At 63.1% G+C, this 55,228-nt stretch carries 60 protein-coding genes (1 of these 60 running past the window's edge); 35 read left to right on the plus strand and 25 right to left on the minus strand.

Going from position 1 to position 55,228, the window contains the following annotated elements:
- The 6 genes from CQ12_RS27945 to CQ12_RS27970 form a co-directional block, all read right to left on the minus strand.
- Positions 1-1,034: CpaE/TadZ family protein (locus CQ12_RS27945; RefSeq protein WP_057838512.1), on the minus strand; the 1,034-nt coding region annotated here is incomplete at its 3' end.
- Entirely contained in the window at positions 1,031-1,786 is a 756-nt protein-coding gene (locus tag CQ12_RS27950) for a CpaD family pilus assembly protein (protein WP_057838513.1), read from the minus strand. The genes CQ12_RS27945 and CQ12_RS27950, both read right to left, overlap by 4 nt.
- Before the next feature lie 9 nt (positions 1,787-1,795).
- Positions 1,796-3,271, minus strand: a complete 1,476-nt coding sequence (locus CQ12_RS27955; protein ID WP_057838566.1) for a type II and III secretion system protein family protein — start codon at positions 3,269-3,271, stop codon at positions 1,796-1,798.
- Positions 3,272-3,288: 17 nt separating this feature from the next.
- Complete coding sequence (gene cpaB, locus CQ12_RS27960; protein WP_057838567.1) at positions 3,289-4,080, minus strand: Flp pilus assembly protein CpaB; 792 nt, start codon at positions 4,078-4,080, stop codon at positions 3,289-3,291.
- Between the two features lie 126 nt (positions 4,081-4,206).
- The gene (locus tag CQ12_RS27965; RefSeq protein WP_057838514.1) at positions 4,207-4,731 is read right to left on the minus strand and encodes an A24 family peptidase; all 525 of its coding nucleotides are present in this window, start codon (positions 4,729-4,731) and stop codon (positions 4,207-4,209) included.
- A gap of 163 nt (positions 4,732-4,894) precedes the next feature.
- Positions 4,895-5,059 carry a Flp family type IVb pilin gene (locus CQ12_RS27970; RefSeq protein ID WP_057838515.1) on the minus strand — a complete coding sequence of 55 codons (165 nt, stop codon included), beginning with the start codon at positions 5,057-5,059 and terminating at the stop codon, positions 4,895-4,897.
- Between the two features lie 302 nt (positions 5,060-5,361).
- Between CQ12_RS27970 and CQ12_RS27975 the strand changes: the two genes are divergently transcribed.
- From CQ12_RS27975 to CQ12_RS28005, 7 genes are all read left to right on the plus strand, one after another.
- Positions 5,362-6,192, plus strand: coding sequence for a sterol desaturase family protein (locus CQ12_RS27975; protein WP_057838516.1), 831 nt, complete (start codon positions 5,362-5,364; stop codon positions 6,190-6,192).
- A 112-nt stretch (positions 6,193-6,304) separates the two neighbouring features.
- Positions 6,305-7,750 carry a hypothetical protein gene (locus CQ12_RS27980; protein WP_057838517.1) on the plus strand — a complete coding sequence of 482 codons (1,446 nt, stop codon included), beginning with the start codon at positions 6,305-6,307 and terminating at the stop codon, positions 7,748-7,750.
- 12 nt (positions 7,751-7,762) lie between these two features.
- Positions 7,763-9,214: a hypothetical protein gene (locus CQ12_RS27985; protein ID WP_347337450.1), complete on the plus strand. Its 1,452-nt coding sequence runs from the start codon at positions 7,763-7,765 to the stop codon at positions 9,212-9,214.
- A 104-nt stretch (positions 9,215-9,318) separates the two neighbouring features.
- The gene (locus CQ12_RS27990) at positions 9,319-10,146 is read left to right on the plus strand and encodes a sterol desaturase family protein (RefSeq protein WP_057838519.1); all 828 of its coding nucleotides are present in this window, start codon (positions 9,319-9,321) and stop codon (positions 10,144-10,146) included.
- Positions 10,147-10,362: 216 nt separating this feature from the next.
- The gene (locus tag CQ12_RS27995) at positions 10,363-10,863 is read left to right on the plus strand and encodes a pilus assembly protein N-terminal domain-containing protein (protein WP_057838520.1); all 501 of its coding nucleotides are present in this window, start codon (positions 10,363-10,365) and stop codon (positions 10,861-10,863) included.
- A gap of 163 nt (positions 10,864-11,026) precedes the next feature.
- A complete protein-coding gene (locus CQ12_RS28000; protein ID WP_057838521.1) occupies positions 11,027-11,560 on the plus strand; it encodes a TadE/TadG family type IV pilus assembly protein in 534 nt (177 codons plus the stop codon).
- A 20-nt stretch (positions 11,561-11,580) separates the two neighbouring features.
- A complete protein-coding gene (locus CQ12_RS28005) occupies positions 11,581-12,153 on the plus strand; it encodes a TadE/TadG family type IV pilus assembly protein (protein ID WP_157088543.1) in 573 nt (190 codons plus the stop codon).
- Positions 12,154-12,281: 128 nt separating this feature from the next.
- Here CQ12_RS28005 and CQ12_RS28010 read toward each other — a convergent pair whose 3' ends face one another.
- The 3 genes from CQ12_RS28010 to CQ12_RS28020 form a co-directional block, all read right to left on the minus strand.
- The gene (locus CQ12_RS28010; protein ID WP_002714433.1) at positions 12,282-12,494 is read right to left on the minus strand and encodes a cold-shock protein; all 213 of its coding nucleotides are present in this window, start codon (positions 12,492-12,494) and stop codon (positions 12,282-12,284) included.
- 272 nt (positions 12,495-12,766) lie between these two features.
- A complete protein-coding gene (infA, locus tag CQ12_RS28015; RefSeq protein WP_057838523.1) occupies positions 12,767-13,054 on the minus strand; it encodes a translation initiation factor IF-1 in 288 nt (95 codons plus the stop codon).
- Positions 13,055-13,077: 23 nt separating this feature from the next.
- Positions 13,078-14,532: a DEAD/DEAH box helicase gene (locus tag CQ12_RS28020; RefSeq protein WP_057838524.1), complete on the minus strand. Its 1,455-nt coding sequence runs from the start codon at positions 14,530-14,532 to the stop codon at positions 13,078-13,080.
- Positions 14,533-15,073: 541 nt separating this feature from the next.
- Between CQ12_RS28020 and urtA the strand changes: the two genes are divergently transcribed.
- The 15 genes from urtA (at position 15,074) to CQ12_RS28095 (ending at position 29,042) form a co-directional block, all read left to right on the plus strand.
- Complete coding sequence (gene urtA, locus CQ12_RS28025; protein ID WP_057838525.1) at positions 15,074-16,390, plus strand: urea ABC transporter substrate-binding protein; 1,317 nt, start codon at positions 15,074-15,076, stop codon at positions 16,388-16,390.
- Between the two features lie 213 nt (positions 16,391-16,603).
- Positions 16,604-18,181: an urea ABC transporter permease subunit UrtB gene (gene urtB / locus CQ12_RS28030; protein WP_245310204.1), complete on the plus strand. Its 1,578-nt coding sequence runs from the start codon at positions 16,604-16,606 to the stop codon at positions 18,179-18,181.
- Positions 18,178-19,344, plus strand: coding sequence for an urea ABC transporter permease subunit UrtC (gene urtC / locus CQ12_RS28035; RefSeq protein ID WP_057838527.1), 1,167 nt, complete (start codon positions 18,178-18,180; stop codon positions 19,342-19,344). The genes urtB and urtC overlap by 4 nt, the downstream gene beginning before the upstream one ends.
- A 4-nt stretch (positions 19,345-19,348) precedes the next feature.
- Complete coding sequence (urtD, locus tag CQ12_RS28040) at positions 19,349-20,110, plus strand: urea ABC transporter ATP-binding protein UrtD (protein WP_057838528.1); 762 nt, start codon at positions 19,349-19,351, stop codon at positions 20,108-20,110.
- A gap of 3 nt (positions 20,111-20,113) precedes the next feature.
- Entirely contained in the window at positions 20,114-20,809 is a 696-nt protein-coding gene (gene urtE / locus CQ12_RS28045; protein WP_057838529.1) for an urea ABC transporter ATP-binding subunit UrtE, read from the plus strand.
- 43 nt (positions 20,810-20,852) lie between these two features.
- Positions 20,853-21,689 carry an urease accessory protein UreD gene (locus CQ12_RS28050; protein ID WP_057838530.1) on the plus strand — a complete coding sequence of 279 codons (837 nt, stop codon included), beginning with the start codon at positions 20,853-20,855 and terminating at the stop codon, positions 21,687-21,689.
- A gap of 61 nt (positions 21,690-21,750) precedes the next feature.
- On the plus strand, positions 21,751-22,053 hold the full coding sequence (locus CQ12_RS28055) for an urease subunit gamma (protein WP_057838531.1): 303 nt from the start codon (positions 21,751-21,753) through the stop codon (positions 22,051-22,053).
- Between the two features lie 113 nt (positions 22,054-22,166).
- Positions 22,167-22,472 carry an urease subunit beta gene (locus CQ12_RS28060; protein WP_057838532.1) on the plus strand — a complete coding sequence of 102 codons (306 nt, stop codon included), beginning with the start codon at positions 22,167-22,169 and terminating at the stop codon, positions 22,470-22,472.
- Positions 22,469-24,184: an urease subunit alpha gene (ureC, locus tag CQ12_RS28065; RefSeq protein WP_057838533.1), complete on the plus strand. Its 1,716-nt coding sequence runs from the start codon at positions 22,469-22,471 to the stop codon at positions 24,182-24,184. The genes CQ12_RS28060 and ureC overlap by 4 nt, the downstream gene beginning before the upstream one ends.
- Positions 24,185-24,231: 47 nt before the next feature.
- The gene (locus CQ12_RS28070) at positions 24,232-24,531 is read left to right on the plus strand and encodes a putative quinol monooxygenase (RefSeq protein ID WP_057838534.1); all 300 of its coding nucleotides are present in this window, start codon (positions 24,232-24,234) and stop codon (positions 24,529-24,531) included.
- 25 nt (positions 24,532-24,556) lie between these two features.
- On the plus strand, positions 24,557-24,856 hold the full coding sequence (locus tag CQ12_RS28075; RefSeq protein ID WP_057838535.1) for a putative quinol monooxygenase: 300 nt from the start codon (positions 24,557-24,559) through the stop codon (positions 24,854-24,856).
- 67 nt (positions 24,857-24,923) lie between these two features.
- Complete coding sequence (locus tag CQ12_RS42815) at positions 24,924-25,520, plus strand: urease accessory protein UreE (RefSeq protein WP_083519509.1); 597 nt, start codon at positions 24,924-24,926, stop codon at positions 25,518-25,520.
- Positions 25,501-26,238: an urease accessory protein UreF gene (locus CQ12_RS28085; protein WP_057838537.1), complete on the plus strand. Its 738-nt coding sequence runs from the start codon at positions 25,501-25,503 to the stop codon at positions 26,236-26,238. The genes CQ12_RS42815 and CQ12_RS28085 overlap by 20 nt, the downstream gene beginning before the upstream one ends.
- A 153-nt stretch (positions 26,239-26,391) precedes the next feature.
- Positions 26,392-27,027, plus strand: coding sequence for an urease accessory protein UreG (gene ureG / locus CQ12_RS28090; RefSeq protein WP_057838538.1), 636 nt, complete (start codon positions 26,392-26,394; stop codon positions 27,025-27,027).
- Between the two features lie 365 nt (positions 27,028-27,392).
- Positions 27,393-29,042 (plus strand): CHASE domain-containing protein, encoded by a 1,650-nt coding sequence (locus CQ12_RS28095; protein ID WP_057838539.1) that lies wholly within the window; start codon positions 27,393-27,395, stop codon positions 29,040-29,042.
- Between the two features lie 346 nt (positions 29,043-29,388).
- Here the strand turns inward: CQ12_RS28095 and CQ12_RS28100 are convergent, their stop codons facing one another.
- Together CQ12_RS28100 and CQ12_RS28105 are read right to left on the minus strand one after the other, a co-directional pair.
- Positions 29,389-29,937: a sigma-70 family RNA polymerase sigma factor gene (locus CQ12_RS28100; protein WP_057838540.1), complete on the minus strand. Its 549-nt coding sequence runs from the start codon at positions 29,935-29,937 to the stop codon at positions 29,389-29,391.
- Positions 29,937-30,134, minus strand: a complete 198-nt coding sequence (locus CQ12_RS28105; RefSeq protein ID WP_057838541.1) for a NepR family anti-sigma factor — start codon at positions 30,132-30,134, stop codon at positions 29,937-29,939. Before CQ12_RS28105 ends, CQ12_RS28100 begins: the two co-directional genes overlap by 1 nt.
- A 298-nt stretch (positions 30,135-30,432) precedes the next feature.
- Between CQ12_RS28105 and CQ12_RS28110 the strand changes: the two genes are divergently transcribed.
- From CQ12_RS28110 to CQ12_RS28135, 6 genes are all read left to right on the plus strand, one after another.
- Positions 30,433-31,239 carry a response regulator gene (locus CQ12_RS28110; protein WP_057838542.1) on the plus strand — a complete coding sequence of 269 codons (807 nt, stop codon included), beginning with the start codon at positions 30,433-30,435 and terminating at the stop codon, positions 31,237-31,239.
- A gap of 153 nt (positions 31,240-31,392) precedes the next feature.
- Complete coding sequence (locus tag CQ12_RS28115) at positions 31,393-32,391, plus strand: DUF808 domain-containing protein (RefSeq protein WP_057838543.1); 999 nt, start codon at positions 31,393-31,395, stop codon at positions 32,389-32,391.
- A gap of 292 nt (positions 32,392-32,683) precedes the next feature.
- Positions 32,684-33,292, plus strand: coding sequence for a LabA-like NYN domain-containing protein (locus tag CQ12_RS28120; RefSeq protein ID WP_057838544.1), 609 nt, complete (start codon positions 32,684-32,686; stop codon positions 33,290-33,292).
- A gap of 275 nt (positions 33,293-33,567) precedes the next feature.
- Positions 33,568-34,449, plus strand: coding sequence for a DMT family transporter (locus CQ12_RS28125; RefSeq protein ID WP_057838568.1), 882 nt, complete (start codon positions 33,568-33,570; stop codon positions 34,447-34,449).
- A 145-nt stretch (positions 34,450-34,594) separates the two neighbouring features.
- Complete coding sequence (locus CQ12_RS28130) at positions 34,595-35,155, plus strand: group I truncated hemoglobin (RefSeq protein WP_057838545.1); 561 nt, start codon at positions 34,595-34,597, stop codon at positions 35,153-35,155.
- Between the two features lie 81 nt (positions 35,156-35,236).
- A complete protein-coding gene (locus CQ12_RS28135) occupies positions 35,237-36,577 on the plus strand; it encodes an MFS transporter (RefSeq protein ID WP_083519510.1) in 1,341 nt (446 codons plus the stop codon).
- Between the two features lie 17 nt (positions 36,578-36,594).
- Here CQ12_RS28135 and CQ12_RS28140 read toward each other — a convergent pair whose 3' ends face one another.
- Positions 36,595-37,509, minus strand: a complete 915-nt coding sequence (locus CQ12_RS28140; RefSeq protein WP_057838547.1) for an aminotransferase class IV — start codon at positions 37,507-37,509, stop codon at positions 36,595-36,597.
- A gap of 106 nt (positions 37,510-37,615) precedes the next feature.
- On the minus strand, positions 37,616-38,773 hold the full coding sequence (locus CQ12_RS28145) for a sensor histidine kinase (RefSeq protein WP_063799830.1): 1,158 nt from the start codon (positions 38,771-38,773) through the stop codon (positions 37,616-37,618).
- 364 nt (positions 38,774-39,137) lie between these two features.
- Here CQ12_RS28145 and CQ12_RS28150 point away from each other — a divergent pair, with 364 nt between their 5' ends.
- Positions 39,138-39,518, plus strand: coding sequence for a hypothetical protein (locus CQ12_RS28150; protein WP_057838548.1), 381 nt, complete (start codon positions 39,138-39,140; stop codon positions 39,516-39,518).
- A 50-nt stretch (positions 39,519-39,568) separates the two neighbouring features.
- Here the strand turns inward: CQ12_RS28150 and CQ12_RS28155 are convergent, their stop codons facing one another.
- The 6 genes from CQ12_RS28155 to CQ12_RS28175 all read right to left on the minus strand — a co-directional run bounded on the left by CQ12_RS28155 (position 39,569) and on the right by CQ12_RS28175 (position 43,891).
- On the minus strand, positions 39,569-40,420 hold the full coding sequence (locus CQ12_RS28155) for a carbohydrate ABC transporter permease (protein WP_057838549.1): 852 nt from the start codon (positions 40,418-40,420) through the stop codon (positions 39,569-39,571).
- Positions 40,417-41,289 (minus strand): carbohydrate ABC transporter permease, encoded by an 873-nt coding sequence (locus tag CQ12_RS28160; protein WP_057838550.1) that lies wholly within the window; start codon positions 41,287-41,289, stop codon positions 40,417-40,419. Before CQ12_RS28160 ends, CQ12_RS28155 begins: the two co-directional genes overlap by 4 nt.
- A gap of 188 nt (positions 41,290-41,477) precedes the next feature.
- Complete coding sequence (locus CQ12_RS28165) at positions 41,478-42,857, minus strand: ABC transporter substrate-binding protein (RefSeq protein ID WP_057838551.1); 1,380 nt, start codon at positions 42,855-42,857, stop codon at positions 41,478-41,480.
- A 285-nt stretch (positions 42,858-43,142) separates the two neighbouring features.
- Positions 43,143-43,358 (minus strand): hypothetical protein, encoded by a 216-nt coding sequence (locus CQ12_RS44285; RefSeq protein ID WP_198164275.1) that lies wholly within the window; start codon positions 43,356-43,358, stop codon positions 43,143-43,145.
- A gap of 113 nt (positions 43,359-43,471) precedes the next feature.
- Positions 43,472-43,633, minus strand: coding sequence for a DUF2934 domain-containing protein (locus tag CQ12_RS42820; RefSeq protein ID WP_083519511.1), 162 nt, complete (start codon positions 43,631-43,633; stop codon positions 43,472-43,474).
- Positions 43,634-43,711: 78 nt separating this feature from the next.
- The gene (locus tag CQ12_RS28175; RefSeq protein ID WP_245310202.1) at positions 43,712-43,891 is read right to left on the minus strand and encodes a DUF3072 domain-containing protein; all 180 of its coding nucleotides are present in this window, start codon (positions 43,889-43,891) and stop codon (positions 43,712-43,714) included.
- A 146-nt stretch (positions 43,892-44,037) separates the two neighbouring features.
- Between CQ12_RS28175 and CQ12_RS28180 the strand changes: the two genes are divergently transcribed.
- Together CQ12_RS28180 and CQ12_RS44290 are read left to right on the plus strand one after the other, a co-directional pair.
- Positions 44,038-44,268, plus strand: coding sequence for a hypothetical protein (locus CQ12_RS28180; protein WP_157088544.1), 231 nt, complete (start codon positions 44,038-44,040; stop codon positions 44,266-44,268).
- Entirely contained in the window at positions 44,258-44,470 is a 213-nt protein-coding gene (locus CQ12_RS44290; protein ID WP_157088545.1) for a hypothetical protein, read from the plus strand. Before CQ12_RS28180 ends, CQ12_RS44290 begins: the two co-directional genes overlap by 11 nt.
- A 231-nt stretch (positions 44,471-44,701) precedes the next feature.
- Here the strand turns inward: CQ12_RS44290 and CQ12_RS28190 are convergent, their stop codons facing one another.
- On the minus strand, positions 44,702-46,624 hold the full coding sequence (locus tag CQ12_RS28190) for an AsmA family protein (protein ID WP_057838556.1): 1,923 nt from the start codon (positions 46,622-46,624) through the stop codon (positions 44,702-44,704).
- Between the two features lie 278 nt (positions 46,625-46,902).
- Here CQ12_RS28190 and CQ12_RS28195 point away from each other — a divergent pair, with 278 nt between their 5' ends.
- The 3 genes from CQ12_RS28195 (at position 46,903) to CQ12_RS28205 (ending at position 48,994) form a co-directional block, all read left to right on the plus strand.
- Complete coding sequence (locus CQ12_RS28195) at positions 46,903-47,610, plus strand: CoA transferase subunit A (protein WP_057838557.1); 708 nt, start codon at positions 46,903-46,905, stop codon at positions 47,608-47,610.
- Positions 47,611-47,679: 69 nt separating this feature from the next.
- Positions 47,680-48,330, plus strand: coding sequence for a 3-oxoacid CoA-transferase subunit B (locus CQ12_RS28200; protein ID WP_057838558.1), 651 nt, complete (start codon positions 47,680-47,682; stop codon positions 48,328-48,330).
- A 4-nt stretch (positions 48,331-48,334) separates the two neighbouring features.
- A complete protein-coding gene (locus tag CQ12_RS28205; RefSeq protein WP_057838559.1) occupies positions 48,335-48,994 on the plus strand; it encodes a GNAT family N-acetyltransferase in 660 nt (219 codons plus the stop codon).
- A gap of 95 nt (positions 48,995-49,089) precedes the next feature.
- On the opposite strand, the gene CQ12_RS28210 is transcribed toward CQ12_RS28205, so the two are convergent.
- Positions 49,090-50,736 (minus strand): ABC transporter permease, encoded by a 1,647-nt coding sequence (locus CQ12_RS28210; protein WP_057838560.1) that lies wholly within the window; start codon positions 50,734-50,736, stop codon positions 49,090-49,092.
- A gap of 103 nt (positions 50,737-50,839) precedes the next feature.
- Positions 50,840-51,865: a Fe(3+) ABC transporter substrate-binding protein gene (locus CQ12_RS28215; RefSeq protein ID WP_057838561.1), complete on the minus strand. Its 1,026-nt coding sequence runs from the start codon at positions 51,863-51,865 to the stop codon at positions 50,840-50,842.
- A 259-nt stretch (positions 51,866-52,124) separates the two neighbouring features.
- Here CQ12_RS28215 and CQ12_RS28220 point away from each other — a divergent pair, with 259 nt between their 5' ends.
- Positions 52,125-52,610: a Crp/Fnr family transcriptional regulator gene (locus CQ12_RS28220; RefSeq protein WP_057838562.1), complete on the plus strand. Its 486-nt coding sequence runs from the start codon at positions 52,125-52,127 to the stop codon at positions 52,608-52,610.
- Here CQ12_RS28220 and CQ12_RS28225 read toward each other — a convergent pair.
- The 3 genes from CQ12_RS28225 to CQ12_RS28235 form a co-directional block, all read right to left on the minus strand.
- Positions 52,549-53,376: a metallophosphoesterase family protein gene (locus CQ12_RS28225; protein ID WP_057838570.1), complete on the minus strand. Its 828-nt coding sequence runs from the start codon at positions 53,374-53,376 to the stop codon at positions 52,549-52,551. The two genes, CQ12_RS28220 and CQ12_RS28225, sit on opposite strands and share 62 nt — an antisense overlap.
- An 88-nt stretch (positions 53,377-53,464) precedes the next feature.
- Complete coding sequence (locus CQ12_RS28230) at positions 53,465-54,964, minus strand: tripartite tricarboxylate transporter permease (RefSeq protein WP_057838563.1); 1,500 nt, start codon at positions 54,962-54,964, stop codon at positions 53,465-53,467.
- Positions 54,964-55,228 carry the 3' portion of a tripartite tricarboxylate transporter TctB family protein gene (locus tag CQ12_RS28235; protein WP_057838564.1) on the minus strand. 236 nt of this gene lie beyond the right edge of the window, so only the last 265 of its 501 coding nucleotides appear in the window; its start codon lies beyond the right edge, outside the window; the stop codon is at positions 54,964-54,966. Before CQ12_RS28235 ends, CQ12_RS28230 begins: the two co-directional genes overlap by 1 nt.

Genomic DNA, 55,228 nt, shown 5'->3' on the forward strand with positions numbered 1-55,228 from the left:
ATCTCCGGTCGTTTCGGGATGCCGACCTGGTTGAGGCAATAGAGCGGCGCGCGGTCGTTCGGCCGTGATGCCTTCAGGAGGTCGAAGATGTTCTTGGTGTTGCGCAGATTGGCGAGATCGGGCGCCGCGACGATCAGGATGTCGTCGGCCGCGATCAAGGCGCGCTTGGTCCATCCCGACCATTGATGGGGAACGTCGAGCACGATGCAGGGCATCGTGGTGCGAAGCGTGTCGAAGATCGAATCGAATGCTTCGGCCCCGAAATCGTAGACACGGTCGAGCGTCGCCGGCGCCGCCAGCAGGCTCAGATGATCGGTGCATTTCGACAGCAGGCGGTCGAGGAACGCGGTATCGATCCGGTCGGGCGAGAACACCGCATCCGCGATGCCCTGCGGCGGATCCTGATTGTAGTCGAGCCCGGCGGTGCCGAAGGCAAGGTCGAGATCGGCGACCACCGAATCCAGCGCCAGATCGCGCGCAATCGCCCAGGCGACGTTGTGGGCGACGGTCGATGCGCCGACGCCGCCCTTGGCGCCGACGATGGCAATGATGCGGCCGACGGCCTTGGCTTCCGGCGACGAGAACAGGTTGCAGACCGAGCGCACGACGTCGATGGCGTTGACCGGGGCGATGACGTAGTCACTGACGCCACGGCGCACCAGTTCGCGATAGAGCATGACGTCGTTGATGCGCCCGATCACGATCACGCGGGTTCCGGCGTCGCAAACGGAGGCGAGCTGGTCGAGGCCGGCGAGAATGTCGTTGCGGCCTTCGGTCTCCAGGATGATGACGTTCGGGGTCGGGGCCGAGCGGTAGGCCTCGACGGCGGCGGCCATGCCGCCCATCTGGATCTTGAGATGGGCCTTGCCGAGACGGCGGTCTTCCCCCGCCGACTGCACCGCGGCCGCGGTTTCCACCGTCTCGCAGAAGGCCTGCACCGACACCCGCGGCGCCGGCGCGATGTGATCCTCGGTCGACGGCGCCGTGATTTCCGGCTCTTGCTGTTCTGAATTCTGGCGCGAGTAAGTGATCATTTGCCGGTATCGCTGAGTTTGGCCTTGTCGGCCTCGGGATAGGTCGTCGTGGTCGTCATGCCCTTGCGATATTTGTCGAAGGCGATGGCACGGCGCGGCGTAAAGGCTGGCGTTTCGGGACGCGGCTGCGCGAGGTCGGCCGGGTTGTCGACCATTGCCGCAAGATTGCGCTGATTGGCGCAGCCGAAATTGTAGTAGGACCTGTTGTCGTAGTAGCCCTTGTTGTTGATCGACGGGCCGAGATCCTCCGGCCACAGCCCGCATGGGCCGGCCACCGCCGAAATCTTTGGATAGTTGAGGCGGATCGCAGCCATATGCCTGGGATCTTCGGGACGATACTGGCGGACATTGACCGCGCGCGGCGGCACGCCGGCGGCGGAGAAGGTCGCCTGGATCTCCCGCAATGAATCCTCGGCCGCTCGCGCGTTCGGCGTATTGACGGGAATGTCGACGCTGATCACACCTGTGCCTTCGCGAAGCCAGGTCTGCGCCAGGTACATGACGTCGGCACGCTGGGAGGCGGAAAGGCCGCCGCGTCCGCGACCGACGAAAACGACGATCGAGCGGTCGGCTTCCTGGACCGCGATCGGGTGGCGCAGGCGGTAATCCTCGGGAACGCCGGCCGTCGTCGCGGGATCAACGACGGCATGCTTGCAGGCGCCGAGCGCCACGGAAAGCCCGATCAGCGCTGCCGTCAGGCGGAGTGCGCGCTTGCGATCGGCGGGTCTTGGGAATGTGCTCTGTGGTGTCATCGTCCCGCCTCAGTCCGTAATAAAGCCGTAGGTGCCGCGATAATTCCGTGCCTTTTCGACGCGGCCCGGAACGCCGTAGATGCGATTGATGCTGCCGAGCAGGTCGGTCTGCGGGTCCGACGCGGAGGCAAAGCCATCGTCGGGGCGCGACAGATCCTTCTGCGCCACCGCGCGCACCACGTAGGGCGTGACCAGAACCATCAGTTCGGTCTGGTTGTTGACGTAGTCGCGGCTGCGGAACAGCGAACCGAGAATCGGCAGTTGCGCCAGGCCGGGCAGGCCGTTGATGGCCTGCTTGGTCTGCTCCGCGATCAAGCCTGCCATGGCCATCGCGCCGCCGGAGGGAATCTCTAGGGTGGTTTCCGCGCGGCGGGTCTTGATCGAGGGAATGGTCAGCGAGTTCGTCGAGTTGTTGTTGAGCGCCTGCGTCAGTGTGATCGAGTTGTCGTTCGACAGTTCCGACACTTCGGTCATGACGCGAAGGCTGATCCGCCCTTCAGTCATCACCACCGGTGTGAAGTTGAGCGAGATGCCGAACTTCTTGAATGAAATCTGGGTCGTACAGACGCGCGTGATGGGATCGCAGGCATAGCCTGCGGGAACGGGAAACTCGCCGCCCGCAACGAAGGTCGCGGATTCACCCGAGATCGCGGTCAGGTTAGGCTCGGCCAGCGTGCGCACGACGCCGGCGCTTTCCATTGCGCGCAGCGTAGCCGTCACTGACGAAGTGCCTCCGAACGTTCCCTGTGCCGCGTTGCCCGGGACCAGCGACCGGCCGAGGGCGGTGAACGGATTGGCATTGGTGAAATTCACGACCGAGGTGCCGTAGTTGAAGCTGGCCGTGAGATCGATGCCCAACTGCTTGATGATGTTGCGGGAGACTTCGGCGACCGTCACCTTCAGCATCACCTGGTCGCGGCCGCGGACCGCGATCGAATTGACGACCTTCTCGGTGCCGCCGACGAGGCGGGCCGCAATGTCGGCGGCCTGTTGCGCTTCGATCGGGCTTGCGGCGCTTCCGGTCAGCACGACGCCGTCGCCGACGCCTTCGATCAGGATGTCCGAATTCGGCAGCGACTGCTTCAGCGCGGCGCGCACGCCGTTGAGGTCGCGCTTGACCGCAATGTCATAGGCTGCGATCTGCGCGCCGGCGGAATCGAAGAAAACGATGTTGGTCTGGCCGACCGCAGCGCCGATGATATAGGCGCGCTGGGTCGTCCGCACGACTGCGTTGGCGATCTTGGGATCGGCGACCAGCACGTCCTTGATCTCGCGCGGCAGGTCGACCACCATCGATTTGCCGATGCCGAGCGAAACGAAACGCGCGTTCATCTGGCCGTCGGCGGCGGCCGGAGCCATGGCGCGATAGTCGCTCGCCACCACCGGCGTCAGCGCGGGATTGAGCGTGAGAGCAGCCACGGCCGAAAACGACAGGGCGCGGACGATGAACGTTCGCATCATCGGCTGAATTTCCCTGCACTTCATATCGTGCGTCCTTTCGGTCACTTCTGCATCATCTGCTGGCTGGCGACGCCATAACGAATGACGTTGAAATTCTCGCCGCGCCTGTTGCGTTGTTGTTCGTCCAGATCATCGACCGCGTTGACGTCGGCGATGCTGCGCAGTGCCAGCGTCAGCGTGCCGCTCTGCCGCGACCGCGCCATCATCTCGGCCTGCTCGGGCTTCAGTTCGAGGGTGACGGTCTTGCCGACCAGCGAGTTGGCGCCTTCCTTTTCCTTCGGCGCCTGGTCGATCGCGAGAACGCGAACATTGGAGAGGATGATTTCCGAATTGGAGACGTCCGGACCTCTGCCGTTGGCACTCCTCTCGCGCTTGGTGAGAAGCACGTCGACCCGGTCGTTCGGCAGGATGAAGCCGCCGGCGCCGGTTTCCGGGGAAATTTCGGTGGAGATGGCCCGGTATCCGGCGGGCAGGATCGCCGCCATGAAGCCGGAGCCGTCGGCTTTCACCAGCTTCTGCTCGCGAATCGGCTCGCCCGCGATGAACGGGGAGCGCGCGATCGAGCCGGTGATTTCGGTGATGGCGTCGGCCTTGCTGGCCTTGCTGATGAAGTTGCTGTTGGCGGTCGCGGCCGGCCACATCTGCCATTGCAGATCGTCCGGCTTGACCGACTGGCCGAGGCCGATATCCGCTTTCGCGACGAGAATTTCGACGGTCTGCATCTCCGCGACCGGCGCCGGCGCCGGCTTGTCGCCGGACCCGCTGGCGAGATAAGCGGCAATGCCGCCGGCGACGATCGCGATGGCCAGAACCACAATGCGTGGCTTATTCATACGCTTCACTTTCCACATTACGCTGCGACGCTTCCGCCGCGGTGATGGGAGTTGACCAGCTATTCGTCAAAGCATGGTTAATGAGGCGTGTGTAAATTGCCTTAACGGAAAGTTAGCGACGCCGGGTCAGCGCATGGCGAGGTGAGTGAGGCCGACCGCCTTGATCCATTCGGTCTCCGGATAGACGATCAGGGCGCCGAGCGCGAGGGCGATGCCGTAGGGGATTCCGCTCTGCTTGTCGTGCAGCCGGTTCAGCCAGGACTGTCCCGCGAGGAAGGAGGGCAGCGGCCACTGCCGGAACTGAATCAGCAGAATCGTCAGCGCGCCGCCGAGCAGGGAGACGTAGAGCAGATAGTTGAGGAGATGGTCGAAGCCGAACCACAGCGCCACGCTGGCCGCGACCTTGGCGTCGCCGCCGCCGACCCATCCCATCGCGAAGCAGCCAAAGGCAACCACCAGAACGGCGGCGCCGGCGCCGAAATGCAGAAGGATATCGTGCAGGCTCATGCCGCCGAGTACCGCAAGTACGACGAAGCCGGCGATCAGTGCCAGCGACACCCGGTTCGAAATCGTCATCGTGAACAGGTCGCTCGCGGCTGCGAACGCCATCAGGGCCGGAAACAGCAGAAGGCGGGCGGTATCGAGGATCATGAAATCACGCTTGCTGCGGTTTGAGTGGAATGGCTGCGGTCGAGCCTAATCACCAGAAATGAACAATCGGGAAACATCGGAAATCGTAGATCGTGCAGCACCTTGCGAAAACAACAAAGGCCCCGGCGCGCCGGGGCCTTTGAAGCTGACTCGCAGCTGTCGCTTACTTCAGCGAGCTGGAGATCGTGTTGAAGTTGCTCGACAGCTTGGTGCCGAGGCCGTTGACGGCAGTGATGATCGCGATCGCGATGCCGGCGGCAATCAGACCGTACTCGATGGCGGTGGCGCCGGATTCATCCTTCACGAAACGCGAAACGAGATTCTTCATGGTAACTCCTGTGTACACGTAGCTGGTCGAACTTAAGTTTGGTCTCGCCGGCGTTCTCAGCACCGTGACCATGCCGTCACCCTAGGGTGCGACAATTTCGGCGCAGTTAATTCGACCGTGTAAAAATGCTTGGAACTTGCTCTTGTTGAGCACAGTAAACATCGCATTAAGGCGTTCGATAAAATGCAAACGCGACGTCGAAGCACGTTCGTCGCAGTCGCGCTGTGTCGTCGAATGCCTTGATTCACGGCTCCTTAAGCGCGAGCGGATACCCCTTTGCAGATCTGATGGAGCGGGGCGTTATGTCGAGTTTGCCAATGGAAGTCATCGAGGTGGTGGGCCAGACGATGGCGAAGGTCGTTCCGGTCACGATCGCGCTCGCCGTCGTATTCACGGTGCTCTCGCATTTCTGGGCCTGCAATCCGGGCAAGCCCTGGTGGCGCAAGCGCGAGCTCATCACCGACATCTGCTACTGGTTCTTCGTGCCGGTCTTTGCACGCATCTTCCGCATCGGCCTGCTGGTGATCGGCGCTTCAGTCGTCTTCAACATTCATGAGGTCGACGAACTGATCGCATTCTACGACAACGGCCACGGACCGCTGGCGCAACTGCCGCTCTGGGTGCAGGCGATACTATTCCTCGTCGCATCCGACTTCATGCTGTACTGGCTGCACCGCATGTTTCACGGCGGCGGCTTCTGGAAGTACCACGCCATCCATCATTCCTCGGAAGATCTCGAGTGGATCTCGGCGGCGCGGTTTCATCCCGTCAATCTGTTCATCGGAACGATCCTGGTCGACGTCATCCTGCTGATGGCCGGTATTTCGCCCAACATCATGCTGTGGGTCGGGCCGTTCACGACCTTCCATTCCGCCTTCGTCCACGCCAACCTGAACTGGACGTTGGGGCCGTTCAAATATGTGCTGGCCACGCCGGTCTTCCACCGCTGGCATCACACCTCGCTGGAAGAGGGCGGCAATACCAATTTTGCAGGCACCTTTCCGCTCTGGGACATTCTGTTCGGAACGTTCCGCATGCCGGAGAACCGGCTGCCTGAAGCTTACGGCGTGGACGAGGATCAGGGGGTCCCCACCGAGATCGGCGGGCAATTGGCCTATCCGTTCCGTCACTAGCGCGTAATCCGGCAAGCGCCCGCCGGAAACGTGACCAGGAAACGCATATCAACAGGAAACGGGAGCCTGCTCTGGGCCGATCGCACGCCAGGGCGCCGGACTGGAATGTGTCATGAGCATTGACGCTGCAACGATTGATCAGGCGAAAGCCTCCAGCTTTGGCCGGATCCCGGTCTGGTCGTGGCTTGGCGCCGGCGTGTACGTGCTCTTTCTGATCAATGGCAGCGGGCTACTGAACGATTCCGACACCTACTGGCAAATTGCCGTGGGTCAATGGATTCTCGATCACGGGGCTCTGCCGCGGGTCGACGTCTATTCCTTCAGCAAACCTGGCGAACCCTGGATTTCATCATCCTGGTTTGCGCAAATCCTCTATGCCGCGAGCTACAATCTGGCCGGCTGGACCGGGCCCGTCGTGGTCGCGGCGGGCTCGATCGCTGCGACCTTCGCGCTGCTCGCGCATATTCTGGAGCGCCGCATTCCCGCAACCTATGCGGCCCTGGTCGCGCTGGCGGCGATGGTGCTGTCGGCGCCGCATTTTCTGGCGCGTCCGCACGTGCTGGCGATGCCGGTCATGGTCGCCTGGGCGTATGGCTTGATGACGGCGAGCGAGCGGGGGCAGGCGCCGTCATTCTGGTTGCTGCCGCTAATTGCGCTTTGGGCCAACCTGCATGGCGGCTTCGTGTTCGGCCTGGTGCTGGCTGGCGCATTCGCGATCGACGCGATGTGGAACGCCGCGCCGTCGCAGCGGAAGCCGCTGGCGCTGCGCTGGGTTGCATTCGGGCTCGCAGCATTGGCGGCCTGCTGCGTCACGCCTTACGGCTGGGAATCGATCCTCGCTTCACGCAAGATTCTCGATCTTGGCGAACTCCTGCGCCTCATCAGCGAATGGGCGCCGGCAGATTTCAGCAAGCTCAGTGCATTCGAACTGACGATCCTCGCTTTGATCGCGGGAACACTTTATCGCGGCGTCAAGCTGTCGCCGCCGCGGATCGCGCTGGTGCTCGGCCTGCTCCATATGGCGCTCTCGCATGGCAGGAATCTGGAGATATTTGCGCTGCTGCTGCCGATCGTCGTGCTGACGCCGGTGTCGCAGCAGCTCGCTCTGCGGTCGACCTGGTCGGGCAGGACGACGTTTGTTCCGGCCGTGGTGCTGGCCGTCGCGTTCGGCATCTCGACCTGGGCTATCGCGGCGCATCAGACGTATTCGCCGCCGAAAAGCGATTCACCGGCGGCCGCCGTCGAAGCCATCAAGGCGCACAATCTCCGGCGGGTTCTCAACGATCGTGCACTCGGCGGCTATCTGATCTGGCGGCAGATACCCGTATTCATCGACGGGCGGGCCGAGTTGTACGGCGAAAAGTTCACCATGGCCTATTACAATGCGCTGGAGCTCAAGGACGTCAGCCAGTTTCTCGATCTGCTCGGGGATCACGACATCGATGCCTTGCTGCTGCGGCCTGGCGCGCCTGCGGCGACGCTGCTCGATCATGTCGGCATCTGGCGGCGGGTTTACGCTGACGATGTGGTCGTCCTCTACGCGCGCGGCGGCGGTTGATCGATGAGCGCAATGAGTACTGCAGCGGCGTCCAACGAGAGATCCTCCATCCTCGGCCAGGTGCCTGCATGGCTCTGGGTCGGGATCGCCGCCTATGCCCTGCTGTTGAGCAACGGCGGCATACTCCTGAACGATTCCGATACCTACTGGCAGATCGCGGTGGGGCAGTGGATCCTGGATCACAATGCCTTGCCGCGCGTCGACATCTATTCCTTTACCAGGCCAGGAGAGTCCTGGACGTCGTCGTCCTGGCTGGCGCAGGTGCTGTATGCGGTAAGCTACAATCTGGCGGGCTGGACCGGGCCGGTGGTTCTCGCCGCGAGTTCAATCGCCGCAACCTTCGCGTTGTTCACCCATATTCTCGGCCGCCGCATCCCCGCCGGCTATGCGGTTGCGGTCGCAGTCGCGGCGCTGGTGCTCTCGATGGGGCATTTTCTGGCGCGCCCGCACGTGCTGGTGCTGCCGATCATGCTGGCCTGGGCGCACGGGTTGATGTCGGCGAGCGAGCGGGGAGAGGCGCCGTCGCCATGGCTTTTGCCGTTGATTGCATTGTGGGCGAACCTGCACGGCGGTTTCGTGTTCGGCCTCGTGCTGGTCGGCGGGTTTGCGCTCGATGCGCTGTGGAATGCGGAGCGCACCCGGCGAAAGTCGGTGACGCTGCGCTGGGCGGCGTTCGGCGTCGGCGCGCTGGTGGCCTGCTGCGCCACGCCTTACGGCTGGGGATCGATCCTCGCCGCCCGCAAGATCCTCGATCTCGGGCAACTCCTGCATCTGATCTATGAATGGATGCCGGCGGACTTCAGCAAGTTCGGTGCGTTCGAGATGGCGATCCTCCTGCTGATCGCCGGCGCGCTCTACGGCGGCGTCAAGCTCACGCCGCCGCGGATCGCGCTGGTGCTGGGCCTGCTGCATATGGCCCTGGCGCATGTCAGAAACGTCGAGATTTTCGCGCTGCTGCTGCCGATCGTGGTGCTTGCACCGGTAGCCTCGCAGTTCACGCTGCGGCCGGCCTGGTCCGCCCGCACCGGCGCCCCGGTGTCCGTGATGGCCGCGGCAATCGCCTTGCTGGGCGGCTGGACCTGGCTGCTCGCTGCCAACACCACCTTCGTACCGCCCGAAAACCATTCGCCGGCGGCGGCTGTCGATGCGCTGAAGACGTATAATCCCAAGCGGGTCCTCAACGATCTCCCGTTTGGCGGCTATCTGATCTGGCGGCAGATGCCGGTATTCATCGACGGCCGCGCCGAGCTCTACGGCGAAGCCTTCGAAATGGCCTACTACCGCGCGATGCAGCTCAAGGACGTGAACGAGCTTCTGGATATCCTCAAGACCTGGCAGATCGATGCCGTGCTGCTGACGCCTTTCACACCGGCGGCCAGCCTGCTTGATCACACCGGCGGCTGGCGGCGCGTCTATGCCGATCGCAACGCCGTATTGCACGTCCGTACCGCCGGCACGCCATGACACAGCGCAACCGTCGCCGGATCCTTTGCGTGGCGTGGTTGGCCTGAAGCCTTGACGCAGGTGCAAACTGGCGGCGCGGCGGGGATTCTGCTACGCCGGTCGAAATGAACCTGCCGACCGAAATCATCGAGATGTTCGGCCAGACCTTGGCCAAGGTGGTGCCCGTCACGATCGCGCTGGCGCTGCTGTTCTCGCTGCTTTCGCATTTCTGGGCCTGCAATCCCGGCAAGCCATGGTGGCGCAAGCGCGAACTCGTCACCGACGTCTGCTACTGGTTCCTGGTGCCGCTGTTCGCGCGCGTATTCCGCATCGGGCTGCTGGTGCTCGGCGCCGCGCTGCTGTTTGGAATTCGCGATGCCGACGAACTGATCGCCTTCTACGACAACGGCCACGGCCCGCTATCGACGCTGCCCTTGTGGCTGCAGGCGGTCCTGTTCCTGGTCGCAGCCGATTTCATGATGTACTGGCTGCACCGGATGTTTCATGGCGGCGGGTTCTGGAGATACCATGCCATCCATCATTCCTCGGAGGACGTGGACTGGATCTCGGCGGCGCGCTTTCACCCCGCCAACCTGCTGCTCGGGACCATCGGGGTCGACGTCGCGCTGCTGCTGGCCGGCATTTCGCCGGGCGTGATGCTCTGGCTCGGGCCGTTCAACATCTTCCATTCGGCCTTCGTCCACGCCAATCTCAACTGGACGCTCGGGCCGTTCAAATATGTCGTGGCGACCCCGGTGTTTCACCGCTGGCACCACACCGCCCGCGAAGAGGGCGGCGACACCAATTTCGCAGGCACCTTTCCGCTCTGGGACCTCCTGTTCGGGACTTTCCGGATGCCGAAGGACAGCCTGCCGGAGCATTATGGCGTTGACGACCAGCCCTCGTTTCCCCGCGAGATCCTCGGGCAGCTGGCCTATCCATTTCGCAAGTAGAGCATGACCCGGACCCGCGGGGCCGCGTTAGCGCAAAGTGGATACCGGTTTTCCGAAAAGGTCATGCTCAAATCAAAAGGGTAAATGGCGGATTTCTTGCCGCCGGGCGGGGCCTATTTGCCCTTTGTTCATGAATTGTCGTCAGATTCACCTTGTCGGGCGCCGGTTCCGCTGTGTATCCGCCATTGCCGGCCAGTTGATGCCCCGGGGTAGAGTATGTCGTTCAAGTTTCCGCGTATTCGCGCACGCGCGCGTTTTGGATTGCGTTCCCTCGTTGCAGGAATCCTGCTGTGGCCGGCCGTCTGTCTGGCCGCGCCCGATCCCGACAGCATAGCCGTCTATGTCGATCAGGCGAAGCTCGTGAAGCTTCCTGCCAAGGTCTCCACCATCGTGGTTGGAAACCCGCTGATTGCCGACGTGACGCTGCAGAGCGGCGGTATCGTCGTGGTTACCGGCAAGGGCTACGGCGCAACCAACTTCATCGCCATGGACCGCAACGGCGAGGTGCTGGTGGACCGCCAGATTCAGGTCGAAGGTCCGCCCGATCAACTCGTTACCGTGTATCGCGGCGTCGAGCGGGAATCCTATAGCTGCATGCCGATCTGCCAGCGCCGCGTCACCCTCGGCGACGGTGACATGTATTTCAGGACCGCAATCGGTCAGGCCGGTTCGCTCTCCGGGCAGGCCGCGGGAGCCGCGGCGGGCGGCATCAGGTGAGTCTGTTGCGATAAGAACCCGCCGGCAATCTCCGGCGGGCTCGCGGCACGGTTAAGAGATGATTGACGGAACGGGTCGCTCTGGCTGGATCGGCCGAAACAATTCAACAATCAGTTTCGGGTAGGTTTTCGCGGCAATCCCCTCGCGTTCTGAGGTCTAGTCGATGCCGCCTTCCACGCCTCCCAAGACAAACATCCTGCGCCGGTTTCGTCGCAATCGAAGGGGCACGGCCGCCGTCGAGTTCGCGCTGGTCGCGCCGATATTCTTCGGCGTCCTGTTCGCGATCATCGAACTGGCGCTGGTGTTCTTTGCCAGCCAGATTCTCGAGACGGTGACGCAGGACACGTCGCGTCTGATCATGACGGGCCAGGCGCAGAACTCCTCCTTCACCCAGGCGCAATTCAAGAACGCCGTTTGTGCCAAGCTCACCGTCATGTTCGATTGTGTCAACGGCATCTCGATCGACGTGCAGAGCTACACCGCGTTTTCCAGCGTCAACGTTGCCGACCCGATCGTTTCGGGAAATTTCGTTCCTCCGAACAATTATACGCCGGGCGGACCCGGCGACATCGTCGTCGTCCGGCTGTTCTACAAATGGCCGCTGTTCGTCACCGGCCTCGGCTTCAACGTCGCAAATATCAGCGGCAATAAGCGGCTGTTGACTGCGACCGCCGCGTTCCAGAACGAACCTTACTAGGGCCAAGGACAATGAATCCGATGAGCACAATCTGGCTTCGCATGCGCCGCCGCGCAGGTGAGTTGCGGGGCAACAACAGCGGTGTGGCGGCCGTCGAATTCGCCATGATCATTCCGCTGATGGCGATGCTGCTCGTGGGAACCAACGAGTTCTCGGCCGGCGTCGCCGTCGACCGCAAGGTGACGATCATGGCGCGTACGCTGTCGGACCTGACGTCGCAGAACGAGAAGGTCACCGATTCGCAGTTGACCAACTTCTTCAACGCCAGCAAGGCGATCATGACGCCCTATGCGTCGGCGCCGGTGGAGGGAACGATCTCCGAACTCTGGATCAATCCGACCACGCTGAAGGCGCGGGTGCAGTGGAGCAAAGGTGCCAACGCACACTCCGCGGGCGACATCATCGAGATTCCGGAGGCGCTCAAGATCGCCGGCACCTACCTGATCTACAGCGAGGTGAAATACAAGTACGTCCCCAGCGTCGCCTGGTTTCTCAATAAGGCGAACGGCATCACGCTGAGCGATGTCACCTTCACCCGTCCGCGTCAGTCGCTTTGCGTGATGTACAACACGACGGTCTGCAGCCAGACGTGAGACGGTCGCGCCTGACGCGAATGAGGGCACAAGAAAAAGGCCGCGCCATGGGCGCGGCCTTTTGATTTATTCGGCTGAATTGTTCAGCGGCGGTCTTCGGGACGCTGTCGCATGCGCCCGAAAATCGCTTATCCGGCGGCGCGCAGATTGTCGGCCGAAGATTTGCCAGAGCGGCGATCTGCCACGATTTCGTAGGAGATCTTCTGGCCTTCACGCAACGTTCCGAGGCCGGCACGCTCGACAGCGCTGATGTGCACGAACACGTCATTGCCGCCGTCATCCGGCTGGATGAAGCCATAGCCCTTGGTTGCGTTAAACCACTTCACGGTTCCCATGCTCACTGGGGTAGTCCCTTCTCAGATATACAAGTCGTAGCCCACCCTTCGATGGGCTGGTGAGATCGAATTTTTGGAAGGGTCGTCAGCGTCTAAACCGGCTGTACCGGTGGATAGCTAATGTCGTCCGGCCGAAAATCGATGCTTAATATTATTCGATTGCATCAGTCAAAACAATCCTGACGTGCACGATTTTTTGATTCGGCCGGCCAGCCGGCCGCGTTCGCGCACGATAAGGAGCGTATCGGGCGCGTTTTTGCGGGACGTTAAGGGTTCGTTTACCGGCGACGGAACTGTCCGCCGCGCGGTGGCGCACCGCGTGGGGCGCCGGGATTGCTGGGACGCTCGTCCTTGTGACGGAAGATCAGGCGTCCTTTCTCCAGGTCATAGGGTGACATTTCGATCGTGACCCGATCGCCTGCGAGCGTCTTGATCCGGTTCTTCTTCATCTTGCCCGCGGTATAGGCAACAATCTCGTGTCCGGCATCGAGCTGCACGCGATAGCGCGCGTCGGGGAGGATTTCGGTCACCAGTCCTTCGAACTGGATCAGCTCTTCTTTAGCCATGGTGGTCTCCAGGTCGATCGAGGCTAGCGCTGCGGTCGGTGGCTACGGTTCGGTTGATTATTCGGACGGCTCTCGCGATGCAAGAAGGCGACGCCTTGAATGCCTTCGCTGTGGCCGGCTTGGCTCTTGCTGCCCTGCTGCGGCTGACGCGGCGACTCATGCCGGTTCGGCTGCGGCGCGGCATTATTACCACCACCGCGGCGTCGTCGGCGAGGGCCTTTTGACGGCTGCTGCTCATTGGAACGGCCGGCATGGGCGCGCGGCGCGGACCGCCCGTTCCGGTGCTGGGCGGAGTGATGCGCGGCTGCCGGCGCGGCGTCGCGGCTCCCCGGCGTGCGGCGGTCTTCCCGGGGCAGCGCAATACGGATCAGCCGCTCGATGTCGCGCAGATAGCCCATCTCCTCGGCGCCCGCGATCAGCGAGATCGCGACGCCTTCCCTGCCGGCGCGGGCGGTGCGGCCGATGCGGTGGACATAGGTTTCGGGCACATTGGGCAGGTCGAAATTCACCACATGGCTGATGCCGTCGACGTCGATGCCGCGGGCGGCGATGTCGGTGGCGACCAAGGTACGGATCTCGCCGGAGCGGAACGCGGCAAGTACGCGTTCCCGGTGGTTCTGCGACTTGTTGCCGTGAATGGCGTTGGCCTCGATGCCAGCCTTGGCCAGCACCTTCACCACCTTGTCGGCGCCGTGCTTGGTGCGGGTAAACACAAGCGCGCGGTCGACCGGCTCCTGCTTTAGAAGCTGCGCCAGCACCGCCGGTTTGGCGGCGAAATCGACCTGGATGATGCGCTGGGCGATCCGGTCGGCCGTCGAGGCCACTGGGGTCACCGCCACCCGCGCCGGGTCGCGCAGCATGGATTCGGCGAGTTCCGCGATATCCTTCGGCATGGTGGCCGAGAAGAACAGCGTCTGCCGCTTGATCGGCAGCTTGGCGACGACTTTGCGGATGTCGTTGATGAAGCCCATGTCGAGCATGCGGTCGGCTTCGTCGAGCACCAGGAACTCGACCTGGTTCAGCTTCAGCCCGTTGCTTTGGACGAGGTCGAGCAGGCGGCCGGGGGTGGCCACCATCACTTCCACGCCCTGCATGACCGAGCGGACCTGCCGGCCCATCGGCACGCCGCCGATCGCCAGTGCCGAGGTCAGGCGGATGTGGCGGCCATAGGCATTGAAGCTGTCGAGGATCTGCCCTGAGAGCTCGCGGGTGGGAGACAGCACCAGCACGCGGCAGCTCTTCGGCTGCGGCCGGACGCGGTTCTCAAGGATCCGGTGCAGGATCGGCAGTGCGAAGGCCGCGGTCTTGCCGGTCCCGGTCTGGGCGATGCCGACGACGTCGCGGCCGGTCATTGCGATGGGGATGGTCTGGGCCTGGATGGGCGTGGGCGTGTGGTAATTTTCTTCCTTGAGCGCACGCGAGATGGGATCGGCGAGGCCGAAATCCTGAAAGGAGGTCAAAAGGGTGGTTCTTTCCATAAAAAGCGCAGGCGCCCGGCGGTTTCAGCCAGGGAGCGCGCGAGTGTGTCCAGAGACACCCGCGTGTCTGGGGCGTCGGTTTTGCTAGCTGAAGGGGGCAAGCCAGAAACCGCAAAACGGGATCAGAACACGCGGCTCGCAGGGACCTGATGATTCTCTAGGTCACGGGGATCATATGGAGCAGTCGCACGGCGCTTTCAAGGTGAATTCCGCGTGTGCCGCTGGGCGCAGTTAAGGAAACCGATCGGCCCGGCCGTGCTGCCGCGCGTCAGGTCCAAACGATCAAAAAGCGTGCAAGAAATTTAGCCAAATTGCGGGCTTTGCACAAAAAATAGATAGTTTGCCGCCAAAGCATACATTTTCGAAGCTCAGGAAATAGGCATGTCTGGCGGGATCGGTTTTCGCGCGACCGGAATTTTCAAGCGATTAGAGTAGCTTATGTCCCCATAAAGCCGTGGCATGGTTCTTGCGATTCCCTTGACGCAGGCGGCCGTGGGGCCGTTCGCAGCGTTTAACGCCTGCGTCAGGGAGATGACAGTTCATGCTTACAAAATTGACTCACGATATAGCGACGCTGAGCCGCCGCCGCTGGCTGGCGGCCACCGCCGGCCTGGTTCTGGGTCTGGCGGCGTTCTCGAACGCCAAGGCGCAGGAGACCATCAAGGTCGGCGTCCTGCACTCACTCTCCGGCACCATGGCCATCAGCGAAACCACGCTGAAGGACACCATCCTCTTCCTGATCGACGAGCAGAACAAGAAGGGCGGCGTGATGGGCAAGAAGCTCGAAGCCGTCGTCGTCGACCCCGCGTCGAACTGGCCGCTGTTTGCCGAAAAGGCCCGCGAGCTGATCACCAAGGACAAGGTTTCGGTCGTGTTCGGCTGCTGGACCTCGGTGTCCCGCAAGTCCGTGCTCCCGGTATTCAAGGAGCTGAACTCGATCCTGTTCTACCCCGTGCAGTACGAGGGTGAAGAGTCCGAGCGCAACGTGTTCTACACCGGCGCCGCCCCGAACCAGCAGGCGATCCCCGCGGTCGACTACCTGATGAAGGACGAGAAGGTGAAGCGCTGGGTGCTGGCCGGCACCGACTACGTCTATCCGCGCACCACCAACAAGATCCTCGAAGCCTACTTGAAGTCGAAGGGCGTCAAGCAGGAAGACATCATGATCAACTACACGCCGTTCGGTCACTCCGACTGGCAGACGATCGTGGCCGACATCAAGAAGTTCGGCTCGGCCGGCAAGAAGACCGCCGTGGTCTCAACCATCAACGGCGACGCCAACGTTCCCTTCTACAAGGAGCTCGGCAACCAGGGCATCAAGGCGACCGACATTCCGGTTGTCGCGTTCTCGGTCGGTGAAGAAGAACTCGCCGGCATCGACACCAAACCGCTGCTCGGCCATCTCGCCGCCTGGAACTACTTCCAGTCGATCAAGTCTCCGGAGAACGAGAAGTTCATCAAGGCGTGGCAGGCCTACACCAAGAATCCGAAGCGCGTGACCAACGATCCGATGGAAGCGCACGTCATCGGTTTCGACATGTGGGTCAAGGCGGTCGAGAAGGTGAAGTCGACCGATCCGGACAAGGTGATCGACGCTCTTCCGGGCATCGAAGCCAAGAACCTGACCGGCGGCACCTCCAAGATGCTTCCGAACCATCACATCACCAAACCGGTGTTCATTGGCGAAATCAAAGCCAATGGCCAGTTCGACGTGGTGTGGAAGACCCCGGGCCTTGTCGCTGGCGACGCCTGGTCGAAGGAGCTCGACGGCTCCAAGGACCTGATCGGCGACTGGGTCGGCAAGAAGTGCGGCAACTACAACACCAAGACCAACAAGTGCGGCGGTCAGGGCTCCTGATCCCGATCTGGTCCGACAGGATCATCCCGATCTGATCCGAAGGATCGTGATCCTCCTGACGTAAAAAAGCCTTTTAAAAACTTCCAAGAGAACTTCCAAGAGAACTTGAACTACAAGCAAGAACGGAGAAGGCGGCGATGCCGCCGCCTTCTCCCCACACTCCTGCCGGGGCGTATTGTGTCTGCCAATTTCCTTGACCGTTTTCGCGCGGTTCTGCTCGCCATCCTGTTCGCTGCTTGCTTCGCCGTGCCGGCGCTCGCCGGTCCGTTCGAGGATGCGGTCGCCAAATTCGCCAATGACGATTTTTCCGACACCGACGAGGCGATCGGCGCCGTCGCGACCTCGGGCAATCCGCTCGCCTTTCCCATTATCAGCGCGCTGCAGGACGGCCGTCTGTCGGCCGATCCCGACACCAAGAAGGTTTTCGTCACCGGCGCCGACGGCAAGATCATCGACGCCGCTACCGGCGCGGCCGTCGACAAGCTGCCCGACAATGCCGCCGCCGTCCGTCTCAACAACCGCCTGCGTCGCGCCGTGGAGGCTGCGCTCGGCGGCCTGACGCTGTTGTCGCCCGACCCCGCCAAGCGCATCGCCGCCGCGCAGTCGGTCTTCAAGAGCCACGACGAGAACGCGTTGCCCGTCATCGACGGCGCGCTGGCGAAGGAGACCAACAAGGCCGTCAAGGCTGCCTTCACCGAGGCCCGCGCTGCGATCCTGCTCTACAAATCCGATGCCACCGAGCTCGAAAAGCTCGAAGCCGTTGCCGTCATCAAGGCGCGCGGGGATCAGGAAGCGATGGCGCTGCTGACCGGTCTCGGCAGCGATCTGCCGCCCAATGTCGCGCGCGCTGTCACCACCGCGATCGCCTCGATCCAGAGCAATCTGCAGATGTGGTCGATGGTGCAGAACGCCTGGTATGGCCTGTCGCTCGGCTCGGTGCTGCTGCTCGCCGCGATCGGGCTCGCCATCACCTTCGGCGTCATGGGCGTCATCAACATGGCCCATGGTGAAATGGTGATGATCGGCGCCTACACCACTTTCGTGGTGCAGGAGGTCATCCGCACCCGCTATCCCGGCCTGTTCGATTACTCGCTCCTGATTGCGGTGCCGCTGGCGTTCCTCGTTGCGGGTGCGATCGGCGTCTTGATCGAGCGCGGCATCATCCGCTTCCTCTATGGACGCCCGCTGGAAACGCTGCTCGCGACCTGGGGCCTCTCGCTGGTGCTGCAGCAGGCCGTGCGCACCATGTTCGGCCCTACCAACCGCGAGGTCGGCAATCCCTCCTGGATGAGCGGCGCGTTCGAGCTTGGGCAGATCACCATCACCTATAACCGGCTCTGGATCCTCTGCTTCACGCTGGCGGTGTTCGTCATCCTGCTGGCGATGCTGCGCTACACGGCGCTCGGGCTCGAGATGCGCGCGGTCACTCAAAATCGTCGCATGGCGGCCTCGATGGGCATCGCCACCTCGCGCGTCGATGCGCTGACCTTCGGCCTCGGCTCGGGCATTGCCGGCATCGCCGGCGTCGCGCTCTCGCAGATCGACAACGTCAGCCCCAACCTCGGCCAGAGCTACATCATCGACAGCTTCATGGTCGTGGTGTTCGGTGGCGTCGGCAATCTCTGGGGCACGCTGGTCGGCGCCTTCACGCTCGGCATCGCCAACAAGTTCCTGGAGCCGGTGGCCGGCGCCGTGCTCGGCAAGATCGCCATTCTGGTGCTGATCATCCTGTTCATCCAGAAACGGCCGCGCGGCCTGTTCGCGCTCAAGGGCCGGGCGGTGGAAGCATGACGCCGCATGTCCTGACGCGCTCGCTGGATCGCAGCGCCACCATTTTCCTCGTCGTCGTTGCGGCGCTCGGCGTGCTGATCCCGCTGTCCAACCTGCTGATGCCGGCGGGCTCGGCGCTGCAGGTGCCGACCTATCTGGTCGCACTGTTCGGCAAATACGCCTGCTACGCCATTCTCGCGCTCTCGATCGACCTGATCTGGGGCTATTGCGGCATTCTCTCGCTCGGTCACGGCGCCTTCTTCGCGCTCGGCGGTTACGCGATGGGCATGTATTTGATGCGCCAGATCGGCAGCCGCGGCGTCTACGGCAACCCGATCCTTCCCGATTTCATGGTGTTCCTGAACTATCCAAGCCTGCCATGGTACTGGTACGGCTTCGACATGTTCTGGTTCGCGGCGGTGATGGTTCTTGTTGTGCCCGGCCTGCTGGCGTTCTGCTTCGGCTGGCTGGCGTTTCGCTCGCGCGTCACCGGCGTCTATCTCTCGATCATCACGCAGGCGATGACATATGCTTTGCTGCTGGCGTTCTTCCGCAACGATTTCGGCTTTGGCGGCAACAACGGCCTGACCGACTTCAAGGACATCCTCGGCTTCAACGTGCAGGCCGACGGCACCCGCGCGGCGTTGTTCGCATTGAGCTGCCTCGCGCTGATCCTCACTTTCCTGATCTGCCGCGCAGTGGTGACCTCGAAACTCGGCAAGGTGCTGATCGCGATCCGCGACGCTGAATCGCGCACGCGCTTCCTCGGCTATCGCGTCGAGTCCTACAAGCTGTTCGTGTTCACGCTGTCGGCGTGCATGGCCGGCGTCGCCGGCGCGCTCTACGTGCCGCAGGTCGGCATCATCAATCCGAGCGAATTCGCGCCGGGCAATTCGATCGAGGCGGTGATCTGGGTTGCCGTCGGCGGCCGCGGCACGCTGGTGGGCGCGGCGCTCGGCGCCGTTGTCGTCAACTACGCCAAAACCTTCTTCACCTCGGGCCCGCTGGCGCCGTACTGGCTGTTCATGCTGGGCGCGCTGTTCATCCTGGTAACGCTGCTGCTGCCGAAAGGCATCGTCGGCACCTTCAACGCCTGGCGGGAGTCCCGCAAGGCGACGGAAGCGGCCAATGCCGAAAGTGCCGCGCTAGAAGACGGCGTCGGCGAACCGAAGCCTGCGGAGTAAGCGCATGAGTGTCATGGAGGGACGGACCACTTCGGCGCTGCTCTATCTCGACGGCGTACACGTCTCGTTCGACGGCTTTCACGCCATCAACAATCTGTCGCTGACGCTGGAGCCCGGCGAGATGCGCGCCATTATCGGCCCCAACGGCGCCGGCAAGACCACGATGATGGACATCATCACCGGCAAGACCAAGCCGGACGAAGGTACGGTGCTGTTCGACGGCATGACCGACCTGACGCGGCTGGATGAAACCCGCATCGCCGAGCTCGGCATCGGCCGCAAATTCCAGAAGCCGACGGTGTTCGAGAGCCAGACCATCGAGGACAACCTGCTGCTGGCGCTCAATGTCGACCACAGCGTCAAGGGCACGCTGTTCTGGCGCGGCAGCAAGACCGAGGCCGAACGGATTGACCGCGTGCTGGAAACCATCCGCCTGACCAATGCCCGCAATCGCCTGGCAGGAAGCCTGTCGCACGGCCAGAAGCAGTGGCTGGAGATCGGCATGCTGCTGGCGCAGGATCCGAAACTGCTGCTGGTCGACGAACCCGTCGCCGGCATGACCGATGTCGAAACCCATCAGACCGCGGAGCTGTTGAAGGAAATCAACAAGGAGAAGACGGTCATGGTGGTCGAGCACGACATGACCTTCGTCCGCGAACTCGGCGTCAAGGTCACGTGCCTGCATGAAGGCACGGTGCTGGCCGAGGGGACCATCGATCAGGTCTCGTCGAACGAGCGGGTGATCGAAGTGTATTTGGGGCGCTGATCCATGCTGAAGGTCGACAACATCAACCTTTATTACGGCGCGGCTCAGGCCCTGCGCGGCGTCTCGCTGTCCGCCGAGCCGGGCAAGGTGACCTGCGTGCTCGGCCGCAACGGCGTCGGCAAGACCTCGCTGCTGCGCGCCCTCGTCGGGCAGTATCCGATCGCGGGCGGGTGGATCACGCTCGATGGCAACGACATCACGGGCCTCAAACCTTACGAGCGCGCACGGCGCGGCATCGGTTTCGTGCCGCAGGGCCGCGAGATCTTTCCGCTGCTGACGGTGGAGGAAAATCTCAAGACCGGCTTCGGCCCGCTCAAGCGCGACGACCGCCATATCCCCGACGACGTGTTCTCGCTGTTTCCGGTGCTGAACACCATGCTGGGTCGCCGCGGCGGCGACCTTTCCGGCGGCCAACAGCAGCAGCTCGCGATCGGCCGCGCGCTGGTGATGCGGCCAAAGCTGCTGCTGCTCGACGAGCCGACCGAAGGCATCCAGCCCTCGATCATCAAGGACATCGGCCGCGCCATCTCTTACTTGCGCAGCCTCGGCAACATCGCGATCGTGCTGGTCGAACAATATCTCGACTTTGCCTGCGAGCTCGGCGACAATTTTGCTGTCATGGACCGCGGCGCGGTGAAATTTGCCTGCGACCGCGCCAACCTCGATCCTGCCGAGATCAGCCGCCAGATGGCGCTCTAACCTCGTGCATCGGGGGGCGTCGTAACGTCGTTTTGGGGGACGGATGCAGGCCGAAATCGCACGCGGGACTTCAGCTACCTTCGCGGCCAACCGGGCACAGGGTGCGGTTCGGTTCGGCGTGCATCTTGACGGCGGTGTCACGCGCCGCGGCGACCTGCATGAGTCCGGCTCGCTGCGCGTGCGTTTTCCTTCCCCTGAAGCGGAAGGCCTGTCGGGCGTCTTCGTCAACACCGCCGGCGGCATTGCGGGCGGCGACCGTTTCGATATCGACATCAGGGCGGGCGAGGGGGCGCGACTGATACTGACGACGGCAGCGGCCGAAAAGGTCTATCGCGCGCCCGGTCCTGCCGCAGAGCTCACCATCGCCCTGAAGGCGGAGGCCGGCGCGCACCTTTCCTGGCTGCCGCAAGAGACCATCCTGTTCGACCGCGCGCGGATCATCAGGCGGATCGATATCGATCTGGCGGAGAGTGCCTCGCTTCTGCTCTGCGAAATCGTGGTGTTCGGCCGCGCGGCGATGGGCGAAACGATGCAGCATGGCGAATTCATCGACCGCTGGCGGCTGCACCGCGGCGGTCGGCTCGTGTTTGCGGAGACCGTTCGGCTCGATGGTGACATCGGTGCGAAACTGGCGCGACCGGCCGTTGCGAAAGGCGGCGTCGCCATCGGCACGGCGCTGATCGTGCCGGGCGACGAGGCGCTGGTGGAGCGCATTCGCGAAGTGTCGGACGCGTTCGGCGGTGAGGTCGGCATCTCCTCGTGGAATGGATTTGCAATGGTGCGCTTCTGTGCCCAAGATGCGGCCCGGCTGCGCGCCGACATGATGACGGTGCTCGGCCGCGCCAGCGGCACAGCGCTACCAAGGCTTTGGCTAAATTAGAGGCTTTGGCTGAACTAAAGGCTGTGGCTCAACTAGATCTATCAATTACCAGAGTGCTCGCATGAACCTGTCTCCCCGCGAAAAGGACAAGCTCTTGATCTCGATGGCCGCCATGGTAGCGCGCCGCAGGCTCGAGCGCGGCGTCAAGCTCAACCATCCCGAGGCGGTCGCCATCATCTCCGACTTCATCGTCGAGGGCGCCCGTGACGGCCGCACCGTCGCCGAACTGATGCAGGCGGGCGCGCAGGTCATCACCCGCGCCCAGTGCATGGACGGCATTCCGGAGATGATCCACGACATCCAGGTCGAGGCGACATTTCCCGACGGCACCAAGCTTGTCACTGTGCATGAGCCGATCCGATAGTCATCGTCATTCCGGGGCGGGCCGCAAAGCGGCCGAATCCGGAACCAGAGGTTGTATTTGCGAGATTCCGGGTTCGATGCTGCGCATCGCCCCGGAATGACGGAGGAGGAAAGATGATCCCCGGCGAACTCTTCATCAAGGACGGCGAGATCGAGCTCAACGCTGGCCGCAAGACGGTAACGCTCACGGTCGCCAACACCGGCGACCGCCCGATTCAGGTCGGCTCGCACTACCATTTCTTCGAAACCAACCCCGCGCTGAAGTTCGACCGCAAGAAGGCTCGCGGCATGCGGCTCGATATCGCCGCCGGCACCGCGGTCCGCTTCGAGCCCGGCCAGAACCGCGACGTGCAACTCGTCGCGCTCGCTGGCAAGAAGACAATTTACGGCTTCCGCGGTGACGTGCAGGGGAAATTATGAGCGTCAAAATCAAACGTTCCGTCTATGCCGACATGTTCGGGCCGACCACCGGCGACAAGGTGCGGCTGGCCGACACCGATCTCATCATCGAGGTGGAAAAGGATTTCACCACCTATGGCGAGGAGGTGAAGTTCGGCGGTGGCAAGGTGATCCGTGACGGCATGGGGCAATCGCAGGTCACCAACAAGCAGGGCGCGGCGGATACCGTCATCACCAATGCGCTGATCGTCGATCACTGGGGCATCGTCAAGGCCGACGTCGCGATCAAGGAAGGCATGATCAGTGCCATCGGCAAGGCCGGCAATCCCGATATCCAGCCCAATGTGACCATCGTGATCGGCCCGGGCACCGACGTGATCGCGGGGGAGGGCAAAATCCTCACCGCCGGCGGGTTCGACAGCCACATCCATTTCATCTGCCCGCAGCAGATCGAGCACGCGCTGATGTCCGGCGTCACCTCGATGCTGGGCGGCGGCACCGGTCCCTCGCACGGCACGTTCGCCACCACCTGCACGCCCGGCCCCTGGCACATGGGGCGCATGATCCAGTCGTTCGACGCCTTCCCGGTCAATCTCGGCATCTCGGGCAAGGGCAATGCTGCGCGCCCCGCAGCGCTGGTCGAGATGATCAAGGGCGGTGCCTGTGCACTGAAGCTGCACGAGGACTGGGGCACCACGCCGGCCGCGATCGATAATTGTCTCGCGGTGGCTGACGACTACGACGTCCAGGTGATGCTGCATTCGGACACGCTGAACGAATCCGGTTTCGTCGAGGACACGGTGAAGGCCTTCAAGGGCCGCACCATCCATGCCTTCCACACCGAAGGCGCCGGCGGCGGCCACGCGCCAGATATCATCAAGATCGCCGGGTTGAAGAACGTGTTGCCGTCCTCGACCAATCCGACGCGGCCGTTCACCCGCAACACCATCGACGAGCATCTGGACATGCTGATGGTGTGCCACCACCTCGATCCCTCGATCGCCGAAGATCTCGCTTTCGCCGAAAGCCGCATTCGCAAGGAGACCATTGCGGCAGAAGACATTCTGCACGATCTCGGCGCGCTCTCGATGATGTCGTCGGACTCGCAGGCGATGGGTCGGTTGGGGGAGGTCATCATCCGCACCTGGCAGACCGCGGACAAGATGAAGAAACAGCGCGGCGCGCTGCCCGAGGACAAGGGCAACGATAACGACAATTTCCGCGTCAAGCGCTACATCTCGAAATACACCATCAATCCGTCAATCGCCCATGGCGTATCGAAACTGATCGGCTCGGTGGAGAAGGGCAAGCTTGCCGATCTCGTGCTGTGGTCGCCGGCCTTCTTCGGCGTCAAGCCGGATTGCATCATCAAGGGCGGCTCGATCGTGGCCGCTCCGATGGGCGATCCCAATGCCTCCATACCAACGCCGCAGCCGGTGCATTACCAGCCGATGTTCGCCGCCTACGGCAAGTCGCTGACGGCGTCCTCCGTGGTGTTCACCTCGAAAGCCGCCATCACCGGCGGGCTGGCGCGGAAACTCGGCATCAGCAAAACACTCTATCCGGTCAAAAACACCCGCGGCGGCATCTCCAAGAAGAGCATGATCCATAACAGCGCCACGCCGAAGATCGAGGTCGATGCCGAGACCTATGAGGTGCGCGCAGACGGCGAGCTTCTGACATGCGCGCCGGCGGAGGTCCTGCCGCTGGCACAGCGCTATTTCATGTTCTAAGGTCGGCCCGGGCGATCAAAGCCAGAACAAAAGTCCGGGAGGATCTAGTGATCTACGTCGTTGCCACGCTGACCGTGAAACCCGAAACGCGCGCTGAATTCATTGCGGCCGCCACCGCCTGCATCAAGGAAACCCGCAAAGAGCCCGGCAATATTGCCTATGACCTGCATGAGAGCGTCACCGATCCCGCCAAGATGGTATTTGTCGAGCAGTGGGAGAACATGGAGGCGCTGGGACCGCATCGGACGGCAGAGCACGTCAAGACGTTCGGCCGCGTCGCGGTCAAATGCATGAGCGCGCCGCCGAAGATCGAGTATATCACGCCCGAAAAAGTCGAAACCCGCTAACAAGAAAAGCAACGGGAGAGAATTCATGATCTATGTCATCGCCACCACGCCGATGAAGCCGGAAAACAAGGACGATTTCATCAAGGGGCACAAGACCTGCATCGCCAAAACGCTGAAGGAGAAGGGCTGCATGTCCTATGAAGGCCATGTCAGCGTGAACAATCCAAATCTGTATGTGGTGGTGGAGCGCTGGGAGACCCGCGACGATCTCAATGCGCATGGCCGCGCGCCCCACATGAAGGTGTGGCGGGAGTATTCCTCGCATATGAAGACGGCGCCGACGGTGATCGAGATCATCAGCGACGGTAAAGTGGAGAAGTTTTAGCAAAGCGTTTTCAAGCGAAGCGGGAACCGGTTCGCATGAAGAAAACGCGTCAAATAAAAAGGCTCTTATGATCCGCGCGACCAAAGTCCTGGGCCAGCATCGCTGGACGCAATCCGCCGCCGATACCGTCGTGCTCGATTTCGACGACCGGCACCGGCGGCGGATGGCGATGACGGGGACGCGCGGGTTCGAATTCCTGCTCGACCTGGAGAACGCGGTCGCGTTGCGCGGCGGCGATGCGCTGGTGCTGGAGGACGGCAGGCTGATCGAGGTGGTGGCGGCTGCCGAACCCCTGATCGAGATCCGCGGCGCCGATCCCCTGCATCTGGTCCGCATCGCCTGGCATCTCGGCAACCGCCATCTGCCGACGCAGATCATGCCGAAGGGCCTGCGAATCCGCAGGGATCACGTCATCGAGGCCATGGTGAAGGGGCTCGGCGCGCGCATCATCGAGATCGAGGCGCCGTTCGATCCCGAGGGCGGGGCCTATGCGCAAGCGGCCCATGACCATGCCGCGCATGATCACGGCCATCACCATCATGCTCACGGTCATCATCACCACGGTGATCACCACCACCATGATGATCACGACCATCATCACGACGAACATTGCGACCACGATCACCACCATCACGATCACTCCCATGCTCATGACCACAAATGAGCCCGCGCCCGCCGACGCAACCGGCGGGATGACGGCGGAGGAATCGGCGGCGCTGTACCGGCTGATGACGTGGCTGTCGCCGTCGTTTCCGGTCGGTGCATTCTCCTATTCCAGCGGCATCGAATGGGCGGTGGAGGCGGGCGACATCACCGACGCGGCATCGCTGCGCAACTGGCTGGCGGCGATGCTGGCTGAGGGGTCCGGTTTCTGCGACGCCGTGTTCCTCGCGCAGGCTCATCGTGCGGCGGCCGTACGGGATGACGAGAAACTGCGGGGGATTACCGAACTGGCAGCGGCCTTCGTGCCGTCGCGGGAACGCCAGCTCGAAACCACGACGCAGGGCCGCGCCTTCATCGATATCGCCCGGTCCGCCTGGGCCTGCGACGGCCTTGACGTGATGGTCGTAGCTTGTGGTGGCCCGATCGTCTATCCCGTTGCGGTCGGCCTCGTCGGCGCCGCCCATGCCGTTCCGCTTCCGCCTGCGATGCACGCGTTCCTGCACGCGCTGGTGTCTAACTGGATTTCCGCTGGTGCGCGGCTCGTGCCGCTCGGGCAAACCGACAGCCAGCGCATTCTCGCAAGCCTCGAAGCCGATGTTGCCGTCACCGCGAACCGCGCGCTTGCCGCCTCGCTGGATGATCTCGGCAGCGCCACCTTCCGCGCCGATCTCGCCAGCCTTCGCCACGAGACGCAGTATACGAGGCTGTTCAGGTCATGAGCTTCTTGCCGTCGTCCCCGCGAACGCGGGGACCCATAACCACAAATATTCGTGGCTATGCCGGGCTGGAGCTCCAGCGCGTCGCAACAATTGAATTCGGTGGTTATGGGTCCCTGCTTTCGCAGGGACGACAACGCGGAAAGAGCACTCGACATGTCTAATCCTCACGGCCCGCTCCGGATCGGCGTCGGCGGCCCCGTCGGCTCCGGCAAGACCGCGCTGATGGACCTGCTCTGCAAGTCGATGCGCGAGCGCTACGACATCGCCGCGATCACCAACGACATCTACACCAAATGGGATGCGGAGTTTCTGGTGCGCTCGGGCTCGCTGACGCCGGACCGCATCGCCGGCGTCGAGACCGGCGGCTGTCCGCACACCGCGATCCGCGAGGACGCCTCGATGAATCTGGCGGCCGTCGCCGACATGCGCGCGAAATTCCCCGATCTCGATCTGGTGCTGATCGAATCCGGCGGCGACAATCTCGCCGCGACGTTTTCGCCCGAACTCGCCGATCTCACGATCTACGTGATCGACGTCGCCGCCGGTGACAAGATTCCCTCCAAGGGCGGTCCCGGCATCACCCGCTCGGATCTTTTGGTGATCAACAAGATCGACCTCGCGCCCCATGTCGGTGCATCGCTCGAGAAGATGGATACCGATGCGAAGAGGATGCGCGGCGAGCGGCCGTTCGTGATGACCAACCTGAAGAAGAGTGAGGGGCTCGATCGCATCATCGGCTTCATCGAGGCCAAGGGCGGCCTGCGCCCGGCAGCGAAGAAGGCCAAATAGCCCCGGAGAAAAGCAGGCCAGCCGGCCAGGCTCGGAGAGCAAGCGGCCGGACAAGCGGTCAGGCCTGCGGCCGGGTGAGCCGCGCGTTAATCTTAATATGCCGTCCGTCGCCATAACCCGCGGATTTGTCCGTCCGCGGCGGAACCAAATCGACGCTGTCAGCTTATCAAGCTCTGGCCCCGCCAAATCAGCGTTAACGGCGGCCGTGTTGTTGCCCGCTGCCAACCTCTCAGTTGCGTGCTGATGATCGCTCCGTCATATTCGCCGCGGTTGGCTTGCGCGCTATTGCCAATGTGTTTCTGCCCCGGCAGACCCAAAAATGCTTTCAATACGTCGTCGCCAACACGTCATTCCTGAGTAAGCGAGTGGTTCGGCTGGGCTTCATTATCGGCTTTATCGCGCTGATCGGAGTTCTGCTCTCCGGTCTCGCGGCCTATCGCGTCCACGATCAGGAACTGGCGCTCGATGGGATCGCGCTCGCCCGCGCCATCGACGTGCACGCCAGCCTGGTGCAGGACCGCCTGACCGAACGCGAGCTACTCGCACGCGTTGCATCGGGGCTATTCCGCGCACCATCGGTAGTGAAGGCCAATATGCTGCAGCCGCTGCGCTCGGCGATCTATGCCTTCAAGACCGATTTCGTGGTCGCGTCCTGGATCGCGCGGCTCAAGCCGGGCGATCTGCCCGTGGCGCAGGCGGAGCTGAAGAGCGCCGGCTTCACCAGTCCGACGATCCGGGACTTCGACGACAAGCCGCTGGACATCAAGACGATCAACAAGCCGATTGACGTGCTGATGGACGTCGAGCCTCGCAACTCGGATACGTTGGGCGCTCCGGGCCGGGCCTACGATCGGCATTCGGTGATCGGGCCGATGCTGGTGCAGGCGGCGGCGGCCGGAAAGCCGCTGGCGTCGGACCCGATCCCGCTGTTGCGCCAGAACGGGCCGATCGGCATCGTGCTGGCGTCCGCGATCGTGCCGGAAGGCAGCACCGAGCCGGCAGGCTTCGTCACCTTTTCGTATGAGTTGGCGCCCTTGATGCTGACCAACGACGACCGCTCGCTGTTTGCGGTGGTGCTGAAGGACCCCGATGACGTCAGCGACGAATATGTCGCCAACGAGCAGGGCGTCGTCACCTTGCGGCCGTTGAAGCAGGGCGACCCGTTGCCGTCGGTGGTACGCACGGTGACGTTCGGCGGCCGCGACTGGTCACTCGGCTATTATGCCAAGAACAACGCCGCGCAGCGCGCGCAGCAGACGGCGATGATCGTGGCGGCGATCGGCCTGGCGCTCACCGGTATCGTCTGCGGCCTGTTCGGCTATGTCGCCTACAACAACCTGCGGCTCAGCCGCGAGATCCAGGTCCGGATCGGTTTCGAGCGGCGATTGACCGCCGTCATCGACGAACTCAATCACCGGGTCAAGAACATCCTTGCCGTGATCCAGTCGATCGTGACGCGCACGCTGCGCCACGGCTCCGACATGGACGTGTCGCGCGAACTGTTGATCGGCCGCATCCACGCGATGTCGAACGTGGTGACGCTGCTCAGTGAAAGCCAGTGGCAGGGCGTCAAGCTCAGGGGCCTGTTCGAATCGCGCGCGATTCCGCATGCCGACCGCATCGTGGTCAACGGCCCGGATATTTCGGTGAGCGCGCGCGCCGCGCAATCGCTGTCGCTGTTGTTCTTCGAGCTGGCCTCGCATTCCGACGAGGGCCTGTCGCTGGTCGGCAAGCATCCGCACATCGTCGCCAACTGGGAAGTCACCGGCGAGGAGCCGGACGAGATCTTCCATTTCCGCTGGGAGGAGTTCAACACCAGCTCGGCGACGCGGCGGGAGGACAGTGATTTCGGCCTGATCCTGCTCGATCGCGTCGCGCCGGAAGCAATGGGTGGCACCGCGAAGCGCTACTTCACCGATGTCAGCTACGTCTACGAACTCACTGCGCCGATGGTCACCGTCGTCGACATGACCGAGCGCGACCGCACCGGCGAGATTTCCGCGCCGCTGCGTTGATGGGATCGTGACAGTGGACAAAGGCGCATTGGCGCCATGTCCACCCTACGGCTTCGGAACCTCCTGCGTGCCCCATGCATTTAATCCTCATCATAAGGGAGGAGTTCATGGGACGTTATCTGTTGCTGTGGCTGCTCGGCGTGCCAATTCCGATTCTGGTCCTGATCTACGCCTTCGGCGGTCTGAATTGATCGAGGGCAGCCTGTAGCCCAATGGAGCGAAGCGCAATCCGGAGTCGGCGGCGCGACAAGTGTGTTCTGGGTTGCGCTGCGCTTCACCCGGCTACAACTCAAACAAAAAGGCGGCCCATCGGGGCCGCCTTTTCCATGTCATTTCGATAGCGTCATCATCCGCCATTGCCGCCGATCACGGCGCGCACGGTCTCGTCAGGCCCGAAATCCTCGGCGCCCTCGACATAGAGCAGGGCCGAGAGTTTCGAGCGTGCGCGGTTGACGCGGCTCTTGATGGTGCCGACCGCGCAGCCGCAGATGGCGGCGGCATCCTCATAGGAGAAGCCGGAGGCGCCGACCAGAATCAGCGCTTCGCGCTGGTCCTGCGGCAGCTTGTCGAGCGCAGTGCGAAACTCCTCGAACTCCAGATGCGCGCCTTGCGACGGCTGGGTCTTCAGGGTTTTCGCATAATTGCCCTCGGCGTCCTCCACCTCGCGCCGCCGCTTCCGGTAGTCGGAGCGAAACAGGTTGCGCAGGATGGTGAACAGCCAAGCCGGCAGGTTCGAGCCGGGCTGGAACGAGTCGATGTTGGCAATGGCACGCAGCAACGTTTCCTGAACCAGGTCGTCCGCACGATCGCCATTACCGGAGAGCGAGATCGCGAACGCGCGCAGGCTGGGTACCGACGCCAAAATGTCGTCGCGAAGAGAGTCGGTGAGAGGCATTAGTCCCTCCCGTCATTTTTTGCTGTTTCGTCGATTTGGGCCGCCGCCGCCTCCGGCCCATCGAGTTTTCGGATCAGCTCCGCAAAGCGGTCCGGCACGCCTTGTCGGACCACGTCATCGTACATGGCGCGGAGCTGGTGGCCGATCCTGGATTGAATCTCGGCGTTAAGCCCGCCCTGCTTCTTTACTTCCTTCATGGTGTGATCCACGCTTCCCCGAGAGTTAATTCTCTGTGTTTTCAAGAGGTTACCTCGAAATTGGGCCTAGGCGCCGCGTTATTGGTCACAGGCTAATGCGAATATCCCCGGATGGTTCCGAATTCCTGGAACTTTTTCTGGAACTTTTTTGTCCTTCGCGAGTAGTCGGGGGGACAGGGGAACCTGGGTCCCCCCGCCGAAGCTCAATTGACGCCCGCCGCGGCGCCTTGGTTACATCCGCCCGGTTGAGACCCTAAGTACGGCCAAGGTTACGGCCCAAGATAAGGATGGAATGGGGATGTCCCGATCACAGCTCGTTGCTGAACATCTGCCGCTGTTGCGGCGCTATGCCCGTGCGCTGACCGGAAATCAGGCCTCGGGCGATGCCTATGTGGCCGCCATGCTGGAGGCCCTGCTGCAGGATGGCTCCCTGCTGGACGAACGGCACGGCCCGCGCGCCGGGCTGTTCAAACTGTTCACCCAGATCTGGAATTCGGTCTCGCTGAACGACAATCCAGACGTCGCGACGCTGGCACTGCCGCCGGAGCGCAGGCTGTCGAACATCACGCCGCTGCCGCGGCAGGCCTTCCTGCTGCTGTCGCTCGAAGGCTTCTCCGAGGAGGAGGTGGCGTTCATCCTCAATACCGACATCGCCGAGACCCGGCAGTTGACGGACACCGCCGGCCGCGAGATGGCGGCGGAGATCGCCACCGATGTCCTGATCATCGAGGACGAGACTTTCATCGCGATGGATCTCGAGAGCCTGGTGAAGAATCTCGGCCACAACGTGATCGGTGTCGCCCGTACCCATGCCGATGCAGTGGCGCTGGCCAAGAACAAGAAGCCCGGCCTGATCCTCGCCGACATCCAGCTCGCCGACGGCTCGTCGGGCCTCGATGCGGTCAACGAACTGCTGCGCGTGTTCGAGGTGCCGGTGGTGTTCATCACGGCCTACCCCGAGCGCTTCCTGACCGGCGAGCGCCCGGAGCCGGCGTTCCTGATCTCGAAGCCGTTCCAGCCCGCGATGGTCTCGGCGGTGGCGAGCCAGGCGCTGTTCTTCCAGCGCAACTCGCGCAACCGTGCGCCGCGGGCGGCCACGGGCTGACAGTTCTTTGCTGAGTGAGTAGAAAAGGATCCGGCGCGCCCCACTGCGCGCCGGATTTTTTTGCCGTGAGTTTGTCGGCCTCCCATTCTGGTCATGTGCTGGAAGCGGTGCATCCGCCAATGTCACCGCAACGAACTTTGATTGGTGAAATCGATGAGTATCGGGCTGATAGGCCTTCTCGATGACGTTGCCGCGATCGCGAAAGTAGCCGCAGCCTCGCTCGATGATGTGGTCGGCCAGGCTGCCAAAGCAGGCGCGAAGGCGGCAGGTGTCGTCATCGACGACACCGCGGTCACGCCCGGTTACGTGATCGGGTTCGAGCCGAAGCGCGAACTTCCTATTGTCGGCAGGATCGCCGCGGGATCGCTACGCAACAAGCTGCTGGTCCTGCTGCCGGCCGCCCTGCTGCTGAGCTACTTCCTGCCCTGGACGATCACGCCGCTCCTGATGCTGGGAGGTGCGTATCTCTGCTACGAGGGGGTGGAGAAGGTGCTCGAGGCCGTCACGCCCCATCATGCGCACCAGCATGAAGCCAAGCTCGGCACCGTGGCGTTGAATGCGCAGTCGGTCGAAGATGAGAAGGTCGCGAGCGCGATCAAGACCGACTTTATCCTCTCGGCCGAGATCATGGCGATCACGCTGGCCGCCCTTCCCGCAGGGAGCATCTGGAAGCAGGCCCTGGTGCTGGCGGTGGTGGCCATCGGAATCACCGTCGCCGTGTATGGCGTGGTGGCCCTGATCGTGAAGGCCGATGATGTCGGTGTGGCGCTGGCACGGAGCGACAGCGCCTCGTTCGCCGGCCGCGCGCTCGGACGCGGCATGGTTCGCAGCATGCCTGGGCTCCTGAAAGTCCTCAGTGTGGTCGGGACTGCTGCCATGATCTGGGTTGGCGGCGGCATCATCCTGCATGGCCTCGAGGTCTACGGCCCACCCGAGATTCACCACGCGGTCAAGGCCGCGGCCGAGACCGTGGCTCACGCATTTCCATCGATTGCCGCAATCCTCGAATGGGCGGTAGAGGCGGCCATATCCGGCGTCATCGGCCTCGTGGTCGGTGCCGCAGCGATTCCGGCGGTCGGATTTGTGTTCGCGCCTGCATGGAAATCGCTGAAGCGTCTATTGCAGCGCGGTCAGGATATGTCGGCCCGGTGAACGGAAGCGGTTGCACCGGCCGGAGACCATAAACCTTCGTATAGCCGGTCCATCCGTTTCGATGTCGGCCGTTTACCTCGGTACAATTGAGCATGATGTGTATCATGCCCTAACCTCGGCGTGTCGAGGCAGGTGGGCACTATCGAATTGCTCGGCGCGTTGTCTGTTCCTCCCGGTCGCCGGCGACGCCTGCCTCGTCACCTCGATCAATTTAGGCGCCGCATTGCCTGCGGCCAAAACCTGAGCAATATTTCTCTTGGCCTGCGTATCCTGAATGAGGGGTCAGTGCCCGATGTCATCGTCTGCCAGAATTGCGCTTTTTATCGATGGTGCCAATCTGTACTCGACCGCCAAGGCGCTCGGTTTCGACATCGACTACAGGCGTCTCTTGAAGGAATTCCAGGATCGTGGCGCGCTGTTGCGCGCCTTCTATTACACGACCATCATCGAGGATCAGGAATATACATCGATCCGTCCGCTGATCGATTGGCTCGACTATAACGGCTGCACCGTCGTCACCAAGCCCACCAAGGAATTCATCGACGCCAGCGGCCGGCGCAAGGTGAAGGGCAGCATGAACATCGAGCTTTCCGTCAATGCAATGGAGCTCGCCGATCATGTCGATGCCATGTATCTGTTCTCGGGCGACGGAGACTACCGTCCGCTGCTGCAAGCGGTGCAGCGCCGCGGCGTTCACGTCACCGTCGTCTCCACCCTGACCAGCCAGCCGCCGATGGTGGCCGACGAACTGCGCCGTCAGGCCGATACCTTTCTTGACCTGGCGGATTTGAAGCCAAAGCTGGGCCGCGATCCGTCGGAGCGGCCGCCGGCACGCGAGGTCCGCCAGCAATCGCCGCAATTCCTGCGCGCGGCGGTCAATGGAAATGGTCTCGCGAAATGATCGACCCATTGCCCCGCAGACGCGCCGGATTTGCGCGCGCCGTGTGAACCAGTTCACGTCGCCTTCGCTGGGCTTGCGGTATTATCGTCGTGACACGGAGACGACGCCTCGGGACGGGCGATCCAAGTTCGCGGCCAGGCACCTCCCCCTGGCTGGGCCACCAGCTTCGATCTGAAAGCTGGTCGGACTAATCCGGCGCGTTCCACCAGCGCGCCGGATCTCTTTTTGCGCGCACCGACATGGAGCCATTGTCTGCAAGCTGCTAAGCGATGGGCATGGATGCGGCGCGGCGCGACACCTGGATCGGCTTTCTCTGCCTGGGCGTCACCGCCTTCGGATGGGCGCTGAACTGGCCGCTGATGAAGCTGTTGCTGCAGCAATGGCCGCCGCTGTTTGCGCGCGGGCTGGCCGGCGTCGTCGCGGCAGTCATCCTGTTCGGATTAGCGAAGGCGTGGGGACAGTCGCTGCAGGTCCCGCGCGAGGCACTGGCTCGATTGTCGTTCGCGTCCTTCACCAATGTGTTCGCCTGGATGGGGTTTTCCACGGTGGCGATGAAGTTCGTCCCCGTCGGCGAAGGCGCGCTGATCGTCTACACCATGCCGATCTGGGCCACGCTTCTGGCATGGCCGCTGGCCGGCATCCGGCCCACGCTCGTGGACATCGCAGCGCTGGTTCTCGGCGTCGGCGGTATTGCCGTGCTGCTGGGCGGCAACGGCTTGACCTTTGATGGCGGGCGGATCGTCGGAATCCTGCTGCTGTTTTCCGCGGCGATCCTGTTTGCGGTCGGCAATATCCTCAACCGCGTCGCCTTGCCGATGCCGCCTTTGGTCGTGGTCGCCTGGCAGGTCGGGCTCGGCTGCCTCGTGATGCTGCTGCTCGGCATCGCTTTTGAACAGCCGAACTACCGCGCACTCACGCCTATCGGGCTGGCGTGCTTCGTCTACATGACGCTGGTGCCGATGGGGCTCTGCTATCTCACCTGGTTCGAGACCTTGCGTCGCCTGCCGCCGTCATCGGCCTCCACCGGCATGCTGCTGGTGCCGCTGATCGGCGTGATCTCCGCGGCGCTCATCCTCGGCGAGCCGCTCGGCACGCGCGAAATTGTCGCGGTGGTGCTGGTGCTCGCCGGCGTGGCGCTGGCGCTGCAACGGGCCTGAAGGCCGAACGTTCCGAAGGCGCTTGCGCAGCGCATGATAACGCTGGCCTGGCCCGGTTTTTACCGGAACGTTTTTCATTCAGCTCCATCCAAATGGGATAGCGCGGAGGTAACACCTCGCGCACCCACTCCATGGAGGCAATCAAATGGCACAGGCTCGTTCGACTTCCATCTCGCGACGAAGCGTCGTCGCGGCACTGGCGCTCGCGGCCGCGCCGGCGGCTTTGGCAACGGCCAGCAGCGCCCGCGCGCAAGCCAAGGACGCGACCTCGGAGAAAAGCCTGTATGACCGGCTGGGCGGCGTTTTCGCCATCGCAGCCGTCGTGGATCACTTCAGCGACGCCATCGTGAAGAACCCCGTCGTCGGCCAGAAGTCCAAAAACCCGCAACTGCGGGAATGGCACACCAAGAACCTGCAAAGGCTGCCCGGCCTCAAATTCATGCGGACGCTTTGGGTCTGCAACGTTTCGGGCGGCCCGTTCCAGTTCACCGCCACGAAACCCGGCAAGACGCCGGTTGGACTCGAGGAGGCCCACCGGAGCTTGCGGATTTCGCCCGCTGAATTCGATGAGGTGGCGGCTGAACTCGGGCGGACGCTGAGCTTCTTCAAGATACCGAAGCGCGAGAAGGATGAAGTCCTGGCAGCCTTCGCCGCCCACAAGGACGAGGTCACCGCCGGCTACGCCGCAGGCGCCAAGCGCAGCTGAAGCCTCCTGATCGCGACACAATGGATTCCGCTCACCGCACATGCCGTGCAAGGGGGAACTCGAAGCTTGAACTGCTGCCGGATGCCGCCTAGGCTTGCTGCAAACGTGCTGAGCAACAAGAAAATAACCGGAAACGTCCTTTCACTGATGCAGTCCGCCGAGCGGCCTTTCCCCCACCGCCGGGGCCTGATCATCGTCGCGACACTGGCCACCGCCTATGTCGCCAGCCATTTTTTCCGCGCCTCCAACGTCACCATCGGCCTCGACCTGATGCGCGATCTCGCCATCGGGCCGGAAGCGCTGGGGGCGCTGACCGGCGCGTTCTTCTTCGGCTTTGCTGCGATGCAGATCCCTTGCGGCTTCTTCTTCGACCGCTTCGGGCCGCGCTATACCGTGGTCGGCATGCTGATCGTGGCCTCGATCGGCGGCGCGATGTTCACGCTGGCGCCGAGCTGGCCAGTGCTGCTCACCGGCCGCGTGCTGATGGGCGCCGGCTGCGGCGTGATGCTGATCGGCAGCATGGTGGTGATCTCGCGCTGGTTTCCGCCCGATCGTTTCTCCACGCTGACTGCGATGGTGCTGTCGATCGGCCTGCTCGGCAACCTCGCGGCCACCACCCCGCTCGCCTGGGCGTCGCAGGCGGTCGGCTGGCGTCCGGTGTTCGGCGCCGTCGTCATCTTCATCGCGCTTGCTACCGTCGCAATCTTTCTGGTGGTGCGCGACGCGCCGCCCGGCCATCCCTTCCTGAGCCGCAAGGTGGAACCATCAGGCGAGATGCTCAACGGCTTCCTGGAGGTGCTGCGCAACCCGCGCCTGAAGCCGATCCTGGCACTGAATTTCTGCAACTACGCCTGCACCTTCACCGTGCAGGGCCTGTGGGGCGCCGCGTTTCTGCGCGAGGTCCATGGCTTGAGCCCGATCGCGGCCGGCAATGTCCTGCTCTGCGCCGTGATCGCCTACCAGGCCGGCATGCTCGCCTTCGGCCCGCTCGACCGCCGTCTCGACACCCGCAAGGGTATTGCGATCGGCGGCACGCTGGTGATCGTTTGCCTGCTCGCGATTCTCGCGCTGTTCTCGCAGCCGCCGGCCTGGCTGCCGGTTGCCGTCATCATCGCCATGGGTTTCTTCTCCGCCTCCTCTACCATGGTGATGACCCACGGCCGCGGCATCTTCCCCGACCGCCTGATCGGCCGCGGCATTGCCACCATGAACACTTCGGTGATGCTCGGCGTCGCCTGCATGCAGACGCTCTCCGGCATCATCATCGGCGCGTTCGAGCCGCTCGCCAGCGGCGCCCGCACGGAAGACGCCTACCGTGCGCTGTTCGGCACGCTGACGCTGGTGCTGATCGCGGCGGTCGCGATCTACAGCCGCTCGCAGGATGTCAGGCCGAGCGATGAGATGAAGGCGGCGGGACGGTAGAGGGTACGGCTGCACGGTCAGCCGGCGTAATCGATCGGGGTCGACAACGCGTCATCGTCATGGCGCTGCCAGTAGATGTCATGGATGCGCGTCGTGATCGGACCGGGCCGGCCGTAGCCGAGGAGACGGCCGTCGAAGCGGGTAACCGGCGTGATCCCGCCGGCCGTCGTGCTCATGAATATCTCGTCGGCCGCGTGGATCTCGTCGGCATGCACCCGCCGGACTTCGCAACGGAGCTGAAGATCGGCGGCGATCTCGATCACGGTGCGGCGGGTGATGCCTTCGAACATGCCGTGGTCGGGCGTGGCGAGCGCGCCGTCCTTCACGACGAAGACGTTGAAGCCGGGACCTTCGGTGATGTTGCCGTCGGCGTCAGGCAGCACCGAGATCGTGGCGCCACGGTCATACGCTTCGAAAAGGCTCATCGTCAGATCGAGCCAGTGAAAGTTCTTGATCCGCTGGTCGAGCGATTCCGACGGGATGCGGCGCGTCTTCGCCAATGCCATGTGGACGCCGTCGCGCCGTTGCTGCTCGTCGGCGATCCACACGAAGGGCTGGGCAAAGGCATAGAGCCGGTTGCGGCATAACCGGGGGTCGCGGGTGCCCGGCTGCGGCAGGCCGCGCGTGCAGGCGACCAGCACGAAGGCGTCCTGCAGGTAGGCGCGGCGAACGCATTCGATCATGATCCCGGCGATATCCTCCGCCGAGTAGGGCAGCGTCATGCGCAGCCCGGCCATCGATGCCTGAAACCGCTCGACATGATCGTTCAGCCTGAAGAAGCGTCCCTTCCAGACGTGGGCGACGTCGTAGGTGGCGTCGGAGCGCAGGAAGCCACGATCCAGGATCGGGACCGAGGCCTCGGCCAGTGGCGACCAGCGCCCGTCCATGAAGGCAAAGCCCTTGACGGCTGCCAGCTCGTCGTCGGCATTCATTCGGCGATCTCCCCCAAGCGTACAGTACCGGTCTCGCTTACGTCGGCGCTAACCTACTCCGGACATGGCTGAGGTGGCCGCTGCAAGGGATTTGCACGGCAGGTCGTCAGTTCGCCAAATTCGCCAGCGGAATTTGCACCTTGATGACCAGGCCGTTCTGCGACCAGTCGTAATCGATGCGTCCGTTATGCGAGGCGACCGTTGAAGCGACGAGATTGCTGCCGAACCCCAACTGCGCCGGCGCCTCGACCGGTTTGCCGATTTCACGCCAGACGATGTCGACGTTTTCATTTTCGATCCGCCACGCCACGGCGACCTTTCCGTCATCCCGGAGCGTGCCGTATTTCGCGGCGTTGGTCGCGAGTTCGTGGAAGACGAGGGCGATGCTGTTGGTGGAGCGCTCTCCCAGCGACACCATCGGTCCGTTCAGGTCAGGCATGGTGTAGGGCCGGAGCACGGTACGGATGGCCTCCGCCATGTCCACGCCCTTGAGGCCGTTACCGGCATTGAACGAGCGCCGAACCAGCGAATGGGCATCGGAGAGCGCGGTGAGACGGCCGGTCAGGGCCGCGGTCATCTCTTCCTTGGTTTCGGTGTGCCGCGCGGTCATCTTGATCATCGCGCCGGTGACCGCAAACAGGTTCTTGACCCGGTGGCTCATCTCCTTGGCCAGGATCTCCTGGGCCTCGAGCGCCTTCTTCAGGTGAAGATCGGCGTGGATCATCTGCAGCGCAATGCCGGTGAACACGGCCAGTTCGGACAGCACGCGCGCATGACCCGAGTGGAACTTGTGTCCCTCCTTGGCGACCACCCAAAGCGTTCCAACCGGGATGGTGCCGTTTCTCAACAGCGGCACCAGCAGCACCTCGGGCACGGTGATATTGGCTTCCGCAATCCACGAATAAGCGCGCTCGGGCCGCTCCATCAGGATCGGACTGCTCTGGTCGAGGCAAACACCGCACGGGCTGAAGTTTCGGGGCGTGGTCGCGCCTTCGAACACCGATAATTTGCCGACGAGGGAATTCCAGCGAAACACGTCGCCATCGAGAACGCTGACGCCGGCCGAGTCCGCGTCGCAAGCTTCCATCGACAGCCTGACGAGGCGCGGCAACACTTCGGCGGGATGATCCGCCATGTTGCTGGCGAGATCCTGCAGCGCCAGCTTTTCGCTGAGGTAATCGGGCGCTGGCGCCGGGCGAACCAGAAGTTCGTCGGTCGTGAAAACCTGCGCTATTGCGGCGGGCAGTTCTGTCGGGCGGCCCATGATCTCTCCCCCGCTGAGACTATAACTCAGAGATAGCCGGCGACTAGCTCGTTGGCGGTGGGGCAGAGTTTCGACAGGATGGTAACTGGATCACGCTGCGCGACGTCGCGGCATCGCTCGGCTTCGATCGCATCCGCACAAAAAAAGCAGGGCGCGACCGGCATCACCACGGTCGCGCCCTACGTCGCCGGTCAATGGGGCAGGGGGAATAACCGGCTGCCGGGATGACTCCCAGCCCCCCGGAGTCGTTCCACGGTGCCGCAAATATTTTTTGTACACGGTTAAGTGATCGAGAAGCCTCGGACCCCCGGCGGCTCCGTTCGGGTTATTTCGGTGATCGCCATGGGGCGAGGGATGCACCGTCATGTCACAGATTTTCCAAGCAATTTTTGCCGTACTTGCCGTCTCCGCCACGTTTGGCGCCGTCCAGCTTGCTTCCGGTCATGATCTCACCGGGCGCCGGGAACTCACCCCGCCTGCGCCGGCGACCGACATCAATCGTGCCGCCAAGGCCGACCGCGCGGGCTTGAAGCCTGCACCGGGCGAGAGCGAGACGATTACGATCCGCACTGTCGGTCTCAAGGATACGTCCGTGGTGGTACGGGTTCCCATCGTCAAGGACGAGGCGCGAAACCGCCCGCCGCCGCCTGCCAACAAATCGAAGACGGCGATCGCTTGCGAACCACCGGTCAGCGTGCTGACCGACGTCGCCAAGCTGCTTCAGCCCGGTCGCTGCGTGACCTGATCGCGGCGTAGGACGAACCTCGGCGTAGGACGAACCTCTCCGTCATCGCGTCAAGACTTCACCGCGCCCGCAGTCAGCCCACCCACCATATACCGCTTGAATGCGTAGTAGATCGCGGCCGGCGGCAGCGCGTAGATGAAGCCGGTGGTCATCAGCAATTCCCACGGCGAGTCATCGGCGGCCAGGAAGTTGCCGAGCGCGACGGGGAGCGTGATCTCGGTGTCCTTCGATAGCAGCAGGAACGCGTAGAGATACTCGTTCCAGGCCAGCAGGATGGCGTAGGTGCCGATCGCCACCAGCGACGGCATCATCAGCGGTACGTAAACCAGGCGGAACAGTTGCAGCGTGGTGGCGCCGTCCATGGTGGCGGCTTCGTCGAGCTCGACCGGCAGCTTGTCGGAGGCCTGTTTCAACACCCAGATCGCGTAAGGGGAGGCGATCGTCACCATCGCGAGAATCAGCGACCAGTGATTGTTGAGGAGGCCGTAATTGCCCATGGTGCGGTACATCGGCACGGCGAGGAACGCCGCCGGGATGAAATAGGTGAACAGCGCCAGATTCATCACCCAGCGGCCGCCGGGCACGCGCAGCCTCGAGATCGAGAACGCGGCTGCGGTCGCGATCATCAACGTCAGCGCGCCCGCGGAAAGCGCGATCACCACCGAATTGAAGAACTGGATCCAGAAATCCCGCAGGAAGTAGTGCTCCTGGTAGAACACGATCTTGAAATTGTTCAGCGTGGGATGCGCCGGCCACAGCTTGCCCGAGAACGCGTCCTCCTTCGGAGAGATCGCGAACAGGAACATGTGATAGATCGGCACCAGGGTCCAGATCAGCACGGGAATGCCGATCAGAAGCAGCTTCGCTTCGGTGCCGATTTCGCGGAGTGTTGGCAGCTTCATCGCGACAACCGTTTCATCATGAAATAGACCAGCGGCAGCACGAACGGCAGCGCGCAGACGATGGAGGCCATCGCGAGTGAGAGCTGATCGAGCCTGAGGTAGCGGATGCCCAATGTCGCCAGCACATGGGTGAGGTCGGCGGGGCCGCCGCCGGTCAGCAGATAGACGCTGTTGAAGTCGCCGAGCGTCCAGATCATCGAGAGCAGCGTGCAGGTGATGTAGAGCGTCTGCATCGACGGCCAGGTGATATAGCGGAATTTCTGCGACCAGCTCGCGCCGTCGACTTCGGCGGCCTCATAGAGGTCATGCGAGATCGCGAGCCGTCCGGTCATCAGGATCAGCGTCCAGAACGGTAGCGATTTCCAGATGTGGACGCCGATCGCCATGCCGAGCGCCACGGTCGGGTCGTTCAGCCAGTTCGGGCCGTCCTCGGCGGTGAGCTTGAAGATGATCTGGTTGATCACGCCCCATTCCGGGTTGAGCATGAAGCGCACGGAGAGAATGGTCGGAATCGACGGCACCGCCCAGGGCAGGATGAACAGCACCGACAGCCATTTGATCCAGGTGCGCTGCTGCGCGAAGAAGCCGGACAGAAACAGCGCGATCGCCATTTTCAGATTGATGCCGACCAGGAGGAAGATCAGCGTGTTGACGGCGGCGCGCGCGAAGATCGGGTCGTGCCAGAGCGCAACATAGCTCGCCGGATGCCGCGCCAGCCACAGCCCGTAGCCGACGGGGTAGACCACGAAGGCCAGGAATACGAGGATATAGGGCGCGAGCAGCACGATGCCCCAGACCTGCGGCGTGGTCAGCCGGGCTGATAGAGGCGGGCCTGGAATTGCCTGATCGCCCGAAAGCGTGATTGCCATAGGTTTACTCTTGAAACGAGATGCCGGCTACGTCGTCGTCCCTGCGAACGCAGGGACCCATAACTACAGGCTATTGTTATTGCGCAAAGTCGTCGACCAGCATCCTTCAAAACGGCCGCCGCGGCGTATGGGTCCCTGCTTTCGCAGGGACGACGGACATACTCTCGCGGCGGCCGGCATGAGCGATCTTAACCCGCGACCTGCTTGATGCGGGCAATCAGTTCGTCGACGGCCTTGTCGACCGGCACCTTCTCGCTCACCACGCGGTTCATCGCCTTGGCCCAGACGTTCTCGTTGTTGAGGATCGTGAACTTCCAGTTCTTGGTGAAGTCGAACGGCGTGGTGCCGCCGGTGAACTGGTTGTACACGGCCTTGCGATGCCGGTCAGCCTGCCAGAACGGGCTCTGCTGGCTGGCCGTCGTCACCGGGAACCAGCGGCCGAGCGCGCCCTCGATATAGGGGCGGAGGTTCTCTTCCTGCATCAGGAACTTGATGAACTCCTTGCCCTCCGCCTTGTTCTTGGCGGCGGTGAACATCAGTCCGGTCTTGACGTCGGAGCGATACTTGATCGGCGTGCCGTCCGGCTTGTTCGGGAAGGACGAGGTGATGATGACCTCGTCATAGTTCTTCTTGCCGAGCGCACGCTGTTCCGGCGTCAGCGCCGGATTGTTGGCGTCGTCGAGCCATTTCGCCGCGATCGAGATCGTGAAGTTGTGCGTCATCACGATCGTCTTGTTGTGGAAGGCGACGTTGTTGTCCGGATCTTTCCAGGTGGTGGAGGAGGGCGGCGTGCAGCCCTTGATATAGGTATCGGTATAGTCCTTCAGCGCCTTGATCAGGTTTTCGCGCACCTTGGGATCGTCGACCAGGAGCTTGCCCTCGTCATCGACCAGCTTGACGTTGTGGGCGTCCATGAAGGTGTAGAACGACTGGAAGCTGTCGGTGGATTCCACGCCCATCGGCTGGCCGACGGCATAGACGCGCTGTCCGGTCGCCTTGCGGCTGGCGGGCTGGACCTTGTCGCACCAGAACGACCAGTAATCTTCCCACTTGGTCGGGATGTCGCTCTGCTTGAAGCCGGCCTGCTCCAGCATGTCCTGCCAGATCTGCACGTGCATGCTCTGCTGCTTCAGCGGGAAGCCGTAATAGGCGCGCTTCTTGGCAACGTCGTTGTAGAGGTTGACGGTCTCCAGCGTGTTCGGCGCGAACGCCGGCTTCATCGGCGTCATGATATCGGAAAGATCTTCCAGCTTGCCCTCGAACGCCCATTTGCCCTGCGCCTGCACGTCGTAGCTGTCGGAATAGGCGACGTCGGGCACGGTGCCGGAATCCAGCGCGGCCACCGTCTTCGGGATCATGTCCTGAATGGCGTATTGCGACAGTTCGACCTTGATGCCGGTCTTGGCCTCGAACTTCTTGATCGCCTCGAGGAGCGCATCGTCCTCGGACTTGTAAAAGCCTTTGCCGAACCAGACCGTGATGGTCTTCTGCTGGGCGAGCGCGGGTGCAGTGGCGTAAAACAGCCCGACCGCAGCGACCGCGAGTGAAACTGATCTCCTGGATATCACGTTGTTCTCCCTGAAAACGCCGGCTTGTTAACCGGTTGGATAATGATAGCGCAACCAAGTGGCGCGATCCAGCCGGGGTGTTGCAAACTTCTGTAGGGGGATATTCGCGGCGCAAATGCGGCAAAGCCTTCGCGCATGTCCGGGCGTTGGTTCAACCATTTTGGTCTCATGGTTCAATCATTTGCGTCCTCGAATACCGGAAGCCAGGGAGGGAATGGCTGACTGCGTCGCGCGAAAAACAAGCAAAGTAGAGCGTCCAAGTCGTTCAATGCGTTTTCGGGAAAATCACGCCTGCTTGCGCGAACGTAAGCCCCGAATGAATTTCTCCAGAAGGGGAAGTGCTTCAGACAGCACGAACGCGGCCAGGAAACCGGCAACGAATTGAAGGCGATCATGGTTGCGACGATGAGAGCGCTGAACTTGAGGAACGGTGCCGCCAGCAGGGGAACAGCTATTTCCACCACCATCATCAAAAGGTGAAGAAGCGATTTCCCTGACCACTGGTCAATTCAATCTGCGAGACGCGAAGACAGCGATAATCGGCAAAGCCGGCCCACCCGCCAGACCGGCCGCGGCAGAGACATCGACTGTTCGGCCAGGCAGTGCTCGTCCGTCTACAGCGTATCGGGCGTGCGTACAGGCGACGACTTGTCTTCGTTACGCAGCTCCTGCTCGGCCAGGCGCCAGAATTCGTCCTCTTTGCCTTCGGGCCTGCCGCTGCGCTCCCAGATTTGATAGGCGCGGTTGTTGATTTCCTTTTCGGTCGGCTCGCTCATCCAGGTCCTCCTATGCTGGGCCTCCCTCGGGAATAAGCACGCAGCGAGGAGCAAGGTTCCTGGGCGAAGCCGGGTAGCTCAGAACGAGTACGCCAGCTCAATCTCCGCCTTCAGCGCCGCAATCCGCCGTTCGGCTTCCCTCGCCGTCAGGTTCTTCTCGAACAGCTTTGGCTGATAGGCCTCGGCGCTGAGCGTCCGGAGCGTCGCCAATTGGCGCGGCGTCATCGGCGCGTCGACCTGGTCCGGAAGGCGGGGCATCGGGAACTCCAAGATTCTTTGATCCGGAGCGGACTCTTAACTTGAAATTTGTTCTTTGTTTGTTCTTATAGGGTTCAACCGCAAGGTGGCCCATGGACAACAAGTTGAACGAAATTCGCAGAAAAATCAGGCTCTTGCGGACGGAGATGCTGAGCGCGGAGGACGATATCCGCAAACAGGTCAACCGGGACGAAGACTGCTCGGAAGCGGCCGTTCACCTGATGTCCATGCGAGTCACCATGCTCGGCCTGATCAGCGAGCGGAATCGGCTCGGCGGAGAGGAGCGCCTGCTCAATGTCGATGAGCGGTTGAAGCTGGATGTCCGCGCCGTCAGCAGGAGGCCTTCGAACGGGACGGTCGACCGCCGTGAGCGATGATGCGATTGAAGTGATGCGCCGGCAGATTGCCGAGCTGGACAAGCTCGCGCGTCAGCTCGATCAATCCGGTCTCGACAATGCGCGGGCGCAGCTCCTGCTCTCGCGCAAGCGGGCGGAGCTGGAAAACTTCATCAACAGTGGCCGGCGATGTCAGCACCGCTCAGATGGTACGACCACAACGCGGATAGTCCGCCGTGGCTGAAAGCCCTGGCGGAAGTCCGGATCCGAGCGACGCGGGAGGGCTGGTGCCACGCCCACCTCCAGGCTCGTCGTTGCGATCGATCAATACGCCGAGGCAGCGCTGGGCAATCGGGATTACTTCCTCAACACAAGCCGCATAGTATCGGCCGCAGCAATAATAACGGACGGCAAGATCCCGGATATCGCTACGCTCATCCGGGCTACGCGCTGATGAGACGGCTTTCACGCCAGACTAGTTCTGCTTCGCGTTATCCGCGGCCTCAGGCGCCGGCTGTCGTGGTCCGCCGGTAAACCTTTCGATCACCGAACGCACCGCATCGCGTGTCTTGCGGTCCTTTACCGCGTCGAGCAAGGGCGCAGCGCCCGGCGAGCGGCGGATCAGGCTTTCCGGATCGGGGAACACCAGCGGATCGTCCCACGGGCCCTGCACGACGAAGGGCAGTTCAAAACCCTTGTCGCCGCCGGCGGCCGCCGGCGTCAGGCTGGCGACGCCCTTGAGATCGTATTCGCGTGACGGCACCGAGGCGGTGCCGGTCAGCGACAGCCGTGTCGTCGGGCCGTCGACGCGAAGATCCTCGACGGTAGCGATGCCGTCATTGAACCGAACGGAAACGTTGAGATTGTCGTAAGGCGTCGAGCCGCTGCGCAGATTGCCGCCGCCGGAGAGCGGTCGCCGCTCCAGCCGCTTCAGGAGCTGCTCGACGTTGAAGCCCGCGATCGCGCCGTCGTGGCCGGTGAGGGTCGCGGTGCCGTCGAGCGAGGAGGCGAGGCCGAACGGGCTCGAGCCGGATGCCGTCAGCGAGAGGCCGAGATTGCCGCGGCCGGACAGTTTGGTGATGCCGAACAATTCGTTGGCGCAGGTCTGCAGGTCAACATCGGTAAACTGGAGTTGCGCCTTGACGTCGGCGACCGCATCGGAGCGTGCGATCCCGAGCGAGCCCTTGGCGATGCCGCCATACATCTGCGCTTCGCCGATCGAGAGCGCCAGCGCGCCGCCGCGCAAATTGGCGCCGAACGCGGTGCGGCCGAGCTTGGTCGGGCCGACCGTCACGCGCGCCGCCGACAGGCGCATGTCGAGATCGGTGGCGGAGAGCGAGGAGAGGTCGAACAATTGCCGGTTCCAGTCGCGCGCGCCGCTCGCGAGCAGGCGGACGGTCGAAATGTAAGGCGTGAAATCCAGATTGCCTGCCGCCAGCGTCGCTTGCAGCGTCTGGCGGCCATTATTGGCGACCGTCATCACGCCCTCGGCGGCGTTGCCGTCGAGTTCGACATTCACGTTGGTCAAGGCCACCGAGGCGCCGACGACATTGGCGCGGGCCTTCAGCGTGAAACGGCCGAACCCGCCGCTGCCGGGCACCGGCTGTCCCATCCAGCGCAGGGCGTTGCGCAGCGACAGGCTGTCGACCGAGACCGTGCCCTCCATCATCAGGCTGGTGCGGTTGGCGACAAAGCCGTCGAAGCCGAGCTTGAGCGGCGCGCTGACCAGCCGCGCCTTCAGGCCGGAGCGGTCGCCGGACAGCATCGCGACGAAGTCGCTGGCGGAGATCGAGCCGTCGACGCGTTCGCCGCGAAAGTCGAATTGCCCGGTCGCCGCGAACGAGCGCGAGATCGACGGCCAGGCCAGCGAGAGGTCGATGTCGCCGAGCTGTTCCTTGACGTTGTTGGTGGCGTCCTCGTATTTCAGCACGCCGTCCTGAATTCGGATTTCGGAGAACGACACTTGGTTCTCCGCGCCGGGCTTCATCGTGCGTGCGATGCGTTCGACGAACGGCGTCCAGTTGCTCTCGCCGCCGGCTTCCCTGACGACGCGGATGTGCGGCCGCAACATCATGACGTCGGCGATCTCGAACCGGCGCAGCAACAGCGGCAGCAGGCGCAGGTTTGCCGTCAGCACGTCGACCTGCAACGCGGGGTCGGTGGTGCCGCCGCCCTTTAGTCCGACATTGTGAAAGGAGACGTAGCTGCCCGGAAATACCGACACGTCGATCGCGCCCGACACGACCAGATCGAGCCCGGTAACCGCGCGGATCTGCGCCTCGACCGCCTGGCGCAGCGCATCTCGGTTGAGGAACCAGGACGTGCTGATCAGGCCGACCATTGCCGCGGCGAACAGCGCCGCGACCGGCATCCCGAGGCGCTTCATTCCTTGGGCCATCGTCAATGACATATCCGGATCTGGTTAAACCGAAGTCGGGTTACTGTCTCTAGGGTCTTACTGATTAAGGGGCGCTGATCGGGGCCAGGCGCCGCAACGGTCAGCCCGTGCCAACCCCCACAACTTGAAGGGTTTTCTTGACGCTTTCAAGGCCGAGATGGCGCAGGATAGGCGGTTCGGCGGCATAATCCCCGCATCATTGACGCACCGCGAAGAATTCGCCTAATAATCCGGATAATGCCGGCTTTCGGCCGATCCCTCCATCAGGTCAGATTTCCATGAACAAGGTTTATCCCGACGCCAAATCGGCACTCGATGGCGTTCTCAAGGACGGCATGATGATCATGTCCGGCGGCTTCGGTCTGTGCGGCATCGCCGAGACCCTGTCGGACGCGATCCGCGATTCCGGCGTCAAGGGTTTAACGGTCGTTTCCAACAATGCGGGCGTCGACGGCATCGGCCTCTCCAGGCTGCTGGAAACGCGGCAGATCAAAAAGATGATCTCGTCCTATGTCGGCGAGAACAAGCTGTTCGCGCAGCAATACCTCGCCGGCGAACTGGAACTCGAATTCAACCCGCAGGGCACGCTGGCCGAGCGCATCCGCGCCGGCGGCGCTGGTATTCCGGCCTTCTATACCAAGACCGGCGTCGGCACGCTGATCGCCGAAGGCAAGGAAGTGAAGGAATTCGATGGCGAGAAATACATCATGGAGCGCGGCCTGTTCGCCGATCTCGCGATCGTCCACGCCTGGAAGGGCGACACTGCCGGTAACCTGATCTACCGCAAGACCGCGCGCAACTTTAACCCGATGATGGCGACCGCCGCGAAGATCACGGTGGCCGAGGTAGAGGAGCTGGTTCCGGCCGGCGAACTCAATCCCGACCACATCCATACGCCCGGCATTTTCGTCAAGCGCATCATCGAGGTCGGCACCGGGAAGAAGCGGATCGAGTTCCGCAACACTCGCCCGCGGCCCAGCGCATGATCCGGAAAAGTGGCGACCGGTTTTCCGAAAAGATCATGCGCAAACTAAAGAGCATTTGAGGAGCTCCCCATGGCCTGGACCCGTGAACAGATGGCCGCGCGCGCCGCGAAAGAGTTGCGCGATGGCTATTACGTCAACCTCGGCATCGGCATTCCGACGCTGGTCTCGAACTACATTCCCGACGGCATCGACGTGAACCTGCAGAGCGAGAACGGCATGCTCGGCATGGGCCCGTTTCCGTACGAGGGCGAGGAAGACGCCGACCTCATCAACGCCGGCAAGCAGACGGTAAGCGAACTGCCGTCGACCAGTTATTTCTCCTCCGCCGATTCCTTCGGCATGGTGCGGGGAGGGCATATCGATCTGTCGATCCTCGGCGCGATGCAGGTGGCCCAGAACGGCGATCTCGCCAACTGGATGATCCCCGGCAAGATGGTGAAGGGCATGGGCGGCGCGATGGATCTCGTCGCCGGCGTCAAGCGCGTCGTCGTGGTCATGGAGCACTCCGCCAAGGACGGTCCGAAACTTCTGAAGACCTGCAACCTGCCGCTGACCGGCGAGCGCGTAGTCGACATGGTGGTGACGGATCTCGCCGTCTTCACCATCGACAAGCACGGCAAGGACGGCATGGCCCTGATCGAGCTCGCCGACGGCGTCACGCTGGACGAGGTCAAGGCCAAAACCGAAGCCGAGTTCCGCGTCGCGCTGAAGAACGCCTGACGCGATGGCGGCGGGGCGGTCGCAACCTGCGATCCGTCCCGCGCGCAACGACGACGCCAGCTTCGTTGGCCGCAACATCCTGGCCTCGCAGCGCGGCCCGCTGCCGCGCGGCTGGTTCGACATCGCGCTCGGCTGGGATGAGCCGCAATGCCTGTCGTTCGTCGAACGAATTGCCACGGCGCAACGGCCGTCATGGTGGCACGTCTCGCAGTTCATCATCGCCGAGGTCGAAGGAAAGCCGGCGGCCTCGCTGTGCGCCTTGCCTGCCTCCGGCATTGGCCTGGCCGCGAAAGCGGCGATTGAAACGGCGGCGACCGAGAGCGGGCTGACCGCGTCAGATGTGGCTGCGATCTTCCAGCGCGGCGCCTACACCAGGAATTGCTGGGTACAGGGCGGCGACGGCGACTGGCTGATCGAACATGTCGCGGCGCTGCCCGAGTATCGCGGACGCGGGCTGGTGCAGGCGCTGATCGATCATGCACTCGTTGCCGGAAGGGACGCAGGCTTCGCGCGGGCGTCGATCTCGTTTCTGATCGGCAACGAGGCAGCCGAGCGATGTTATGCCAAGGCCGGCTTTGCATTCGCCGAGGAGAAGCGCGATCCGGCGTTCGAAAGGCTCACCGGTTCGCCGGGCTTTCGCCGGTTTGTGCGGACGATCGCGTAGGGTGGGCAAAGGCGTGTAGCGCCGTGCCCACCATCGATCCGCAATCATCATCCTGAATGGTGGGCACGCTTCGCTTTGCCCACCCTACACACTGCTTACGCCGGCCCGGCCGGCACATCCGAAAACCGCGTCAGCCATGCCACCGGGCCGATGCTGGCGGCGACGATCAACAACGCGGCGAGTGCGCCTTCCTCAAAACTGCCGCGGCTGGCGTACTGGTAGATCGAGGTCGCCAGCGTGTCGACGTTGAGCGGCCGCAGCAGCAGCGTCGCCGGCAATTCCTTCAGGCAATCCACGAACACCACGATGACGGCGCCGAGCATGGCGGGGCGGAGCAGCGGCAGGTGGATCAGCCGCATCGTCGTGGTCTGGCCGGCGCCGACCGCGCGTGCGCTGTCGTCATAGTCGCGCGGAATCCGTTCGAACCCCGCCTTGATGAACCCGGTCGGCACCGCCAGAAACCGGATCACATAGGCGATGATGACGGCAGCGCCCGAGCCGACAATGATCAGTCCTGGCAGCGATCGTCCAAGCCACCCGGCGAGCGTGTTGATCGTGTTGTCGATGGCAAGCACCGGTGCGAGCAGGCCGAGCGCCAGCACCAGCCCCGGCAGCGTGTAGCCTAGTTGCGCGATGTTCATCGCGACGAAGCGCAGCGCCGTCGATCGCCAGCGCCACGCCAGAATCGTGGCAAGGCCGAGCAGCAGCGCCGTCAGCGTGGCGAGGCTTGCAAACGCAACCGAGTTGAAGGCGTCGCGCCACAATGCCAGGTCGAAATTCGCGAGCAGCCCGCGCTTGAAGCTCTGATGCGCGAGATAAAGGAACGGCACCAGAAATCCGAGGAAGACCGGCAGCAGGCAGGCCGCCAACGCACAGGTGCCCTTGATGCCGGTGAGCTTCGTCCGCTGCGTCAGCCTCGGGCTTTCAGCGGAAAATTCCGTCGTGACGTTGCGCCGTCCGTAACGCTCGATCGCGATGAGCCCGGCCACGATCGCCAGCATGAAGCAGGACAGTTGCGCGGCGCCGGCGAGGCTGCCGCGGTTGAGCCAGGTCGTGAACACCGACACGGTGAGCGTACGGACGCCGAGATACTCGCTGGCGCCGATGTCGTTCAGCGTTTCCAGCGACACCAGCGCTGTGCCGACCGCCAGCGCGGGACGCGCCATCGGCAGCGAAATGCGCCAGAAGGTGGTCCAGCGGCCGGCGCCCAGCGTCTTTGCGGCTTCTGCAAACTCTGCGCTCTGGAACTGGAACATCGTGCGCGCCGACAGATAGACGTAAGGGTAGAGCACCAGCGCGATCACGATGATGGCGCCGGGCAGCGAGCGCAGATTGGGCAGCATGCGCACGGTATCCGGCAGCGGCAGCCAGAGCGCAAGCGTCTTGTGAATCAGGCCCAGCGGCTCGAACAGGTCGACGTAAACGTAAGCGGCGAGATAGGTCGGGATCGCCAGCGGCAACGGCAGCAGCCATAGCAGCATCTGCCGACCGCGGAATTCATGCAGTGATACCGTCCACGCCGTGCCGGTGCCGATCGCAAGCGACAAGGCGGCGACGCCGCCGAGCAGCAGCGTGGTGTCGAGGAGGGTAGCCGGCAGCACGTAGTCAATGAGATGCCGCCAGAGGTCCGGTGCCGGCTGCAGCGCAAGGACAATGATGGAAATGACGGGAGCTGCGACCAGGACAGCGGTTGCGACCGCGATGGATGCGGCGATGCGTCCGGCGTGAGTCGGCCGGTTCACGCCGGCTCACATCGGGAAGAAGCCGGAAACCCATGCAGCATTATGCCCTCTCCCGGGGAGGGAGAGGGCATGTTGGCAGAAATGCTTTGGCGACCTGGTGCGATCAATTATCGAACCCGACCTTGTCGACCAGCGTTGAGGCCGCCTTGCGGTTGGCGACGATCTTGGCGATCGGCGTCGGATCGGCGGTGAGCTTGCCGTAGCCCGCGATCGTCGGGTTGACGGCGACGCCGGCGCGGATCGGGTATTCGTAGTTGGCGTCGGCGTAGATCTGCTGCGCCTTGTCGCCGGCCAGCCATTCGATCAGTTTCACTCCGTTGGCCTTGTTGGGCGCGTTCTTCGCCAGGATGACGCCGGAAAGATTGACGTGGGTGCCGCCGCCTTCGAACGTCGGCAGGATCACCTTGGTGGCTTCCGCCCACGGTTTCTTCTCGGGATCGTTGTTCATCATCAGCGCCCAATAATAGGTGTTGCCGATGCCGATATCGCACTTGCCGGCCGCGACGTCGCGCGCCGCTTCGCGGTCGCCGCCCGACGGCTTCTGCGCCAGATTGGCCTTCACGCCCTTCAGCCATTCCTCGGCCTTGGCCTCGCCGTGCTTGGCCACATAGGCCGCGAACAGGCCGTTGTTGTAGATGTGCTGGCCCGAACGGATGCAGATCTTGCCCTTCCACTTCGGGTCGGCAAGCTCTTCATAGGTGATCTTGTCCTGCTTGACGCGGTCCTTCGAGGCGTAGATCACGCGTGCGCGCATCGAAATGCCGGCCCACTGGCCGTCCGGATCGCGATATTGCGCCGGCACGATCTCGTCGATCACCACCGACTTGATCGGCTGGGTAACGCCGGCCTGAACGGCGTCGTCGAGGCGGCCGAGATCGACCGTGAGCAGCACGTCGGCCGGGCTGTTGGCGCCCTCGGCCTTCATCCGCTGCTCGAGACCCGAGCTTGCCGAGACCACGTTGACCTTGATGCCGGTGTCCTTGGTGAAGGCATCGAACAACGGCTGGATCAGCTTGGTTTCGCGATAGGTGTAGACGTTGACCTCGCCGTCGGCGGACGCCGTCGAGGCTCCGAATGCGGTGAAACAGAGCAACGCTGCGGTTGCGGCAGTAGCGCGAAAATTCGTCATGAGGGTTGCCCGACAATGCTGGTGGAGATGCCGGTTTCAGTAGCGCAGCGGCCACGACGGCGTCAGCGACGGTATGTCGCGAACGGCTTTGTTTAGAGCGATTCCAGTTTTTGATTTAGAGTGATTCCAAAGTATCGGATGCCGTTGTGAGGCGTGCCGCCGGCCAAATGGCTCTGGCATTCTTCATGCTTGGAATCGAGAGGCGCCGGTACCACAGTGCTTGATGGCGCTACAAGTCGGGTCAGGTGGAGCAAAATCGATGCAGGCGGTTCTGGACTATTGCACCGGAGGAACGAAGCGCGCCGTGCCGGCGGGCACGCTCGTGCTCCAGGAGGGCAGCAGGACCGGACACCTGTTCGTGCTGCTGGAAGGACGGCTGGAGGTCATCAAGGGCGATAGCGTCGTCGCCGTTCTGACCGAGCCGGGGGCGCTGCTGGGCGAAATGTCGGTCCTGCTCGAGCAGCCCCACACCGCCACCGTGCGCGCCGCCGCCGATTCCATCGTCTACGAATTCGACGACGCTGCAGCCTTCCTGCGCGACCAGCCGGCGGTGGCGCTGTTGATCGCGCGCCTGCTGGCGCAACGCCTCAACGTCGCCAATACCTATCTGGCGGACCTGATGCATCAATACGCCGGTCAGGGTAACCATCTCTCGATGGTCGGCGAGCTTCTGCAGAGCATGATCAACCTGCCGCCGTCGCAGGTCTCGCCTGGCTCGGATCGGCAATCCGACCCAAGGATCTGAGCCACGCTGGAACGATCGTGACCGGCGCGGCCGGCCGCTGCAGCGGCGCCTTGAGATCGATGCAGTGCGCCTCGCCCGCCGGCAGCCAGAACGCCGTGCCCACATCGAGATCGAGCACGATATAGACCGGCGGACGACCCGGCTGCAGCCCCGCGTTGAACACCCAGGTTGGGCCAAGCCGGTCGAACCACGAACCATCCGAAATGAACGGCGACTGATGCACGTGGCCCGAGATCACCATCGACGGCTGGTACTGCGCGATCCATTGCACCAGTTCGACGTCGCCGAAGAACCGCTTGCCGCCCCAACTCGTCGGCGAGTTCGCCGGCGGCGCATGATGCACCCAGATCCAGCGTGGCGCTCGCTCGGCCGCGGCGTCGCGTAGCTGGGTTTCGATGCGGCCCTTGACCAGCGGCCCGTCCCACCACGGACACACCGTAAACAGCGTGTCGCCCACGGTTAGGCTGTCGCCATCGCAGGCGATGCCGAGTTCACGGACGTCGCCGACCCAGCGCGCGATCTTTTCGCCCTCGGCGCTGCGTTCGTCGAGGTCGTGATTGCCCGAGCAGAGGATGACGCGCGTCGTTTGCGACAGCAGCGACAGGTATTTTTTCACCACCAGAATCTGCGCGCGGAAATCGACGAACGATCCGATGTCGAGCGCGTCGCCGGCAAAAATGACGACGTCGAATTCAGTAGCTGCTGCGAGCAGCCAGTCGAACTGCGGCAGCGAATAATGCAAGTCGGCAACGACAAGGCATCGCATAATGATCAAATCCAAAAATGCCCAGGAAACGGTCAATCCGTAAGCGGATTGCATTCAGGCAGACTGGATTCGAGCAAGAATTATGCCGCTAGTCCTCGCTCGCCTTGAATCGGTTCATCCCCTTCAGCACGAACGGCGCCAATAGCGCGATCAGCGCGATGCCGAGCAGCGTTGCCGACATCGGGCTCTGCAGCAGCACCAGGGGATCGCCGAGGCTGATCGCCAGCGCCCGGCGTAGCTGGCTTTCGGCGATCGGGCCGAGGATGAGGCCTACGACGACGGGCGCGATCGGAAAATCGTACCGGCGCATCAGAAAGCCCAGCACGCCAAAACCTGCCAGCATCGACAGTTCGACCACCGACGGTTTTGCGGCGATAGTGCCCATGGTCGCGAACACGAGGATGCCGGCGTACAGCCACGGCTGCGGAATCGCTAGCAGCCGCACCCATAAGCCCACCAGCGGCAGGTTGAGAACCAGCAGCATGACGTTGGCGATGAAGAGGCTGGCGATCAGGCCCCACACGAGATCGGGCCGTTCAGCGAACAGCAGCGGCCCCGGATTCAGGCCGTATTGCTGAAAGCCTGCCAGCATCATCGCAGCCGTGGCCGAGGTCGGAAGGCCCAGCGTCAGCAACGGCACGAGCGTGCCGGCGGCGGAGGCGTTGTTGGCGGCTTCCGGCCCCGCGACGCCTTCGATCGCGCCCTTGCCGAATTCCTCCGGATGTTTCGTCAGCCGCTTCTCGGTGGAGTAGGACAGGAATGTCGGGATCTCCGCGCCGCCGGCCGGCAGCGCGCCGATCGGGAAGCCGAACATCGTCCCGCGCAGCCACGCTTTCCATGACCGCTTCCAGTCTTCCATCGTCATCCACAGCGAGCCGCGCACCGGCTCGATCTTCTCCTCGGCATGATGGCGGCGCGAGGCGACGTAGAGCGCTTCGCCGACGGCGAACAGGCCGACCGCCAGCGTTGTCACCTCCACGCCGTCGAGCAGTTCGGGAATGCCGAACGCAAGCCGCGCCTGTCCCGTGAGCTTGTCGATGCCGATCAGGCCGAGCGTCAATCCGATGAACAGGCTGGTCAGCCCGCGGATCGGAGAATCGCCGAAGGTCGCCGACACCGTCACGAAGGCCACGCACATCAGCGCGAAATAATCTTCAGGCCCGAACTTCACCGCGAAATCGACCAGCAACGGCGCGAGAAAGGCCAGGCCAATGGTGGCGAGTGTGCCCGCGACGAACGAGCCGATCGCCGCCGTCGCCAGCGCCGGACCGCCGCGGCCGGCTTTGGCCATCTTGTTGCCCTCGAGTGCGGTCGCCATCGATGCGCTCTCGCCCGGCGTGTTGATCAGGATCGCGGTGGTCGATCCGCCATACATGCCGCCGTAATAGATGCCGGCGAACATGATCAGCGAGCCGCCGGGATCGAGCTTGTAGGTGACCGGCAGCAGCAATGCGACGGTAAGCGCCGGGCCGATGCCGGGCAGCACGCCGACCGCAGTGCCGAGAAACACGCCGATCAGCGCATAGAGCAGGTTCATCGGCTGGACGGCGACGGCCATGCCATGCGCGAGGGCGACGAAGGTTTCCATTACAGCAGTCTTTCCAGGGGGCCGGCAGGGAGGCTCAACGTCAGCAGCCGATCGAAGGCGAGGTAGATCAGGGTGGTCATCACGAGGGCGATGATGAGATCGGCGAGCAGTGCGCGCCGTCCGAACGCTGCCGAAGTGGTGACGAACAGCGCCGATGTCGCCAGGATGAAGCCGCCGCCGAAGCCGATGATGGCGATCAGCAGCGCAAGTCCGCCGAGGATCAGCAGCACGGGCTTGAAATCGGCGCTCTCGCGCGGTGGCAGG

Origin of the sequence: Bradyrhizobium jicamae, from assembly GCF_001440395.1 — a bacterium.
Classification (GTDB): Bacteria; Pseudomonadota; Alphaproteobacteria; order Rhizobiales; family Xanthobacteraceae; genus Bradyrhizobium; species Bradyrhizobium jicamae.

Bases quoted from the DNA above. Each gene is read 5' to 3' on its own strand.
- CQ12_RS27950 (WP_057838513.1), bottom strand. From the start codon at position 1,786: ATGACACCACAGAGCACATTCCCAAGACCCGCCGATCGCAAGCGCGCA.
- CQ12_RS27955 (WP_057838566.1), bottom strand. From the start codon at position 3,271: ATGAAGTGCAGGGAAATTCAGCCGATGATGCGAACGTTCATCGTCCGC.
- cpaB (WP_057838567.1), bottom strand. From the start codon at position 4,080: ATGAATAAGCCACGCATTGTGGTTCTGGCCATCGCGATCGTCGCCGGC.
- CQ12_RS27965 (WP_057838514.1), bottom strand. From the start codon at position 4,731: ATGATCCTCGATACCGCCCGCCTTCTGCTGTTTCCGGCCCTGATGGCG.
- CQ12_RS27970 (WP_057838515.1), bottom strand. From the start codon at position 5,059: ATGAAGAATCTCGTTTCGCGTTTCGTGAAGGATGAATCCGGCGCCACC.
- CQ12_RS27975 (WP_057838516.1), top strand. From the start codon at position 5,362: ATGTCGAGTTTGCCAATGGAAGTCATCGAGGTGGTGGGCCAGACGATG.
- CQ12_RS27980 (WP_057838517.1), top strand. From the start codon at position 6,305: ATGAGCATTGACGCTGCAACGATTGATCAGGCGAAAGCCTCCAGCTTT.
- CQ12_RS27985 (WP_347337450.1), top strand. From the start codon at position 7,763: ATGAGTACTGCAGCGGCGTCCAACGAGAGATCCTCCATCCTCGGCCAG.
- CQ12_RS27990 (WP_057838519.1), top strand. From the start codon at position 9,319: ATGAACCTGCCGACCGAAATCATCGAGATGTTCGGCCAGACCTTGGCC.
- CQ12_RS27995 (WP_057838520.1), top strand. From the start codon at position 10,363: ATGTCGTTCAAGTTTCCGCGTATTCGCGCACGCGCGCGTTTTGGATTG.
- CQ12_RS28000 (WP_057838521.1), top strand. From the start codon at position 11,027: ATGCCGCCTTCCACGCCTCCCAAGACAAACATCCTGCGCCGGTTTCGT.
- CQ12_RS28005 (WP_157088543.1), top strand. From the start codon at position 11,581: ATGAGCACAATCTGGCTTCGCATGCGCCGCCGCGCAGGTGAGTTGCGG.
- infA (WP_057838523.1), bottom strand. From the start codon at position 13,054: ATGGCTAAAGAAGAGCTGATCCAGTTCGAAGGACTGGTGACCGAAATC.
- CQ12_RS28020 (WP_057838524.1), bottom strand. From the start codon at position 14,532: ATGGAAAGAACCACCCTTTTGACCTCCTTTCAGGATTTCGGCCTCGCC.
- urtA (WP_057838525.1), top strand. From the start codon at position 15,074: ATGCTTACAAAATTGACTCACGATATAGCGACGCTGAGCCGCCGCCGC.
- urtC (WP_057838527.1), top strand. From the start codon at position 18,178: ATGACGCCGCATGTCCTGACGCGCTCGCTGGATCGCAGCGCCACCATT.
- urtD (WP_057838528.1), top strand. From the start codon at position 19,349: ATGAGTGTCATGGAGGGACGGACCACTTCGGCGCTGCTCTATCTCGAC.
- urtE (WP_057838529.1), top strand. From the start codon at position 20,114: ATGCTGAAGGTCGACAACATCAACCTTTATTACGGCGCGGCTCAGGCC.
- CQ12_RS28050 (WP_057838530.1), top strand. From the start codon at position 20,853: ATGCAGGCCGAAATCGCACGCGGGACTTCAGCTACCTTCGCGGCCAAC.
- CQ12_RS28055 (WP_057838531.1), top strand. From the start codon at position 21,751: ATGAACCTGTCTCCCCGCGAAAAGGACAAGCTCTTGATCTCGATGGCC.
- CQ12_RS28060 (WP_057838532.1), top strand. From the start codon at position 22,167: ATGATCCCCGGCGAACTCTTCATCAAGGACGGCGAGATCGAGCTCAAC.
- ureC (WP_057838533.1), top strand. From the start codon at position 22,469: ATGAGCGTCAAAATCAAACGTTCCGTCTATGCCGACATGTTCGGGCCG.
- CQ12_RS28075 (WP_057838535.1), top strand. From the start codon at position 24,557: ATGATCTATGTCATCGCCACCACGCCGATGAAGCCGGAAAACAAGGAC.
- CQ12_RS42815 (WP_083519509.1), top strand. From the start codon at position 24,924: ATGATCCGCGCGACCAAAGTCCTGGGCCAGCATCGCTGGACGCAATCC.
- CQ12_RS28085 (WP_057838537.1), top strand. From the start codon at position 25,501: ATGCTCATGACCACAAATGAGCCCGCGCCCGCCGACGCAACCGGCGGG.
- ureG (WP_057838538.1), top strand. From the start codon at position 26,392: ATGTCTAATCCTCACGGCCCGCTCCGGATCGGCGTCGGCGGCCCCGTC.
- CQ12_RS28100 (WP_057838540.1), bottom strand. From the start codon at position 29,937: ATGCCTCTCACCGACTCTCTTCGCGACGACATTTTGGCGTCGGTACCC.
- CQ12_RS28105 (WP_057838541.1), bottom strand. From the start codon at position 30,134: ATGAAGGAAGTAAAGAAGCAGGGCGGGCTTAACGCCGAGATTCAATCC.
- CQ12_RS28110 (WP_057838542.1), top strand. From the start codon at position 30,433: ATGTCCCGATCACAGCTCGTTGCTGAACATCTGCCGCTGTTGCGGCGC.
- CQ12_RS28115 (WP_057838543.1), top strand. From the start codon at position 31,393: ATGAGTATCGGGCTGATAGGCCTTCTCGATGACGTTGCCGCGATCGCG.
- CQ12_RS28120 (WP_057838544.1), top strand. From the start codon at position 32,684: ATGTCATCGTCTGCCAGAATTGCGCTTTTTATCGATGGTGCCAATCTG.
- CQ12_RS28125 (WP_057838568.1), top strand. From the start codon at position 33,568: ATGGATGCGGCGCGGCGCGACACCTGGATCGGCTTTCTCTGCCTGGGC.
- CQ12_RS28130 (WP_057838545.1), top strand. From the start codon at position 34,595: ATGGCACAGGCTCGTTCGACTTCCATCTCGCGACGAAGCGTCGTCGCG.
- CQ12_RS28135 (WP_083519510.1), top strand. From the start codon at position 35,237: ATGCCGCCTAGGCTTGCTGCAAACGTGCTGAGCAACAAGAAAATAACC.
- CQ12_RS28140 (WP_057838547.1), bottom strand. From the start codon at position 37,509: ATGAATGCCGACGACGAGCTGGCAGCCGTCAAGGGCTTTGCCTTCATG.
- CQ12_RS28145 (WP_063799830.1), bottom strand. From the start codon at position 38,773: ATGGGCCGCCCGACAGAACTGCCCGCCGCAATAGCGCAGGTTTTCACG.
- CQ12_RS28150 (WP_057838548.1), top strand. From the start codon at position 39,138: ATGTCACAGATTTTCCAAGCAATTTTTGCCGTACTTGCCGTCTCCGCC.
- CQ12_RS28155 (WP_057838549.1), bottom strand. From the start codon at position 40,420: ATGAAGCTGCCAACACTCCGCGAAATCGGCACCGAAGCGAAGCTGCTT.
- CQ12_RS28160 (WP_057838550.1), bottom strand. From the start codon at position 41,289: ATGGCAATCACGCTTTCGGGCGATCAGGCAATTCCAGGCCCGCCTCTA.
- CQ12_RS42820 (WP_083519511.1), bottom strand. From the start codon at position 43,633: ATGAGCGAGCCGACCGAAAAGGAAATCAACAACCGCGCCTATCAAATC.
- CQ12_RS28175 (WP_245310202.1), bottom strand. From the start codon at position 43,891: ATGCCCCGCCTTCCGGACCAGGTCGACGCGCCGATGACGCCGCGCCAA.
- CQ12_RS28180 (WP_157088544.1), top strand. From the start codon at position 44,038: ATGCTGAGCGCGGAGGACGATATCCGCAAACAGGTCAACCGGGACGAA.
- CQ12_RS28190 (WP_057838556.1), bottom strand. From the start codon at position 46,624: ATGGCCCAAGGAATGAAGCGCCTCGGGATGCCGGTCGCGGCGCTGTTC.
- CQ12_RS28195 (WP_057838557.1), top strand. From the start codon at position 46,903: ATGAACAAGGTTTATCCCGACGCCAAATCGGCACTCGATGGCGTTCTC.
- CQ12_RS28200 (WP_057838558.1), top strand. From the start codon at position 47,680: ATGGCCTGGACCCGTGAACAGATGGCCGCGCGCGCCGCGAAAGAGTTG.
- CQ12_RS28205 (WP_057838559.1), top strand. From the start codon at position 48,335: ATGGCGGCGGGGCGGTCGCAACCTGCGATCCGTCCCGCGCGCAACGAC.
- CQ12_RS28215 (WP_057838561.1), bottom strand. From the start codon at position 51,865: ATGACGAATTTTCGCGCTACTGCCGCAACCGCAGCGTTGCTCTGTTTC.
- CQ12_RS28220 (WP_057838562.1), top strand. From the start codon at position 52,125: ATGCAGGCGGTTCTGGACTATTGCACCGGAGGAACGAAGCGCGCCGTG.
- CQ12_RS28225 (WP_057838570.1), bottom strand. From the start codon at position 53,376: ATGCGATGCCTTGTCGTTGCCGACTTGCATTATTCGCTGCCGCAGTTC.
- CQ12_RS28230 (WP_057838563.1), bottom strand. From the start codon at position 54,964: ATGGAAACCTTCGTCGCCCTCGCGCATGGCATGGCCGTCGCCGTCCAG.